The 54,786-nt window shown below is 67.8% G+C and carries 58 protein-coding genes and 1 pseudogene (2 of these 59 running past the window's edge); 38 read left to right on the top strand and 21 right to left on the bottom strand.

Annotated elements, in window-relative coordinates:
• The 4 genes and pseudogenes from ABIE04_RS02390 to ABIE04_RS02375 all read left to right on the top strand — a co-directional run.
• A protein-coding gene (locus ABIE04_RS02390) for a copper resistance system multicopper oxidase (protein WP_354546980.1) crosses the window boundary here: on the top strand, positions 1-824 show its 3' portion. 928 nt of this gene lie to the left of the window's left edge; only the last 824 of its 1,752 coding nucleotides appear in the window; its start codon lies off the left edge, out of view; the stop codon is at positions 822-824.
• Positions 821-1,957 (top strand): copper resistance protein B, encoded by a 1,137-nt coding sequence (locus tag ABIE04_RS02385; protein WP_354546979.1) that lies wholly within the window; start codon positions 821-823, stop codon positions 1,955-1,957. Before ABIE04_RS02390 ends, ABIE04_RS02385 begins: the two co-directional genes overlap by 4 nt.
• 8 nt (positions 1,958-1,965) lie before the next feature.
• Positions 1,966-2,529, top strand: a pseudogene (locus tag ABIE04_RS02380) (c-type cytochrome); the annotation flags it as partial.
• Between the two features lie 51 nt (positions 2,530-2,580).
• Complete coding sequence (locus ABIE04_RS02375; RefSeq protein ID WP_354546978.1) at positions 2,581-2,796, top strand: GDCCVxC domain-containing (seleno)protein; 216 nt, start codon at positions 2,581-2,583, stop codon at positions 2,794-2,796.
• Positions 2,797-2,882: 86 nt separating this feature from the next.
• On the opposite strand, the gene ABIE04_RS02370 is transcribed toward ABIE04_RS02375, so the two are convergent.
• The 6 genes from ABIE04_RS02370 to ABIE04_RS02345 all read right to left on the bottom strand — a co-directional run bounded on the left by ABIE04_RS02370 (position 2,883) and on the right by ABIE04_RS02345 (position 9,159).
• A complete protein-coding gene (locus tag ABIE04_RS02370) occupies positions 2,883-3,491 on the bottom strand; it encodes a cation transporter (protein ID WP_354546977.1) in 609 nt (202 codons plus the stop codon).
• Positions 3,491-4,135, bottom strand: coding sequence for a class I SAM-dependent methyltransferase (locus tag ABIE04_RS02365; RefSeq protein WP_354546976.1), 645 nt, complete (start codon positions 4,133-4,135; stop codon positions 3,491-3,493). Before ABIE04_RS02365 ends, ABIE04_RS02370 begins: the two co-directional genes overlap by 1 nt.
• Positions 4,136-4,168: 33 nt before the next feature.
• Entirely contained in the window at positions 4,169-5,098 is a 930-nt protein-coding gene (locus tag ABIE04_RS02360; RefSeq protein ID WP_354546975.1) for a DMT family transporter, read from the bottom strand.
• A gap of 144 nt (positions 5,099-5,242) precedes the next feature.
• Positions 5,243-7,387, bottom strand: a complete 2,145-nt coding sequence (locus tag ABIE04_RS02355) for an AsmA family protein (RefSeq protein ID WP_354546974.1) — start codon at positions 7,385-7,387, stop codon at positions 5,243-5,245.
• Between the two features lie 175 nt (positions 7,388-7,562).
• Positions 7,563-8,156 (bottom strand): class I SAM-dependent methyltransferase, encoded by a 594-nt coding sequence (locus ABIE04_RS02350; protein WP_354546973.1) that lies wholly within the window; start codon positions 8,154-8,156, stop codon positions 7,563-7,565.
• A 70-nt stretch (positions 8,157-8,226) separates the two neighbouring features.
• On the bottom strand, positions 8,227-9,159 hold the full coding sequence (locus ABIE04_RS02345; RefSeq protein WP_354546972.1) for a peptidylprolyl isomerase: 933 nt from the start codon (positions 9,157-9,159) through the stop codon (positions 8,227-8,229).
• A gap of 114 nt (positions 9,160-9,273) precedes the next feature.
• Between ABIE04_RS02345 and ABIE04_RS02340 the strand changes: the two genes are divergently transcribed.
• The 3 genes from ABIE04_RS02340 (at position 9,274) to ABIE04_RS02330 (ending at position 12,598) form a co-directional block, all read left to right on the top strand.
• A complete protein-coding gene (locus ABIE04_RS02340) occupies positions 9,274-9,687 on the top strand; it encodes a helix-turn-helix transcriptional regulator (protein ID WP_354546971.1) in 414 nt (137 codons plus the stop codon).
• A gap of 81 nt (positions 9,688-9,768) precedes the next feature.
• Entirely contained in the window at positions 9,769-10,179 is a 411-nt protein-coding gene (locus ABIE04_RS02335) for a VOC family protein (protein WP_354546970.1), read from the top strand.
• 28 nt (positions 10,180-10,207) lie between these two features.
• Complete coding sequence (locus ABIE04_RS02330) at positions 10,208-12,598, top strand: excinuclease ABC subunit UvrA (protein ID WP_354546969.1); 2,391 nt, start codon at positions 10,208-10,210, stop codon at positions 12,596-12,598.
• A gap of 121 nt (positions 12,599-12,719) precedes the next feature.
• Here the strand turns inward: ABIE04_RS02330 and ABIE04_RS02325 are convergent, their stop codons facing one another.
• A complete protein-coding gene (locus ABIE04_RS02325) occupies positions 12,720-13,823 on the bottom strand; it encodes a M23 family metallopeptidase (protein ID WP_354546968.1) in 1,104 nt (367 codons plus the stop codon).
• 160 nt (positions 13,824-13,983) lie between these two features.
• Between ABIE04_RS02325 and ABIE04_RS02320 the strand changes: the two genes are divergently transcribed.
• Genes ABIE04_RS02320 through ABIE04_RS02310 form a run of 3 tightly spaced genes read left to right on the top strand, consistent with a single transcriptional unit; the run spans position 13,984 to position 15,921 of the window.
• The gene (locus tag ABIE04_RS02320; protein WP_354549757.1) at positions 13,984-14,346 is read left to right on the top strand and encodes a PadR family transcriptional regulator; all 363 of its coding nucleotides are present in this window, start codon (positions 13,984-13,986) and stop codon (positions 14,344-14,346) included.
• Positions 14,346-15,269: a sensor domain-containing protein gene (locus ABIE04_RS02315; protein ID WP_354546967.1), complete on the top strand. Its 924-nt coding sequence runs from the start codon at positions 14,346-14,348 to the stop codon at positions 15,267-15,269. Before ABIE04_RS02320 ends, ABIE04_RS02315 begins: the two co-directional genes overlap by 1 nt.
• 43 nt (positions 15,270-15,312) lie before the next feature.
• On the top strand, positions 15,313-15,921 hold the full coding sequence (locus ABIE04_RS02310; protein ID WP_354546966.1) for a class I SAM-dependent DNA methyltransferase: 609 nt from the start codon (positions 15,313-15,315) through the stop codon (positions 15,919-15,921).
• 6 nt (positions 15,922-15,927) lie between these two features.
• Here ABIE04_RS02310 and nth read toward each other — a convergent pair whose 3' ends face one another.
• Together nth and ABIE04_RS02300 are read right to left on the bottom strand one after the other, a co-directional pair.
• A complete protein-coding gene (gene nth, locus ABIE04_RS02305) occupies positions 15,928-16,566 on the bottom strand; it encodes an endonuclease III (RefSeq protein ID WP_354546965.1) in 639 nt (212 codons plus the stop codon).
• Positions 16,563-17,183, bottom strand: coding sequence for an RnfABCDGE type electron transport complex subunit B (locus ABIE04_RS02300; protein WP_354546964.1), 621 nt, complete (start codon positions 17,181-17,183; stop codon positions 16,563-16,565). Before ABIE04_RS02300 ends, nth begins: the two co-directional genes overlap by 4 nt.
• A gap of 72 nt (positions 17,184-17,255) precedes the next feature.
• Between ABIE04_RS02300 and ABIE04_RS02295 the strand changes: the two genes are divergently transcribed.
• Positions 17,256-17,561 (top strand): hypothetical protein, encoded by a 306-nt coding sequence (locus tag ABIE04_RS02295; protein ID WP_354546963.1) that lies wholly within the window; start codon positions 17,256-17,258, stop codon positions 17,559-17,561.
• Positions 17,562-17,598: 37 nt separating this feature from the next.
• Here ABIE04_RS02295 and metG read toward each other — a convergent pair whose 3' ends face one another.
• Positions 17,599-19,701 (bottom strand): methionine--tRNA ligase, encoded by a 2,103-nt coding sequence (gene metG / locus ABIE04_RS02290; RefSeq protein ID WP_354546962.1) that lies wholly within the window; start codon positions 19,699-19,701, stop codon positions 17,599-17,601.
• A gap of 255 nt (positions 19,702-19,956) precedes the next feature.
• On the opposite strand from metG, the gene ABIE04_RS02285 reads away from it, so the two are divergent.
• On the top strand, positions 19,957-21,066 hold the full coding sequence (locus tag ABIE04_RS02285) for an MFS transporter (protein WP_354546961.1): 1,110 nt from the start codon (positions 19,957-19,959) through the stop codon (positions 21,064-21,066).
• Between the two features lie 114 nt (positions 21,067-21,180).
• Here ABIE04_RS02285 and ABIE04_RS02280 read toward each other — a convergent pair whose 3' ends face one another.
• Positions 21,181-21,645, bottom strand: coding sequence for a DUF2147 domain-containing protein (locus ABIE04_RS02280; protein ID WP_354546960.1), 465 nt, complete (start codon positions 21,643-21,645; stop codon positions 21,181-21,183).
• 155 nt (positions 21,646-21,800) lie between these two features.
• Between ABIE04_RS02280 and apbC the strand changes: the two genes are divergently transcribed.
• From apbC to ABIE04_RS02260, 4 genes are all read left to right on the top strand, one after another.
• Complete coding sequence (apbC, locus tag ABIE04_RS02275) at positions 21,801-22,895, top strand: iron-sulfur cluster carrier protein ApbC (RefSeq protein WP_354546959.1); 1,095 nt, start codon at positions 21,801-21,803, stop codon at positions 22,893-22,895.
• Entirely contained in the window at positions 22,892-23,437 is a 546-nt protein-coding gene (locus ABIE04_RS02270; RefSeq protein WP_354546958.1) for an NADPH-dependent FMN reductase, read from the top strand. Before apbC ends, ABIE04_RS02270 begins: the two co-directional genes overlap by 4 nt.
• Positions 23,438-23,531: 94 nt before the next feature.
• A complete protein-coding gene (gene dcd / locus ABIE04_RS02265; protein ID WP_354546957.1) occupies positions 23,532-24,098 on the top strand; it encodes a dCTP deaminase in 567 nt (188 codons plus the stop codon).
• A 95-nt stretch (positions 24,099-24,193) separates the two neighbouring features.
• The gene (locus ABIE04_RS02260; RefSeq protein WP_354546956.1) at positions 24,194-24,694 is read left to right on the top strand and encodes a hypothetical protein; all 501 of its coding nucleotides are present in this window, start codon (positions 24,194-24,196) and stop codon (positions 24,692-24,694) included.
• Between the two features lie 49 nt (positions 24,695-24,743).
• Here ABIE04_RS02260 and ABIE04_RS02255 read toward each other — a convergent pair whose 3' ends face one another.
• Together ABIE04_RS02255 and ABIE04_RS02250 are read right to left on the bottom strand one after the other, a co-directional pair.
• Positions 24,744-25,178 carry an HIT family protein gene (locus ABIE04_RS02255; RefSeq protein ID WP_354546955.1) on the bottom strand — a complete coding sequence of 145 codons (435 nt, stop codon included), beginning with the start codon at positions 25,176-25,178 and terminating at the stop codon, positions 24,744-24,746.
• The gene (locus ABIE04_RS02250) at positions 25,175-25,843 is read right to left on the bottom strand and encodes a dienelactone hydrolase family protein (protein ID WP_354546954.1); all 669 of its coding nucleotides are present in this window, start codon (positions 25,841-25,843) and stop codon (positions 25,175-25,177) included. The genes ABIE04_RS02255 and ABIE04_RS02250 overlap by 4 nt, the downstream gene beginning before the upstream one ends.
• 105 nt (positions 25,844-25,948) lie before the next feature.
• On the opposite strand from ABIE04_RS02250, the gene rimO reads away from it, so the two are divergent.
• From rimO to ABIE04_RS02235, 3 genes are all read left to right on the top strand, one after another.
• On the top strand, positions 25,949-27,301 hold the full coding sequence (gene rimO, locus ABIE04_RS02245; RefSeq protein WP_354546953.1) for a 30S ribosomal protein S12 methylthiotransferase RimO: 1,353 nt from the start codon (positions 25,949-25,951) through the stop codon (positions 27,299-27,301).
• 94 nt (positions 27,302-27,395) lie between these two features.
• Positions 27,396-28,199 (top strand): DUF3025 domain-containing protein, encoded by an 804-nt coding sequence (locus tag ABIE04_RS02240; protein WP_354546952.1) that lies wholly within the window; start codon positions 27,396-27,398, stop codon positions 28,197-28,199.
• A gap of 131 nt (positions 28,200-28,330) precedes the next feature.
• The gene (locus tag ABIE04_RS02235; RefSeq protein ID WP_354546951.1) at positions 28,331-29,326 is read left to right on the top strand and encodes a phosphate/phosphite/phosphonate ABC transporter substrate-binding protein; all 996 of its coding nucleotides are present in this window, start codon (positions 28,331-28,333) and stop codon (positions 29,324-29,326) included.
• Between the two features lie 76 nt (positions 29,327-29,402).
• On the opposite strand, the gene greB is transcribed toward ABIE04_RS02235, so the two are convergent.
• Genes greB through ABIE04_RS02220 form a run of 3 tightly spaced genes read right to left on the bottom strand, consistent with a single transcriptional unit; the run spans position 29,403 to position 32,665 of the window.
• A complete protein-coding gene (greB, locus tag ABIE04_RS02230; protein ID WP_354546950.1) occupies positions 29,403-29,909 on the bottom strand; it encodes a transcription elongation factor GreB in 507 nt (168 codons plus the stop codon).
• Positions 29,906-31,156: a hypothetical protein gene (locus ABIE04_RS02225; RefSeq protein ID WP_354546949.1), complete on the bottom strand. Its 1,251-nt coding sequence runs from the start codon at positions 31,154-31,156 to the stop codon at positions 29,906-29,908. The genes greB and ABIE04_RS02225 overlap by 4 nt, the downstream gene beginning before the upstream one ends.
• Positions 31,157-31,168: 12 nt before the next feature.
• Entirely contained in the window at positions 31,169-32,665 is a 1,497-nt protein-coding gene (locus ABIE04_RS02220; protein ID WP_354546948.1) for a helicase HerA-like domain-containing protein, read from the bottom strand.
• Positions 32,666-32,792: 127 nt separating this feature from the next.
• Here ABIE04_RS02220 and ABIE04_RS02215 point away from each other — a divergent pair, with 127 nt between their 5' ends.
• The gene (locus tag ABIE04_RS02215) at positions 32,793-34,271 is read left to right on the top strand and encodes a transglycosylase SLT domain-containing protein (protein WP_354546947.1); all 1,479 of its coding nucleotides are present in this window, start codon (positions 32,793-32,795) and stop codon (positions 34,269-34,271) included.
• A 23-nt stretch (positions 34,272-34,294) separates the two neighbouring features.
• Here the strand turns inward: ABIE04_RS02215 and ABIE04_RS02210 are convergent, their stop codons facing one another.
• Together ABIE04_RS02210 and asd are read right to left on the bottom strand one after the other, a co-directional pair.
• Entirely contained in the window at positions 34,295-34,732 is a 438-nt protein-coding gene (locus tag ABIE04_RS02210) for a hypothetical protein (RefSeq protein ID WP_354546946.1), read from the bottom strand.
• A gap of 143 nt (positions 34,733-34,875) precedes the next feature.
• Complete coding sequence (asd, locus tag ABIE04_RS02205) at positions 34,876-35,715, bottom strand: archaetidylserine decarboxylase (protein ID WP_354546945.1); 840 nt, start codon at positions 35,713-35,715, stop codon at positions 34,876-34,878.
• Between the two features lie 74 nt (positions 35,716-35,789).
• On the opposite strand from asd, the gene prmB reads away from it, so the two are divergent.
• The 13 genes from prmB (at position 35,790) to accD (ending at position 48,796) form a co-directional block, all read left to right on the top strand.
• The gene (gene prmB / locus ABIE04_RS02200; RefSeq protein WP_354546944.1) at positions 35,790-36,716 is read left to right on the top strand and encodes a 50S ribosomal protein L3 N(5)-glutamine methyltransferase; all 927 of its coding nucleotides are present in this window, start codon (positions 35,790-35,792) and stop codon (positions 36,714-36,716) included.
• 3 nt (positions 36,717-36,719) lie between these two features.
• Entirely contained in the window at positions 36,720-37,265 is a 546-nt protein-coding gene (locus tag ABIE04_RS02195) for a GNAT family N-acetyltransferase (RefSeq protein ID WP_354546943.1), read from the top strand.
• 34 nt (positions 37,266-37,299) lie between these two features.
• Positions 37,300-38,388 (top strand): chorismate synthase, encoded by a 1,089-nt coding sequence (aroC, locus tag ABIE04_RS02190; protein WP_354546942.1) that lies wholly within the window; start codon positions 37,300-37,302, stop codon positions 38,386-38,388.
• Positions 38,389-38,419: 31 nt separating this feature from the next.
• A complete protein-coding gene (locus ABIE04_RS02185) occupies positions 38,420-39,412 on the top strand; it encodes a 2-hydroxyacid dehydrogenase (protein WP_354546941.1) in 993 nt (330 codons plus the stop codon).
• 42 nt (positions 39,413-39,454) lie between these two features.
• A complete protein-coding gene (locus ABIE04_RS02180) occupies positions 39,455-40,486 on the top strand; it encodes an aspartate-semialdehyde dehydrogenase (RefSeq protein WP_354546940.1) in 1,032 nt (343 codons plus the stop codon).
• A 37-nt stretch (positions 40,487-40,523) separates the two neighbouring features.
• Positions 40,524-40,766, top strand: a complete 243-nt coding sequence (locus ABIE04_RS02175) for a hypothetical protein (protein ID WP_354546939.1) — start codon at positions 40,524-40,526, stop codon at positions 40,764-40,766.
• A 176-nt stretch (positions 40,767-40,942) separates the two neighbouring features.
• Positions 40,943-43,279, top strand: a complete 2,337-nt coding sequence (locus ABIE04_RS02170) for a FimV/HubP family polar landmark protein (protein WP_354546938.1) — start codon at positions 40,943-40,945, stop codon at positions 43,277-43,279.
• Positions 43,280-43,386: 107 nt separating this feature from the next.
• Positions 43,387-44,169 carry a tRNA pseudouridine(38-40) synthase TruA gene (gene truA, locus ABIE04_RS02165; RefSeq protein WP_354546937.1) on the top strand — a complete coding sequence of 261 codons (783 nt, stop codon included), beginning with the start codon at positions 43,387-43,389 and terminating at the stop codon, positions 44,167-44,169.
• Positions 44,166-44,789: a phosphoribosylanthranilate isomerase gene (locus ABIE04_RS02160; protein ID WP_354546936.1), complete on the top strand. Its 624-nt coding sequence runs from the start codon at positions 44,166-44,168 to the stop codon at positions 44,787-44,789. The genes truA and ABIE04_RS02160 overlap by 4 nt, the downstream gene beginning before the upstream one ends.
• A 5-nt stretch (positions 44,790-44,794) precedes the next feature.
• On the top strand, positions 44,795-45,799 hold the full coding sequence (locus ABIE04_RS02155) for a cupin-like domain-containing protein (RefSeq protein ID WP_354546935.1): 1,005 nt from the start codon (positions 44,795-44,797) through the stop codon (positions 45,797-45,799).
• Positions 45,800-45,866: 67 nt separating this feature from the next.
• Positions 45,867-47,078 carry a tryptophan synthase subunit beta gene (gene trpB, locus ABIE04_RS02150; protein ID WP_354546934.1) on the top strand — a complete coding sequence of 404 codons (1,212 nt, stop codon included), beginning with the start codon at positions 45,867-45,869 and terminating at the stop codon, positions 47,076-47,078.
• Complete coding sequence (gene trpA / locus ABIE04_RS02145; RefSeq protein WP_354546933.1) at positions 47,075-47,875, top strand: tryptophan synthase subunit alpha; 801 nt, start codon at positions 47,075-47,077, stop codon at positions 47,873-47,875. Before trpB ends, trpA begins: the two co-directional genes overlap by 4 nt.
• Before the next feature lie 51 nt (positions 47,876-47,926).
• Entirely contained in the window at positions 47,927-48,796 is an 870-nt protein-coding gene (accD, locus tag ABIE04_RS02140) for an acetyl-CoA carboxylase, carboxyltransferase subunit beta (RefSeq protein WP_354546932.1), read from the top strand.
• A gap of 291 nt (positions 48,797-49,087) precedes the next feature.
• On the opposite strand, the gene ABIE04_RS02135 is transcribed toward accD, so the two are convergent.
• Together ABIE04_RS02135 and ABIE04_RS02130 are read right to left on the bottom strand one after the other, a co-directional pair.
• On the bottom strand, positions 49,088-49,651 hold the full coding sequence (locus tag ABIE04_RS02135; protein ID WP_354546931.1) for a phosphatase PAP2 family protein: 564 nt from the start codon (positions 49,649-49,651) through the stop codon (positions 49,088-49,090).
• Positions 49,620-50,780: a glycosyltransferase family 4 protein gene (locus ABIE04_RS02130; protein WP_354546930.1), complete on the bottom strand. Its 1,161-nt coding sequence runs from the start codon at positions 50,778-50,780 to the stop codon at positions 49,620-49,622. The genes ABIE04_RS02135 and ABIE04_RS02130 overlap by 32 nt, the downstream gene beginning before the upstream one ends.
• A gap of 144 nt (positions 50,781-50,924) precedes the next feature.
• Between ABIE04_RS02130 and ABIE04_RS02125 the strand changes: the two genes are divergently transcribed.
• A complete protein-coding gene (locus ABIE04_RS02125) occupies positions 50,925-51,356 on the top strand; it encodes a DUF4399 domain-containing protein (protein ID WP_354546929.1) in 432 nt (143 codons plus the stop codon).
• A 31-nt stretch (positions 51,357-51,387) separates the two neighbouring features.
• Here the strand turns inward: ABIE04_RS02125 and ABIE04_RS02120 are convergent, their stop codons facing one another.
• On the bottom strand, positions 51,388-52,137 hold the full coding sequence (locus ABIE04_RS02120) for a transporter (RefSeq protein ID WP_354546928.1): 750 nt from the start codon (positions 52,135-52,137) through the stop codon (positions 51,388-51,390).
• A 94-nt stretch (positions 52,138-52,231) separates the two neighbouring features.
• On the opposite strand from ABIE04_RS02120, the gene gltX reads away from it, so the two are divergent.
• From gltX to ABIE04_RS02100, 4 genes are all read left to right on the top strand, one after another.
• Positions 52,232-53,647, top strand: coding sequence for a glutamate--tRNA ligase (gene gltX, locus ABIE04_RS02115; RefSeq protein WP_354546927.1), 1,416 nt, complete (start codon positions 52,232-52,234; stop codon positions 53,645-53,647).
• 35 nt (positions 53,648-53,682) lie between these two features.
• Positions 53,683-53,961, top strand: coding sequence for a hypothetical protein (locus ABIE04_RS02110; protein WP_354546926.1), 279 nt, complete (start codon positions 53,683-53,685; stop codon positions 53,959-53,961).
• A gap of 31 nt (positions 53,962-53,992) precedes the next feature.
• The gene (locus ABIE04_RS02105) at positions 53,993-54,508 is read left to right on the top strand and encodes a transcriptional repressor (RefSeq protein WP_354546925.1); all 516 of its coding nucleotides are present in this window, start codon (positions 53,993-53,995) and stop codon (positions 54,506-54,508) included.
• A gap of 99 nt (positions 54,509-54,607) precedes the next feature.
• On the top strand, positions 54,608-54,786 hold the beginning of the coding sequence (locus tag ABIE04_RS02100) for a MerC domain-containing protein (RefSeq protein ID WP_354546924.1). Its footprint extends 256 nt past the window's final position; only the first 179 of its 435 coding nucleotides appear in the window; its start codon is at positions 54,608-54,610; its stop codon lies off the right edge, out of view.

Here is a 54,786-nt window from a genome sequence, read left to right as displayed (position 1 = left end):
AACCGGTGACGGTCGACGAGTTCCGCATCTCGGCGGCCGAAACCTACGACGTCATCGTCGAGCCGCAGGACAAGCGTGCGTACACCTTGTTCGCCCAGTCAATCGACCGCAGCGGCTACGCGCGCGGCACGCTGGCGCCGCGGCAGGGCATGGAAGCCGAGGTGCCGGCGCCGGACAAGCGCTTGTGGCTGGGCATGCAGGACATGATGGGCGCGATGCCGCACGCGGACCACGGCGGCGCCCCTGCCGCGATGCCCGGCATGGATCACGGCAACATGGCCGGCAGGGTGGCCGCAACGGCACCGGCCGTGCACCACGCGCGTACCGAATACGGCCGCGGCGTGGACATGCACGTCGACATGCCGCGCACCAATCTCGACGATCCGGGCATCGGCCTGCGCGGCAACGGCCGCCGCGTGCTGACCTACGCCGACCTGCACACCATCGGCGGCCCGATCGACGCGCGCGAACCCGGCCGCGAGATCGAGCTGCACCTGACCGGCAACATGGAGCGCTTCATGTGGTCGTTCGACGGCATCAAGTTCTCCGACGCCAAGCCGGTGCATTTCAATACCGGCGAACGCCTGCGCATCGTGCTGGTCAACGACACCATGATGAACCACCCGATCCACCTGCACGGCATGTGGAGCGAGCTGGAGAATCCGGACGGCCAGTTCCAGGTGCGCAAGCACACCGTCAACGTGCAGCCGGCGCAGCGCATCACCTACGCGGTAACGGCCGACGCGCCGGGCCGCTGGGCCTATCACTGCCACCTGCTGTACCACATGGAGGCGGGCATGTTCCGCGAGGTGGTGGTGTCATGAAGATGCATCGTCGCGACACTTCGATCGTTCCACTTTGTTCGGCGTTGCTGGCCGCACTGATGCTGGCGTCGCCGCTGGCGGCAGTGGCGCAGAGCGCTCCGGCCTCGTCGAGCAGCACGGTGCCGATGGACATGGGCGCGATGCCAGGCATGGATCACGCCGGCATGCAAGGCATGATGCCGGCTACCGCGGGCAGCGCCGCGAAACCGGCGATGAACGCCCCGGTCAAGCAGCCGAATGCCCCGGACACGTCGGCGCCTTCGTCCGCAGGAATGCACGACATGAGCGGGATGGATCACGGCCCGATGCCGGAGATGGATCATGGCGCCATGACCGGGATGAACCACGGCCCGGCGCCTGCCACGCCAGCGACGTCCGATCACGCCATGCCGGGCATGGCCATGGGGCCGATGCAGGGCGGCCGCGCACCAGCGGACGCACGCAGCGGCGATTATTCCGACGGCATCGCCGCCAGCCCCGCGCACGAACTGCACATGCACGGCGGCGCACCGGCCGGCATGCTGCTGGTGGATCAGCTGGAAGCGTTCCACGGCCGTGACGGCAACGGCCAGTCGTGGGAAGCCGAAGGCTGGTACGGCAGTGACACGGACAAGCTGTGGCTGCGCAGCGAGGGCGAGCGCAGCGGCGGCAGGCTCGAAGATGGCGAACTCGAGGCGCTGTGGAACCACGCCGTCGCCGCGTTCTGGAGCACGCAGCTGGGCGTGCGCCATGACTTCGGCACCGATCCGCAGCGAAGCTGGGCCGCGTTCGGCGTGCAGGGCTTGGCGCCGTACTGGTTCGAAGTCGAGGCCACCGCCTACGTCGGACCTTCTGGGCGTACCGCGGCACGCCTGCGTGCCCACTACGAGCTGCTGTTCACCCAACGGCTGATCCTGCAGCCGGAGTTGGAGGCCAACCTCCACGGCCGCTCCGATCCGGCGCGCCGCACCGGCAGCGGTCTCGCCGATGCGAAACTGGGGCTGCGCCTGCGCTACGAGATACGACGTGAATTCGCACCGTACATCGGCGTAGTCTGGACGCGCCGTTTCGGCGCCACGGCCGATTTCGCCCGCGCCGATCATCAGGCCGCCCTCGACCGGCAATGGGTCGCCGGCGTCCGCATCTGGTTCTGAGGAGCGCCATGAAACGACTCATCATCACCTTCGCGATTCTCTGCCTCGTCGTCATCGTCGGCGTCGGCGCCTTCGTCTGGTCAGGCGTCTACAACATCGGCGCCGACGACCACCACACGAAACCCGTCTACGCGCTGATGCAGGCGCTGCGCGAGCGTTCGATCGAGCACCACGCGAAGGACATCGTGGTGCCGAACCTCGAGGATCCGCAGCTGATCCTCAAGGGCGCCGGCCAGTACGCGGCGATGTGCACCGGCTGCCACCTGGCGCCGGGCATGGCCGAGAACGAAATGCGCCCGGGCCTGTACCCGAAGCCGCCGCAATTGTCGAAGTTCCGCCCCGACCCGCGCGAGGCGTTCTGGGTGATCAAGCACGGCATCAAGATGAGCGCGATGCCGGCGTGGGGCTCCAGCCACGACGACGCCACGATCTGGAGCATGGTGGCGTTCCTGCAGAAGCTGCCCGACATGACGCCGGCGCAATACAAGGACATCGTGGCGAAGGCGCCGCCGGATGAAGACATGGACATGGACATGTCCGGCCACGACCACGACGCGGCGGAGCATGCACATGAGCAATGACGGCGTCGCAGCCACGCCGGGCGGGGTGATGGCGCCGATCCGGTGACGACCGAACTCATCCTGCGCAGCACGCTGACCTGCCCGCATTGCGGTTGCCAGGTCACCGAGACGATGCCGACCGACGCCTGCCAGTTCTTCTACGACTGTCCCGGCTGCGGCAAATTGTTGCAGCCCAAACCCGGCGACTGTTGCGTGTTCTGTTCCTGGGGCAGCGTGCCGTGCCCGCCGATCCAGCAGCAGAAGACCTGCTGCGGCTAGCGGTTCGACGGGGACGAGCGCGAGGCGGAGAACGCGGGAGCGGCCTTGATGCGAAAGTGTTGTCGCGTCGATCGCGCTGTTGGCTGTCAGCGGGTGCTGCGTGCGGCGTCGCGCAGGACGCCGCACCCGGAGCGCAGCAACAGCACCGCCAGCCCGAGGGCGACGAGTCGGTCGGGCCATGCGGCGTCGAACGCCCATACGCCGGCGGCGGCGAGCACCACCGACAGATTCGCGGCCACGTCGTTGCGCGAGCAGATCCAGACCGACGACATGTTGAGGTCGTCATCGCGGTGCCGGTACAGGAGCAGCAGGCACCAGCCGTTGGCGAGCAGGCCGAGCAGGCTGAACGCGCCCATCCACGCAAACAGCGGTTCGGCCGGGTGCCACGCGCGCCAGCCCAACTGCACCAATACGAGCAGCCCGGCCATCACGATCAGGCCGCCCTTGATGCGCGCGACCTGCGTCTTGGCGTGCATGCTGCGGCCGACGGCCCACAGGCTGACGAGATAGGTCAGCGCATCGCCCAGGTAGTCGAAGCTGTCCGACAGCAGCGCCGAGGAGCGCGCCTGCATGGCGGCCACGACCATGATCGCGAAGGCGGCGGCGTTGATGACGAGCACGGTCTTCAACACGCCACGCTGGCGCAGCGCCAGTTGTGCCGCCGCGGCTCCGCAGCATGTGTCGCAATTTGCCATCAGCGCATGTCTCCCGTGGTGTCGGCGGACGTCCGCCGGAACAAGGCGTAAAGGAACTGCTGGGTGGTGCCGAACGGGGTTGCGTGGAATTCCAGCGTGCTGTCGACCAGCGCGAAGCCGTCGCCGAGTACGCGGGCAAGTTCCCCAACGTCGTAGCGGACCGTATCCAGCCCGCTGCACTTCAGCGGGCCCTGCGGGCCGAACGTGGCCAGTATCGCGTGGCCGCCCGGCTTCAGGGCATGGGTGAGCTGCCGCAGGTAGTGCGCGCGTTGTTCCGCCTCGGTCAGGAAGTGGAACACGGCGCGGTCGTGCCACAGGTCGTAGCGGGCCTGCGGCAGCGGCGCGTCGAGCAGGTCGGCCGCCAGCCAGGTCACCGCGTTCGCCGTCTCGCCCAGGCGTTCACGGGCGATGTTCAGGGCCGTCGCGGAAATGTCGAGCACGCTGAGGTCGCGGTAGCCGCGTGCAAGCAGGTCGTCGACCAGGGTAGATGCGCCGCCGCCCACATCGAGCACGGCGGTGTTGCGCTCGGGCGCGGCGCGCTCGATCAACGCCAGTGAGGTATCCAGATGCGGGCGGTACCAGCTGACCGCATCCGGCGCCTTGGTCCGGTAGACCGTTTCCCAGTGCTGCTGCTTGTCGGTCATGGGCCGCTCCTCGGGAATGCCGGTGACGATGGCTCAGTCGACCATGCTGTGGCTTTCGGCGGTGCCGAGCAACTCGGGCTGCCTGGTGCTGCGTGCCCGCCGGTTCAGCAGCGGATGCATGAACACCGCGGCCAGGATCACCGCCACGCCGGCATAGAACCAGCCGTCCAGCTCATGCTGCTCGCCCAGCAGCACGATCGCCAGCATGATCGCGTAGACCGGCTCCAGGTTGGTCACCATCTGCGTGCCGAACGCGCTCATGTGGCGCAACGCCACCAGCGCCAGCGCGAACGGCAGCAGGGTGCAGCCGAACGACAGCGCCAGCAGCAACAGCGCATCGTGCGTGCCCGGCAGCATGAACGCCGGGCCGGCATGCGGGATGAACGGCGCGAGCAGGGTGAGGAAGACCGTGCCGGTGCCCAGTTCGATGAAGGTCACCGTGAGCGGGTCGCCATGCTCGACCAGGCGCTTGTTGAGCGAGCCGAAGAACGCCACGAACAGCGCCGACAGCACGCCCACCGCAATGCCCAGGCGCATGTCGTGCGGCACGCCGCCCACCACCATCACCACGCCCGGAACCACCGCCACGCCGATCAGCAGCTCGCGCGGATCGAACCTGCGCTTGGCGATCCACGGTTCGATGAAAGCCAGGAACACCGGCCCCAGCGCGATGCAGGTGGCGCCGACCGAGGCGTTCGACAGCTTGATCGCCGCATAGAAGCTCAGCCAGTGCAGCGACACCAGCACGCCGATGCCGGCATATGCCCAGATCAGCCGCGCCGGCATTGCGCGCAAGCCGCGCCAGACCCGTGGCATCAGCAACAGCGCCGCCACCACCAGCAGCATGCGCCACCACACCAGCGGCAGCGCGGGCAGCGTGATCAGCTTGCCGAGAATCGCGGTGAAGCCCCACAGCAACACGCAGAAATGAATCTGCAGACGGGCCTGGTTGACGGGTTGCATGGGGACATCGCAGGGGAGGGTGGCGTGACATTCTAGCGCCCCCGGGCGCCAGCCACCTTGCATGCAGGAGCGCACCCTGTGCGCGATGGCTTCTGGCCGGAGTATTCCGCAGAGCCATCGCGCACAGGGTGCGCTCCTACGGGGTCATCTGGATTTACCCTTGCCTGCCGGCATCATCTTGCCGGAGCTGCGCAGTTGCTGCAGCACGGCGCGGCAGGTGTTGTCGCCGGCGTCGCCGTGGCTGGGCGCGACCAGGGCGAGCAGGGCGGCGGCCGGGGCGGCGACCACGCCCAGCGCGACGGCGCCGGCGCCGCGCGCCAGCAGCGGGCCGGCCTGCACGCCGACGTTCGGGTTCTTCAGCGTGCCGCGGACGTACAGCGGCGAGCGCAGCGAGAACACGCGGAAACCCTTGGTGTGCGGTTTCACGTCCAGGTCGAGTTTCTCGTTGGCGAGGTCCACCGTGCCGGTGACGTCGATCACGGCGTCGTCGGTGTCGAACACGAACAGGCGCATGTCGAACAGGCCGTTGCTGGCGGCCATGTCGGTGGCGGCGCAGTTGATCTGCACGGTCTTGTCGCCGAACAGCTTGCCGATGACGATGTTGCCGACGTTGAGGCCGGCAGTTTCCAGCAGGGTCTTGCTGATCGCGCCGTCGTTCATCAGCAGCTTCAGCTCGCCGTTCGCGCTGCCGAGCAGGGCGGCGATGGAGTTGCCTTGCGCATCGAGCGCGGCGTCGCCGTTGATCTCGCCGAAGCTGGTGCGCATCGGCTCGAAGGTCGGGAACAGCTGCTTGAGCTTGAGATGGCGTGCGTTGAGTGCCAGCACGCCGCGCATCGGCGCGCGGCTGCCGTCGAGGGTGATGTTGCTGCGCACGGTGCCGCCGGCCAGCCCGAAGCTCAGCGGGTCCAGGTACAGGGCGCCGTTGTTGAGGACCAGGTGGGTGGCGAGCGAGTCGATGGGCAGCGCCTCGCCGCGCACGATGCGCGTGCCGGTGAAAGTCACGTCCGCATCCATCGCCTGCCAGCGGTCGGTACGGAACGGCTCGACCGGCAGCAGTTTGTCGGCGGGCTGCGGTGTCGCGTCGCCGCGCTGCTGTTTCTCGGTGTTGGAATCGGCGCCGATCAGCGGGGCCAGGTCGGCGAATTGCAGCAGCTTCGAGTGCACGTCGCCGCTCAACTTGGGGCGCTTGCCGCCGGTGACGAACATCAGGTTGCCGGCCAGGTCGCTGCCGCCGACGCGACCGCGGAAGTCCTGGTAGCTGTAGTGGCTGCCGCTGCGGTGGAGTTCGGCCTTCAGGTGGCCTTCGGTCGCGTACGGCGGGGTGTCGGGCAGGGTGATGCCGGTGATCGGATACAGCCTGGCCATGCTGGAGCCGGACAGCCACAGGCGTACGTCCAGCGCACCCAGGTGCAGCGGATCGGTCAGCGTGCCGACCAGGGCGATGCGGCTGTCGCCGATGCGCACGTCGGCCTGCAGCGGGAACGGCGTGGTCGTGTCCTGCAATGCCAGCACGGCGCCGGTTCGGCCTTTGCCCTTGAGCGGACTGCCCTGGTAACTGCCTTCGGCGGTCCAGCCGAACTGGTAAGTGATGGATGATCTGGTCTTGTCCGGTTTCGACCCGACATCGCCGCTGGCCAGGGTTTTCTTCGCCGCGGCACCCAGCGTCTTGCCGGCCTCCTCGCGCGCGGCGCTGGATTGCTGGGCCACGATCTGGTCGTACGGGATCGCCGCCTGCAGCGGCTCCACCACCAGCTTGAGCTTCACGCGGCTCGCCGCGTCGTCGAGCGTGAGTAGCCCCTGGTCGAAACCGATCGTGCCCAGCTGCAGCTTCCAGGCGGAAGGCGCCGTGTTTTCCGGCAGCGCGAAATCCCAGCTGGCACGTCCCGATTTGTCGCGCTCGAGGTCAGCCGTGGGATGCACCAGCTGCAGCGTGGGCACGTCGATGCGGTGTATCAGCAGCGGCAGCGGCGACAGCCGGAAGCGCAGCGCGTCGAGGTGGGCGAACTGCGGCTGCGTGGCCCAGTCCGGGTTGGCGATGCTGATGTCGCGCGCGGTGAACTCGGGCCACGGCAACCATGAGCCGGGCCAGCGGCCGTTGCGATCGCGCCGCCAGTCCACCGTCAGCTCGCCGTTGATCGCGAACGGCCGCCCGATCGCCTGGCTGACCTTGTCGCCGATGAACGGTTTCATGCGGTTCCAGTCGAACGTGGCGACCACGATCAGCATCACCACGACCGACGCCAGCACGATGCCCGCGATCCAGCTGAGTACTTTCCGGCTGCGTTTCATCCGTCACTCCTGCGGCGGTTGGCCCGCACGTCGTCTGGACGTGCCGGGGCACCGGCCCCCAGTGATAACCGGAGACATGCAAAGGTTATGTGGTGATGGCCGGTGCTTTCAGACCTCGTTCACGCGCAGTCGACAGGCGAACCCGGTTCGACGCGTCCCGGTTACCGGGCGCGGATCAGGCTGCGACCTGGATCTCCGCTCGCCGGCTGATGCAGTAGACCGCCGCCGGCGGCAGGTTGAGCAGGGCACTGCCGACCCGGCGGGCCTGCAGGTTCAGCCGCGCGAGCAGGGCCGGCGGCAGCGGACAGCGCGGGCCGTAGGTGAACTGGTAGAACATGCCGCCGCTGCGCAGCTGGCGTTCGAACGCACCCTGCACGATGGCGGTGACCTGGGCCGGCGGCATCGACAGCAGCGGCAGGCCGCTGACCACGGCGCAGGCGCGTTCGTCGCCGAACAGCGACTCGGTATCGCCGAGCCGGGCGGCGTCCATGCGCAGGATGGTCGCCTCCGGGTAGCGCCGGCTCAGCGCGTCGGCGAAGTGCGGGTCGGCCTCGATCAGGGCCAGCCGGTGCAGCGGCACGCCGCGCGCCAGCAGGGCGCGGGTCAGTACGCCGGTGCCCGGCCCCAATTCGATCACCGGCCCGCCCAACGCGCTGGCGTGGCTGGTCATCAGTCGCGCCAGTGCGGCACCGGACGGCGTCACTGCGCCGATGCCGCGTGGATCGCGCAGCCAGGCGCGCAGGAAAGCCAGGGTGTCGTTCAACGGCATGTCACGGATTCCGGCATCGGCAAGAAAGGCAAGGTAACCGACGCGGGTGAACAAAATGTTCGTGGCGGCGTCAGGGTGCCGGCTTCGCCTCGCGCACCGGCACGTCGATGCTGCACAGGTCGACTTTGCCGGCGGGCTTGGGATAGAACGCGTTGTGGCCGTTGCGTTTCGCCTCGACCAGCGCGGCGAAGCTGGCGCTGTCGGTGCGCAGCACCTGGATCGCCGGGCGGTCTTTCGCCGGCATGTCGGCCGCCAGTCGCACCGATGCGATGGTGACGCGCTGCTGCGGTTTCGCGTAGAAGCCCATCGGCTCGGGCCCGCGCGGCAGCCCCGACAGCAGCGGCATGCCCTCCAGCACGCGGCCGGCCACGGCGAGGTTGTGGTCCAGTCGGCGCGCCTGACCGATCACCGCGTACAGCGAGCTGCCGCTGCCGGTCTCCGGCGCCACGTCGCGCGCCACGCCGACCGTGCCGTAGCAGTGCGCCACCCACTCCTGCCCGCTGGCCGGGTCGCGTCCCACCGGGAAGCCCTCGCTGAAACCCACCTCGGGCGCGTAGACGTCGCCATCCGGCAGCGCCGTCCACGGCAGCTTCGGATCGATCGCGCGGGTGAACTCCGGCGGCAGCGTCTTGCTGGCCTTGCCCAGCGAGCGGATCCTGTTCTTGTCGCCGTTCTCGTCGTCATTGGGGTCGCCCCACTGGGTGACGAAGTTGTCCTGTACGCGGATGATCGCCAGCCCGTCGAAGTAGTGGCTGCGCACCAGGGTGCGGATGTTCGCCGCGTGCCGCGGAGTGAAGTCCGGCGCCAGCTCGATCACCACGCGCCCGGTCGGCAGCTGCATGAGCAGCAGGTTCTGCGGGTCCGGCGTGCGCCACTCGGCTGGTGTGGATTTGGCGAGGATTTCCTTCGCCGTCGGCGTGGGCTTGTCCTGTTCGGCGAGGGCAGGCAGCGCCAGCAGGCTGCTGGCCAGCGCGAGTGCGGCGATGAGGTGGCGGCGAAGCATGGCGTCCCCTTGGCGATGGATGGGCAAGGGTTGCAAATTAGCAGAGTGGGAGTTTGCCCGGTGCATCGCGTCAACGGCTTGAGCACGCCGGTGCGACGTGACACGATCATGCCGATGGCCAGCAGACCCGCCGAAGCACAGCACCTGCGCGACCTCGCACGGCTACGCCGCGTTCGCGACCGGATCGACCGGGAGTACGCGCAGCCGCTGGACGTCGAGGCGCTGGCCCGCGGCGTGGACATGTCGGCCGGTCACCTCAGCCGCCAGTTCCGGCTCGCCTACGGCGAGTCGCCGTACAGCTACCTGATGACGCGGCGCATCGAGCGCGCGATGGCGCTGCTGCGTTGCGGCGACCTCAGCGTCACCGAGGTCTGCTTCGAGGTCGGTTGCGCGTCGCTGGGCACCTTCAGCAGTCGCTTCACCGAGCTGGTCGGTGTGCCGCCCAGCGTGTACCGGCGCGAAGCGGCGCGAGCGACGGAGGGGATGCCGTCGTGCGTGGCCAAGCTGGTGACGAGGCCGATCAGGTGACCCGGCCGATCAGGAATCGAGAAGCGCGGGCCACCGGGCCGCTCTAGCATGACGGCCCGACCCACACCCAGGATGACTGCCATGGATATCACCATTCACTCGAGCTTCCTCCCGCACAACGACGCGGACGCGGCGCTGGCCTTCTATCGCGACACCCTCGGCTTCGAGGTCCGCAAGGACGTCGCCTATCACGGCATGCGCTGGCTCACGGTCGGCCCCGCCGGCCAGCCCGACACGTCCATCGTCCTGCACCCGCCGGCCGCCGCCCCCGGCATCACCGACGACGAACGCCGCACCATCGCCGAGATGATGGCCAAGGGAACCTACGGCATGATCATCCTGGCCACCGCCGACCTCGACGGCACCTTCGAGCGGCTGCAGGCCAGCGGCGCCGAGGTCATCCAGGAGCCGACCATGCAGCCGTACGGGATTCGCGACTGCGCCTTCCGCGATCCCTCCGGCAACCATATCCGCATCAACGAAGTGCGCTGAGCCGTCCGGCGATACCGATGGAGACACGATGAGCAAGGCCACGAGGAAGGACACGCAGTCGCCTGCGCTGCACGTTGCCGACCGCCACGACCTGATCCGCGTGCACGGCGCGCGCGTGAACAACCTCAAGGACGTCAGCGTCGAGCTGCCGAAACGCCGGCTGACGGTGTTCACCGGCGTCTCCGGCTCGGGCAAGAGCTCGCTGGTGTTCGGCACGATCGCCGCGGAGTCGCAGCGGATGATCAATGAGACCTACAGCACCTTCGTGCAGGGCTTCATGCCGACGCTGGCGCGGCCCGAGGTCGACATGCTCGACGGGCTGACCACCGCGATCATCGTCGACCAGCAGCGGATGGGCGCCGACCCGCGCTCCACCGTCGGCACCGCGACCGACGCCAACGCGATGCTGCGCATCCTGTTCAGCCGGCTCGGCAAGCCGCATATCGGTTCGCCCGGTGCGTTCGCTTTCAACGTCCCGTCGGTCAAGGCAGCGGGCGCCATCACCGTCGAGCGCGGGAACCGGACCCGGACGGTGAAGGAGACCTTCAACCGCCTCGGCGGCATGTGCCCGCGCTGCGAGGGACGCGGCTCGGTCAACGACATCGACCTGACCCGGCTGTACGACGACAGCAAGTCGCTCAACGAGGGCGCACTCACGATCCCCGGCTACAGCATGGACGGCTGGTTCGGCCGCATCTTCACCGGCTGCGGCTACTTCGATCCCGACAAGCCGATCAGGAAGTTCACCAAGAAGGAATTGCACGACCTGCTCTACCGGGAGCCGACCAGGATCAAGGTCGACGGCATCAACCTGACCTACGAGGGCCTGATCCCGAAGATCCAGAAGTCGATGTTGTCCAAGGACATCGACTCGCTGCAGCCGCACGTGCGCGCCTTCGTGGAGCGGGCGGTGACCTTCAGTACCTGCCCCGAGTGCGGCGGCACCCGGCTCAGCGAGGCGGCGCGATCGTCGAAGATCAGGAAGATCAATATCGCCGACGCCTGCGCGATGCAGATCAGCGACCTCGCCGCGTGGGTGCGCGGCCTCGACGAACCGTCGGTGGCGCCGCTGCTCGCCACGCTGCTGCAGACGCTCGACTCGTTCGTGGAGATCGGGCTCGGTTATCTCTCGCTCGAACGACCGTCGGGCACGCTGTCGGGCGGCGAGGCGCAGCGCGTCAAGATGATCCGCCACCTCGGCTCCTCGCTCACCGACGTCACCTACGTCTTCGACGAGCCCACCATCGGCCTGCACCCGCACGACATCCAGCGCATGAACGGCCTGTTGCTGCGGCTGCGCGACAAGGGCAACACGGTGCTCGTCGTGGAGCACAAGCCGGAGACGATCGCGATCGCCGACCATGTCGTCGACCTAGGTCCCGGTGCGGGTTCGGCCGGTGGCACGGTCTGCTTCGAGGGCAGCCTCGCAGGACTGCGCGCCAGCGGCACCGTCACCGGTCGCCACCTGGACGACCGCGCTTCGCTGAAGCCGTCGGTGCGCGCGCCGTCGGGCGTGCTGAAGGTGCGCGGCGCCTGTACGCACAACCTGAAGAACGTCGATGTCGACGCGCCGCTCGGCGTGCTGGTCGTGGTGACCGGCGTCGCGGGTTCCGGCAAGAGCTCGCTCGTGCACGGCTCGATCCCGGCCGGCGCGGGTGTGGTGTCGATCGACCAGGGCACGATCGGCGGCTCGCGACGGAGCAACCCGGCGACGTACACCGGACTGCTCGAGCCGATCCGCAAGGCGTTCGCGAAAGCCAACGGGGTGAAGCCGGCGCTGTTCAGCGCCAACTCCGAGGGCGCCTGTCCCGCCTGCAACGGCGCCGGCGTCATCTACACCGACCTGGGCGTGATGGCCGGCGTCGCCATCGTCTGCGAGGAGTGCGGGGGGAAGCGGTTCCAGGCCGACGTCCTCAAGTACACCTTCGGCGGGAAGAACATCAGCGAGGTGCTCGCGATGTCGGTGACCGAGGCCGGGAAGTTCTTCGGCGCCGGCGAGGCGCACACGCCGGCCGCGCACGCCATCCTCGACCGGCTCGCCGACGTGGGCCTGGGTTACCTCAGCCTCGGCCAGCCGCTCACCACGCTGTCCGGCGGCGAGCGGCAGCGGCTCAAGCTGGCCACGCATATTGGAGAGAAGGGCGGCGTCTACGTCCTCGACGAACCGACCGCCGGCCTGCACCTCGCCGACGTCGAACAGTTGCTCGGCCTGCTCGACCGGCTCGTCGATGCCGGCAAGTCGGTCATCGTCATCGAGCACCACCAGGCGGTCATGGCGCACGCCGACTGGATCATCGACCTCGGCCCCGGTGCCGGCCACGACGGCGGCCGGATCGTCTTCGAAGGCACGCCCGCCGACCTCGTCGCCGCCCGTTCCACCCTCACCGGCGAGCACCTCGCAGCCTACATCGGCCACTGACCGAGACCCTCGCGGCAGCGAAGGGTTCGTCACGGCCATGAGTCGACCTCCACGGAAGGCGGTCGATCGGCGTTCGCCGGGTCCGGTTCGAGCTGTGGATTCGACGGCGTATCCGGCGGCGTCATTTGAAATCGACCACGTCACCTCCCTGAGGAAATTCGCGGTCGACAACGTGCGGCCGGAGATCCTGCCATCGCCGCGATCCCAGCTCGTTCCAATCCGTGAAGCGCCCGAGCAGGAGGACGCGACTCAGGGAGTAAGGCATGCCTTCGCCTTCCAGCGGACTGGGTGAATCCGACACGTGGAAGTGCAGGTGGGGTTCCGTCGAATCGCCGGTGAACCCGACCTCCGCGAGCACTTGTCCTGCGCTGACGTGGTCTCCCTTGGCGACTTTCAGGCTCCCCGGGCGGAGATGCTCGTAGGTGGCGAATTGCCCGCCTTCGAGCGCCAATGAAATGTAATTTCCCGCGGCATCCGGGTGCGGATGAGCATGGTTGTCGGAGATCCTTGCCGCCTCCGTGATGCCGTCCCGTGCCGCGACCACACGGGCATCGGCGACAGCCAGTACTTCGGCGCCATAGGAAAGCGAGCTGGAGGCGAGGCCGGAATCATTCCTCAGCGTCCTTCCCTGCGCATCGACCTTCATCCAGTCGATCGCGAAGCGGCCAGGCAGACGGGCATGTCCGCCCGTTCCGTAAAAGACGCGACGATGCCCGCGAGGCCATTCATCGCTGTAGACCGCGACCCAGGGCCCGCCTCTGAGCGGTGCTGCGAGCACGGGTCCCTCGATCGCCACGACCGGCACGCTGGAGCCCATGATGACGGTCTCGGCTCCGCCGTGCTTCACGGTCAGCCGGTGCCGGATGGCCGTCGGCGCCGTGGCGCCGAAATCAACGGTCAGATACACCACCGTTTGCGCATGTGCCGCCAGGACGCTGCCACCGTTCTTCAGGGCGGTGCGGGTGCTTAGCGCCTTCTGTTCCAGATGCAGGAAGGGCTTCCCGCCGGCGTCCAGGATATCGAGTGCGCTGAGCTCCACGGGCACATCGGAAATGTTGGTGACATGGAGCTCGTACACCAGGCGCTGCTGCCCCATGACCTTGGCCAGACGGAGCGGATTTCCGACGTGCATCTCCACGGCGGGCTCGTGCGCCGATGTCCGCCAGCCGACCAGGGCGAGTCCCAGGATCAGGATGACGGCCGTGGCAATATTTCGAATGTTCATGCTGAAAACGCTCGGAAGTCGCGTGACCGGCGAGGAAGATACGCCGGTTGGTGTCATGCCCATATCCCAGGATGGCCGAAGCATGACTTCAGGCCCATGCACTAGTGTCAAGTTCGCACTATGGTTCACTCAACTACAGGCGGTAGTGCAGGTGAGCAAAGTGGACGATAGCGTCAGCCAGTTGAAGAAGTTCCAGAAGGAGCTTTCCAGCGGCACCGTGTCGCTGGTGCTGCTGGCGGTGCTGGGGCAGTCGCGCCAGCCGATGTACGGCTACCAGATCGCCAAGCGTCTGGAAGAAGTGGGCGAGGGCGTGCTGGCCGGCAAGCAGAGCGCGCTGTATCCGGTGCTGCGCAATCTGGAGGGCGCCGGCCTGCTCGCTAGCGAGGTCGAGCCGTCCGTCAGCGGGCCGCCGCGCCGCTATTACCGCATCACCAAACCGGGGCGCGAGGTATTGCGCGAATGGGTCGCCGCATGGAACGCCACCCGCGATTCCGTCGATAACGTCTTGCAAGGAGGGGTGTAATGAACGCGCCACGCACCATCGTCGAATACCTTGAGCAACTGCGTGCCGCGCTGCGCGGTGCCGACCCGGCCCTGATCCAGGACGCGCTGTACGACGCCGAGGAACACCTGCGCGCCGAACTGACCGAACAGCCCGGCCGCGGTGAAGCCCAGATGCTGGAACAGGTGGTCGGCAGCTACGGCGCGCCGGACGAGGTGGCCGAGATCTACCGCGACCAGGAGATCAAGATCCAGCGCGCGCTGCGTCCGCCGCCGCCGCCGAAGCGTCGTTCGCTGGCCGGGCGTTTCTTCGGCGTCGCCGCCGATCCGCGCACTTACGGCGCGCTGTTCTACATGCTGCTGTCGCTGGCCACCGGCATCTTCTACTTCACCTGGGCGGTGACCGGGTTGTCGCTGTCGGTGGGGTTGTCGGTGCTGATCATCGGCCTGCCGTTCATCGTGCTGTTCTTCGGCAGCGTGCGCGTGCTGTCGCTGGTGGAAGGACGCATCGTGGAGGCGATGCTGGGCATGCGCATGCCGCGCCGGCCGGTGTACCCGACCCAGGACATGAGCCTGATGAAGCGCATCGGCAGCATGTTCACCGACGTGCACACCTGGACGACGCTTTGCTACATGTGGCTGATGCTGCCGCTGGGCATCGTGTACTTCACGCTTGCCGTGAGCTTGCTCAGCGTGTCGGTGGCCCTCATCGGCGCGCCGCTGGCGATGCTGTTCCGCAACGATTGGCTGCCCGGGCTGTACGTGAACCACCAGGTCGTCGTGGACTGGGGTTTCGGTGCGCATGCGCCGGGTTGGGGCGACGCGATCGCGATGTGCGCGATCGGCATCGTGCTGCTGTTCGCCACCCTGCACCTAGCGCGCGGCTTGGGCCGCCTGCACGGGCATGTCGCCAAGCACATGCTGGTGCCGCGCGCGGCGGATTGAGGGTCGCCCGGTTACCATGCAGTCTTTGCCGGACCGACTGCCGATGTCCAAGACCTACGACCGCGCCTATTTCGACAAGTGGTACCGCAACCCGCGGCATGCGGTGGGGTCGCCGGCGGAGCTGCGGCGCAAGGTGGCGATGGTGGTGGCGCAGGCCGAGTACTACCTCGGCCGGCCGGTGCGCAACGTGCTCGACGTGGGTTGCGGCGAGGCGACCTGGCGCGCACCGCTGCGCGCGTTGCGGCCGGACATCGCGTATCGCGGGCTGGATGCCAGCGAGTACGTGGTGGCGCGCTACGGGCGCAGCCGCAACATCGGCCTAGCCCGCTTCGGCCAGCTGGAACAGCTGCGCTTCGACACCCGCTTCGACCTGATCGTGTGCACTGACGTGCTGCATTACCTGAAGCCGGCGGAGATCCGCGCCGGGTTGCAGGGCATCGGCGAAATGCTCGAAGGCGTGGTGTTCCTGGAGGTGTTCACCAGCCGTGACGACGTGGCCGGCGACCACCACGGTTTCGTCTCGCGCGCGCCGGCCTGGTACCTGCGCGAGTTCGGCAAGGTGGGCTTGTTGCCGTGCGGCTCGCATTGCTACCTGGGACCGCGGCTGGAACGCCACATCGCGGCGCTGGAACGCGCGCAGCTGCCGGCCTGACCGGGTTCAGTCGGCCACGGTCTTGTGCTTGTAACGGCACAGGTCGCGGATCACGCAGTGCGGACAATCCGGCTTGCGCGCCTTGCACACGTAGCGACCGTGCAGGATCAGCCAGTGGTGGGCGTCGTGCTTGAACTCGGCGGGGATCACCTTCTCCAGTTTGTCCTCGACCGCGCGCACGTCCTTGCCCGGCGCGAGTCCCGTGCGGTTGGCGACGCGGAAGATGTGCGTGTCGACCGCGATGGTCGGCTCGCCGAATGCGGTGTTGAGCATCACGTTGGCGGTCTTGCGGCCCACGCCGGGCAGCGCTTCCAGCGCCTCGCGCGTGCGTGGCACTTCGCCGCCGTGTTTCTCGATCAGCAGCCGGCACAGTGCGATGACGTTCTTCGCCTTCGCGTTGAACAGGCCGATCGTGCTGATGTAGCGCTTCAGGCCGTCCTCGCCGAGGTCGAGGATCGCCTGCGGCGTGTTCGCCACGGGGTAGAGTTTTTTCGTGGCCTTGTTCACACCCACGTCGGTGGCCTGTGCCGACAGCACTACGGCGACCAGCAGCTCGAACGGCGTGCTGTAGACGAGTTCGGTGGTGGGGTGCGGGTCGAGTTCGCGCAGGCGCGAGAACAGTTCGATCACGTCGGCACGCTTCACGGTTTCGGTTCCTGCTGTTTCGCCTTGGCGCGGGCCAGCGCGGCCAGTACGGGATTGATCGGCCCGGCCGCGGCATCCACCGCGGCCTTGCGTTCGGCCAGCTCGGCCTCGCGTTCGTCGCGTTGGCGTTGCAGGCGTGCCTCGCGGCGCTGGAAGTGCGCGCGCGCCGCGTCGGCGTGCGCCGCGTCGATCTGCGCGGGCGGCATCGGTTCGAGCACGATGCAATCGACCGGGCAGGCCGGCACGCACAGCTCGCAGCCGGTGCAGTCGTCGGCGAGCACGGTGTGCATCAGCTTCGACGCGCCCACGATCGCGTCGACCGGGCAGGCCTGGATGCATTTGGTGCAGCCGATGCAGTCGGCCTCGACGATGCGCGCCAGCATGCGCGGCTTTTCCACACCATGGTCGGGATCCAGCGGCAGCACCGGTCGCTGCAGCAGCGCGGCGAGCTTTTCGATACCGGCCGCGCCGCCGGGCGGGCACTGGTTGATTTCGGCATCGCCGCGCGCGATCGCCTCCGCATACGGCCGGCAACCGTGATAGCCGCACTGCTCGCATTGCGTCTGCGGCAGCACGGCGTCGATGCGGTCGGCCAGAACGGTGACGGGATCACTCATGCATGAATGCCGGGCGGGCGATAATCGGCGCTCATTGTCCCGCAATTGATCATCGCCTGTTGGAGTACTGCCATGAAATCGTCGTTTCTCGCCGCGTTGTTTCTGGCTGCCGTGCTCGGTGCCGGCGGCTCGATCCTGGTGGCCCATGCCGGCCCGGCGCAGGCCGGTCCGGTGCAGGCCGGGACGGCCGGTGTTTCCGGCGACACGGTAACCGTGTTCGTCGACGCCACGCTCGGCTTCCGCAAGAAGCACATGGCGAACCAGCTCACCAAGTCGCACGCCGAGTACGCGGCACGCGGCTACCGTTACGTGGACATGGCGCCGTACAACGAGAACGGCGACCTGGTCGGTTTCTTCGTGACGTATACGCGGCAGTAGCTCGTAGGGCGGGCAGTGCCCGCCCTACCTGAGCGCGTCAGCGCACGGTGGCGCCGGGCTGCGCGCCCTGGTCGGCGTCGAGCAGGAACAGGTCGCTGCCGCCGTCGCCGGCCGACAGGATCATGCCTTCGGACAAGCCGAAGCGCATCTTGCGCGGGGCCAGGTTGGCGATGAACACCACGTTGCGGCCCACCAGTTTCTCCGGCTCGGCATAGGCCGCGCGGATGCCGGAGAAGATCTGCCGCGTGCCCAGCGCGCCGGCGTCCAGTTCGAAGCGCAGCAGCTTGTCCGAACCGTCCACGAATTCGCAGGCGGTGACCTTGCCGATGCGCAGGTCGAGCCGGGCGAAGTCGTCGATGGAGATGGTGGCGGCCGTGGCCGGGGCCGGGTCGGCGATCGCGGCGGCGGGCCTGGGGGAGTCGTTCATGGCTTTCTTCTTTTTCGGGGCAGCGGGAGCTTCGGCCGGGCCGCCGAGCGAATCCTTCGAGGCCTCGACCATGGCCTCGATGCGCTTGGGATCGATGCGGCCGAGCAGCGGCTCGAAGGCATGGATGGCGTGGTTGCGCAGCGTGGCGCGGGCATCGTCGAAGTCGGCGATCGGCGCGGCCAGGAACTGTTCGGCGGCAGCCACGGTGATCGGCAGGATCGGCTTGAGCATGCCGGCCAGCAGGCGGAACGCGGTCAGCGCGAACGAGCACACCTGGTGCAGTTCGTCGCGGCGGCTTTCGTCCTTGGCCATGCTCCATGGCGCCTTGGCGGCGATGTGGCCGTTGACCAGGTCGGCTATCAGCACGAAGCGGCGGGTGACTTCGGCGAAGTCGCCGCTCTCGTACAGCGCGGCAATGCCGTCGTAGTGCTCCAGCAGGGTGTTCCACAGCGCGGTTTCCTCGGCGCTGAACTGCGGCGCCAGGCGGCCGCCGAAATACTTGTGCACGAAGCCGGCGGTGCGGCTGGCGATGTTCACCCACTTGCCGACCAGGTGCGAATTGACGCGCTCCTCGAACGCCTTGAGGTCGAGATCCACGTCGACCGGCGCGTCGCTGAGCATGCTGGCGAAGTAGTAGCGCAGGAATCCCGGATGCAGGCCGGCGTCCAGGTAGGTGCGCGCCTGGATGAAGGTTCCACGCGACTTGGACATCTTCGCGCCGTTCACCGTGAGGTAGCCGTTGACGTGCAGCGCGGTCGGCGTGCGGAAGCCGGCGCCGTGCAGCATCGCCGGCCAGAACAAGCCGTGGAAGTTGATGATGTCCTTGCCGATGAAGTGGTGCATTTCGGCGCTGCTGTCGGGAGCGAGGAAATCGTCGAACTTCAGCCGGGTGCGGTCGCACAGCGCCTTGAAGCTGGCCAGGTAGCCGACCGGTGCGTCCAGCCACACGTAGAAGAACTTGCCGGGCGCGTCGGGAATCGGGAAGCCGAAGTAGGGCGCGTCGCGCGAGATGTCCCAGTCCTTCAGGCCGCCGTCCAGCCACTCGCGCAGCTTCGCCGCCACGCCGCTGTTCGCCACCGGCTTGCCATGGGTGAGCTTGCCGGCGAACCAGTCGCGCAACAGTCCCTCGAACTTGCCCAGTTCGAAGAAGTAGTGCTCCGAGTCGCGCAGCACCGGCGTGGCGCCGGACATCACCGAGTACGGGTTGATCAGGTCGGTCGGTGCGTAGGTGGCGCCGCAGTGCTCGCAGTTGTCGCCGTACTGATCCGGCGTGCCGCAGTTCGGGCAGACGCCCTTGATGTAGCGGTCCGGCAGGAACATCTGCTTTTCCGGATCGAACAGCTGCTGGATGCTGCGCCTGGCGATGTAGCCGGCGTCGCGCAGGCGCGTGTAGATCAGCGTCGACAGCTCGCGGTTCTCGTCCGAATGGGTGGTGTGGTACTGGTCGAACGCCACGCCGAACGCGGCGAAATCCGCCTCGTGGCCCTCGCGGATGCCGGCGATGAAGGCCTCGGGCGTCATGCCGGCCTTCTCCGCAGCCAGCATGATCGGCGTGCCGTGCGCGTCGTCGGCGCAGACGTAGACCACCTTGTTGCCGCTCATCCGCTGCGCGCGCACCCAGATGTCGGCCTGGATGTAGCCCAGCAGATGGCCCATGTGCAGCGGGCCATTGGCATAGGGCAGGGCGTTGGTGACGAGCAGGCGACGACTCATGGGGCGTATTCCGGTAAGGACTGCGCATTATGCCATGCCCGTTTGCCGGGCCCGCCGGTGGGCGGGCTTCCGGCTGGGGCCGCGAGACGGATGCGGACGTCGTGCGGCCTGCTTCGTGACGCGCGGCGGCGCTTTCGTCGATCGCATATTCAGGCCGATTGATATACGTTTTCACGCAGCTAATTCTGTGGAATCGACGTGCCGACGAGCAGCTCCGCTCTGCTGGCGGGTGAGCGGAACGGACTTTCATCGGCCGTGCGTGCCACCCGCCTGATCTTCCTGGTTTCAGGCATCGGCATGGCCGCCTGGGCACCGATGGTGCCGTACGCAAAGGCGCGGCTCGGCCTCGACGAAGCTTCGCTCGGCCTGTTGCTGCTGGCCTTCGGCGGTGGCTCGATGGTGTCGATGCCGCTGGTCGGCTTTCTCACCCACCGCTTCGGCAGCCGCCGCGTGATCGGCGTCGGCGGACTGATGCTGTGCCTGGCGCTGCCGCTTTTGGCGATCGCGCCCAGCACGGCGACGCTGGCACTCGGCCTGCTCTACTTCGGCGTGGCGCTGGGTGCGGTGGACGTGGCGATGAACGCGCATGCGGTGGAGGTGGAGCGCCGGGACGGCCGCCCGTTGATGTCCGGCTTCCACGGCCTGTTCAGCGTCGGCGGATTGGGCGGGGCGGCAGGCATGAGCCTGCTGCTGGCGCTGGGCATGTCGCTGACCGTCGCGGCCGTCGCCATTTCCGCGCTGCTGGCCGTCGTGGTGGCGACGCAGTGGCCGCGCCTGATCGACGAGGTCGACGACGCCGGCGAGCGCGCGGCGGCGTTCGGCATGCCACGCGGCATCGTGCTGGTGCTGGGCCTTTTGTGTTTCATCAGCTTCCTGGCCGAGGGCTCGATGCTGGACTGGAGCGCGGTCTTCCTGCGCGACTTCCGCGGCTTTTCGGCGGCCTCCGCAGGTATCGGCTATGCCGCGTTTTCGGTGGCGATGGCGCTGGGCCGACTCACCGGCGACCGCACCATCGCGCGCTTCGGCCCGGTGCTGACCGTGCGCATCGGCGCTTGTATCGCGGCGACGGGTTTCCTGCTGGCGTCGCTGCTGGCGTGGCCACCGGCGGCCTTGGTCGGCTTCGTGCTGGTGGGACTGGGCGCCGCCAACATCGTGCCGGTGATGTTCGGCGCGGCCGGTCGTCTGCCCGGCGCTTCGCCCGGCATGTCGATCGCCACGGTAACCACCCTGGGTTACGCCGGTCTGCTCAGCGGCCCCGCGCTGATCGGTTTCCTGGCCCAGGCCAGCAGCCTGCCGGTGGCGCTGGCGGCGGTGGCCGGCCTGTTGCTGCTGACGGCCGCTTCGGCCGGGCTGGCAAAGGTGTGAGCGCGCCGATGTGTCGCATCGTTTTTCGCGGCAGGCGGGGCGCCGCACCAGGCATGGAAACGCCCCGGACCGGCGGGCGGTGCGGGGCGTTCGGTCAGACGCAGTGAAGGCGGGTCAGTTCTGCCGTTCCCAGATCTGCGAGCGGCCGAGCAGGGCGAAGCCGATGTAGCCGTGCACGTCGAGCTTCTGGCCGCCGTCCTTGAGGGAGAGCTTTACCTTGTAGACCTTGCCGTTCTTCGGATCGAGGATCTTGCCGCCGTCCCACACGTCGTCGTTCTTGCTGACGCCCCACATGATGGTCATGCCCACGATCGGCTGGTTCTTGCGTTCGCCATCGCACTTGGCGCAGACCGGGTGCTCGCCGTCGCGGGCCACGTCTTCCGGCGAGCGGTTCAGCAGCTCCACGATCTTCGCCTGGTACTCGCCGTTGTGCTCGGTGATCTCGACGATCGACTTCGGCTGGTGGGTGGCGTCGTCGATGGTCTTCCAGGTGCCGGCCGGCGTGTCGTTGGCGGCCAGCGCGGTGCCGGCGGCCAGCAGCAGGCCGGCGGCGAAGGCGAGGCGGAAAGCATGCTTCATGGATGGTCCTCCCGTACGAAAGCGTATGGATGCGAGACTGGCGAGGTTCCGCGGGAGCGTCAAGCTGCATTGCGCCATGCCTGTCGCTGACCCAGGTCAGCGGGGCCGCGACGGTGGGCTGGCATAATGGACGCCCCACAAACACCCGAGCCGACATGACACAGGCGAACGAAGCCCTGGTCCGCCAGATCCTTGGCGACCTCATCGACACCCATACCGGTGCGCCGCTGGCCGAAGCCGTGCGCGCGGTCGGCGTGGACGGCGCGAAGGTGTCGGTGGACCTGCAACTGGGCTATCCGGCCGCCGGTGCGATCGACGTGCTGGTTGCACGCGCGCGCGAAGCGTTGCAGGCCGATCCGGCGATCGAGTCGGCCGCCGTGTCGATCACCAGCCGCATCCACGTGCACAAGGTGCAGGGCACATTGGGGCCGCTGCCGAACGTGAAGAACATCATCGTGGTGGCGTCCGGCAAGGGCGGCGTGGGCAAGTCCACGGTGTCGGCGAACCTGGCGCTGGCGCTGCAGGCCGAAGGCGCGAAGGTCGGCGTGATGGACGCCGACATCTACGGTCCCAGCCAGCCGACCATGCTGGGCGTGCACGGCAAGCCGGCCTCGCCGGACGGCAAGAGCATCATCCCGATGCAGGCGCACGGCATGCCGGTGATGTCGATCGGCTTCCTGGTGGAAGAGGACACGCCGATGATCTGGCGCGGCCCGATGGTCACCCAGGCGATGATGCAGTTGCTTACCGACACGCGCTGGGAACAGCTCGACTACCTGATCGTCGACCTGCCGCCGGGCACCGGCGACATCCAGCTCACGCTGTCGCAGAAGGTGCCGGTGGCCGGCGCGGTGATCGTCACCACGCCGCAGGACATCGCCCTGCTGGATGCGCGCAAGGCGCTGAAGATGTTCGAGAAGGTCGAGGTGCCGGTGCTGGGCGTGGTGGAGAACATGGCCACGCATGTCTGCTCGAATTGCGGCCACGAGGAGCACATCTTCGGCGAAGGCGGCGGCGAGCGGATGTCGACGCAATACGGCGTGCCGTACCTGGGGTCGTTGCCGCTGGACATCCGCATCCGCGAGCAGGCCGACAGCGGCAACCCCACGGTGGCAGCGATGCCCGATTCCGACCTCGCCATGCGTTATCGCGAGATCGCCCGCAACGCGGCTGGCCGGCTGTCGCGCCAGCCGCGCAACAAGTCGCTGGGGCTGGGCAAGATCGTGGTGCAAGGCGCGCCCACGGCATGACGGCGCCGGCGCAGCGCGTGCTGTGCCTGTCCGGCAGCCTGCGCCGGACATCGTCGAATACGGCGGCGCTGCAGGCGGCGAGGCAACTTGCGCCGTCGACGATCGACCTCGAACTGTACGAGGGACTCGGCGCCTTGCCGCTGTTCAATCCCGACGATGAGATGGCGGCCGTGCCCGCGTCGGTATCGGCCCTGCGCGAAGCCGTCGGTCGCGCGGATGCCTTGCTGATCGCCTGTCCCGAGTATGCGCATGGCGTGCCCGGCGCGTTCAAGAACCTGCTCGACTGGCTGGTCGGCAGCCTGGAATTTCCGGGCAAGCCGGTGCTGCTGCTGAACACGGCCGCGCGCGGTTCGTACCATGCGCAGGAAGCGCTGGCCGAGATCCTGGTCACCATGTCCGCGCAGTTGCTGGCACCGCAGCCCGTGCTGGTGGCATTGCCCGGCGCCGGTTGCAGCGCGGCGCAGGTGCTGGTCAGTGCAGAACGTTGTGCGGAATTGCAGGCTGCATTGGATGTTCTGGTCGAGGCTTTGCCCGTGGCGTGAAGCCGCCCGGCTGGCGCGGCAGCGTCCCGACCATGTATTTTTGCCGCTTTGCGCCTGGCCCGACCGGGCCGTCCCGCTACCGACCGGAGTCCGTGTGAGCATCAAACCCGACAAGTGGATTCGTCGCATGGCCGAGAGCCACGGCATGATCGAGCCGTTCGAGCCCGGCCAGGTCAAGCTGCGCGAAGGCAACAAGCTGATTTCCTACGGAACCTCCAGCTACGGTTATGACGTGCGTTGCGCGCGCGAGTTCAAGATCTTCACCAACATCAACTCCACCATCGTCGACCCGAAGGCGTTCGACCCGACCAGCTTCGTCGACGTGGAGGCGGACGTATGCATCATCCCGCCGAACTCGTTCGCGCTGGCGCGCACGGTCGAGTACTTCCGCATACCGCGCAAGGTGCTGACGATCTGCCTGGGCAAGAGCACCTACGCGCGCTGCGGCATCATCGTCAACGTGACGCCGCTGGAGCCGGAATGGGAAGGCCACGTGACGCTGGAGTTCTCCAACACCACGCCGCTGCCCGCAAAAATCTACGCCAACGAAGGTGTGGCGCAGATGCTGTTCCTCGAATCCGATGAGGAATGCGAAACCAGCTACAAGGACCGCGGCGGCAAGTACCAGGGCCAGCAGGGCGTGACTTTGCCGCGCACCTGATAGGCCCCCTGAACGGGTGGCATCCAGGGCTGCTCACGATCGCGGCCGGGCGCTACACTCTGCCGAGCGCACCACATGTTTTCCAGGAGACACAGATGATCCGTTTATCGACCCTGCTGACCCGCACAGCCGCGGCCGCCATGCTGGGCAGCCTGCTGGTGCTGGCCGGCTGTCATCGCGGCAGCACCAAGGACGAAGTCAGCGCCGCCCAGGCGCAAGGCCAGTTCGACACCGTCATCAAGGCCTACAAGAGTGGCCAGTTCCTGGTGGATGGTGCCGTGCTGTCCGCTCTGGATACCGGCAGCCATTTCGCCTATCTGAAAGACCAGGGCAAGCTGCCGAAGACCGTGTTGCTGGAGCGCAGCGATGACTCGAAGGTGCGCAAGCAGCATCTGCAGTACATGGCGCGCATGCAGCTCGACTATGGATTCACCGTGTACTACGACGATGACGGCACGCTGAAGAAGATCAACCCGGTAGCCACCAAGGCCCGCAGGCTGGAAGACTATCGCGCACCAGTGCAGATGAACGACGAGCAGAGAGGCAAGTCGGCGGCCGACAGCACTTACGGCGATCCGACCCAGCAGCAGCACTGACGGCTGGGCGGTATGCATCGAAGGGCTCGCGAAGAAATTCGCGGGTCCTTTACGTGTCCGGCGTATCCGGGGTGGCCAGTTGTTGTTGCAGCGTTGCGATCAGCAGCCTCGCCTGCGCATCGCCACGGGCCACGGCTTGGCCATTCCCCCACACCGGCCCCGGCCATGCCGCATCGCCTTCGACCCGCGCGACCACATGCACATGCAGCTGGCGCACGATATTGCCCAGTGCGCCGAGGTTGAGTTTGTCGCAGGGGGCGACGGCGCGCAGGGCGGCGGCGGCGCGATTCACCTCCTGCCACAGCATGGTCTGTTCGTCGTCGCGCAGGTCGGCGATCTCGACCAGGCCGGCGCGACGCGGCACCAGAATCAGCCACGGATAGCGCGCGTCGTTCATCAGCAATACGTCGCACAGCGGCAGCGACGCGACCGGGCGGGTATCCGCCGCGAGTCGGGGATCGAGCGCGAAACCTGCCTCGCTCATGCGCCGGCCAGGTGATGGTCGAAGAAGGCCAGCGTGCGCTGCAGCGCCAGCTTCGCGCTGGCCTCATGGTAGGGGGCGCTGCCGTCGCGGTTGAAGGCGTGGTCGGCCGGATAAGTGAAAACATCCATCTGCGGCAGCGCCTCGCGATGCTTCGCCACCGTCTCGGGCGGAATGCTGTGGTCCTTCTCGCCAAAGTGGAACATCACCGGCGCCTGTGGCGTCTCGTGCAGGAACGGCAGGTTGCGCGCGCCGTAGTAGCTCACCGAGGGCAGGCCCAGGCGCAGCGCGGCGAGCAGGGCCACGGTGCCGCCCCAGCAATAGCCGACGCTGCCGATCTTTCCGGCCGACGCGATCGATTCGGCCGCGCTGGCGACGTCCTCGAGGGCGCGCTCCAGCCCCAGCTCGGCGATCAGCTGCTTGCCCTTGTTGGCGCCGACCTGGTCGTAACCCAGTTCCACGCCGCTTTCCAGGTGATCGAAGAACGCGGGCGCGATCGCGGTATAGCCGTATTCGGCGAAGCGGTCGGCCACGTGGCGGATGTGCGCGGTGACGCCGAAGATTTCCTGGATCACCACGATGCCGCCTTTCGGCTTGCCCTGCGGCTGGGCGAGGTAGCCGCCGATGCACTGGGTGCGGGTGGTGGGAATGTTGATGTGCTGGCCCATGGCTGGCTCCGGCGAGGGGATCTCGTGAAGTCTAGCCGTGCCGGCGCCCGGCCCGCACTGCCGTATAATCGGCGGTTACTTCGCATGTTCCCGGCAGCGCCATCCATGTCCCAGACCGCACACAAGATCGGCTTTGTCAGCCTTGGCTGCCCCAAGGCGCTGGTCGATTCCGAGCGTATCCTCACCCAGCTCAAGGTCGAGGGCTACGAGATCGTGCCCAGCTACGGCGCGGCCGACGCCGTCGTGGTGAACACCTGCGGTTTCATCGATGCCGCGGTGCAGGAGTCGCTGGACTCGATCGGCACCGCCCTGCACGAGAACGGCAAGGTGATCGTCACCGGCTGCCTGGGCAAGCGCGAGGCGCTGATCCGCGAGGCCTATCCCGACGTGCTGTCGATCAGCGGCCCGCAGGACTACGCCAGCGTGATGAGCGCGGTGCACGCCGCGCTGCCGCCCAAGCGCAACAAGTTCATCGACATCGTGCCGGACACCGGCGTCAAGCTGACCCCGAAGCACTACGCCTACCTGAAGATTTCCGAAGGCTGCAACCACCGCTGCAGCTTCTGCATCATCCCGTCGATGCGCGGCAACCTGGCGTCGCGCCCGGTCGACGAAGTGCTGCTGGAAGCCGAGCGGCTGGTCAAGGGCGGCGTGAAGGAGCTGCTGGTGATCTCGCAGGACACCAGCGCCTACGGCGTCGACCTGAAATATGCCGAGCGCGAGTGGCGCGGCAGGTCGTACCGCACGCGCATGACCGAGTTATGCGAAGGCCTGTCCGAACTCGGCGTATGGACGCGGCTGCACTATGTCTACCCGTACCCGCACGTGGACGAGGTGATGCCGCTGATGGCCCAGACCCATAACGGCATGCCAAAGCTTCTGCCGTACCTCGACATACCGTTCCAGCACGCCAGCCCGCGCATCCTCAAGCTGATGAAGCGGCCGGGCAACATCGACAAGACGCTGGAGCGTATCCAGAACTGGCGCGCTCAGGTACCGGACCTGACCATCCGCAGCACCTTCATCGTCGGCTTCCCCGGTGAGACCGAGGCGGAGTTCGAGGAACTGCTCGACTTCCTGCGCGAGGCCGAGCTCGATCGCGTGGGCGCCTTCGCCTATTCGCCGGTGGACGGTGCGAAGGCGAACGAACTGCCTGACCCGGTCCCCGAGGAATTGAAGGAAGACCGCCTGGAGCAGTTCATGGCGGTGCAGGCGGGAATTTCCGCGGCGAAACTGCAGCGCAAGATCGGCCGCACGATCAAGGTGCTGGTCGACGAGGCCGGTGCCGATGGCGCAGTGGCGCGTTCGGCCGCCGATGCGCCGGAGATCGACGGCAGCGTGCTGATCGCCGACGGCCAGTCGCTGAAGCCGGGCCAGTTCGTCGAGGTGGTGGTCGAGTCCGCCAGCGAGCACGACCTTACCGCGCGGCTGGCACATCCCGGGCTGAAGATCATTTGAGAGTGCGGCCATGGATGGCCGCTTCTGGCGTCGATGCGAAGCGTGGAGTGCATGCCATGATGATCTGCGGGTCGCCGCGCTCATGGACGAGCGCATGAAATACGTCGCGCCGGCCCGCGGCACGGTCGACCCGACGGTGTTCGGCCGGCCGCCGCTGGCGGCGTGGCGCGAGTACGCCGACCTGCTTGAAGGTGCGGCGTGGCCGTCGATCGACGAGCTCAACCGTCGCCTGCCCGCAGGCATGACTCAGCGCTTCGTGGCGCAGACGCCGGCCCTGCTGGCCGATGGCCGGCACTACGAGCAACGCATTGCCGAATGCGGCCAGATCGCCACCCGCGCAGGCAACTGGCACGACCTGCTGAATGCGCTGGCGTGGCTGCGCCACCCGGCGTTGAAGCAGGCGCTGAACCGGCGCCAGATGGCCGAGATCGCCCACATGGGGCCGAAGCTGCGTTCGCGCGCGCAGTATGCGCTAACCCACTTCGACGAGGCCGGCGTGATCGTCGGCCTGAGCGACTCCGCGCTGCTGGCGCTGTGGGATGCGCACGACTGGCATGGATTGTTCTGGCGCCGACGGCAGGCGTGGCTGGACGGCTCGATCCGGCTGGAACTGTTTGGCCATGCCCTGCTGGAGCTGGCGCTGAATCCAGGCAAGCTGCTGGTGGGCAAGGCGCTGGTGTTCCAGACGGATGGCGACGCCGACCTGCCGGCACGTTGTGCCGCCGCGATCGACGCGGGCCGCGTGCTGCTCGATCCACTGGAACTGCGGCCGCTGCCGTTGTCGGGCATTCCGGACTGGCATCCCGACAACGCCGACGAGGCCTTCCATCGCACTGCCGTCTGCTACCAGCCGCGCCGCGCCGGACGTGAATACCCGCCGCCATCCCCGGCTTCCTGAGCGGACAGGCCAGAACTTGCCCCGACTGGCGATCACGACTATATACGTGACATCGGCGCGAATCGGGGGAACGGACATTGAGCATCGCAGGGTTCCGGTGGCGCCATGGACGTCGCAATCGTTGCCTGGCGGTGATTGTTGTGGGGTTGTCGGCGGCGCTGCTGTGCGCAGGCAGCGCGGTGGCGGGAAGCAAGGAGGCCGACCAGGCGACGCCGATCCGCTTCGGCATCCTGCCGATCGGCAGTGCGGCCGAATCGCTGGAGCAGTGGCGCCCGCTGCTGGACGACCTGCAAAAACGACTGGGGCGCCCGGTGACCACGGTATCGGTAGGCAGCTACGCCAGCCTTTCCAGTGCGATCGGCGCGCAGCGGGTGGACATCGCCTTCCTCTCCGGCGGGCTGGCGGTCGAGGCGGTGACGCACCAGCACATGCAGGTATTCGCCCAGTTCGTGCGCAGCGATGGCGCCAGGGGCAACGTCGCCATGCTGGTGGTGCGCGGCGATAGTCCCATCCGCAACCTCGACGACCTGCTGGCCACGCCAGGCAGCGGTTGGCGTTACGCCCGCAGCGAACATCTGTCGGTCACCGGATACATCGCGCCGGAGGCCTATGTGTTTGCGCCGCACGGCCTCAACTCCGACACGTTCTTCAACAGCGTGCGAGTGGGCGACCATCAAAGCAACCTGCTGGCGGTGGTCAACCGCGAGGCGGACGTGGCCAGCAGCAACAATCCGGACATGGACCTGTTCCGCCGCAACTTCCCGCGCGAAGCGGAGCAACTCCGGGTGATCTGGCGCTCGCCCTTGATTCCTTCCGGGGTGCTGGTGATCCGCGACGGCATGTCCCGGTCGCTGCGCCGGAAGCTGACCGCGTTCCTGCTCGGCTACGGCAAGGCCCGCGGCGAAGACGGCGCGCGCGAACAGGCGAAAATGGCCCGCGTCCCCGACCTCGGCGGATTCGCGCCGGAGGACAATCGCGTACTGGAGCCCTTCGTGGACATGCAGTACACCCTGCTGCGGCAGCAGGCCGAGCACAGCCAGTGGGTCACGCCGCAGGCGCGACAGGCCCGGCTGGCGCAAATCGAGCAGGACCGCCGGCACGCCCTGCAGCTGCTGTCAGCGCATTAGCAGGTGTCGCCGAGTACGGACATGTGCCGGACTCGGCGCGTTGGAAAAGGGCAGGATTGCCGTTTTCGACAACCTGTTAATCCGCCTCGTAGTCCACCGCGAGCACCGCGAATTCCGCCGGCCCGCCCGGCAGTTCGGCAGTGAACTCGTCATCGACGCGCCGTTTCAGCACCGCCCGCGCCAGCGGCGAGTCGATGCTGATCCAGCCGCGTTTCGCGTCGGTCTCGTCCGGGCCGACGATGCGGTAGCGGTGGATCTCGCCGGTGTCGACGTTCTCCAGTTCGATGCGGGCGCCGAAGAACACCCTGCTGCGGTCGCCTGGCGCGCCCTCGGCCACCTTCAGCGATGGAATCCGCTTGCTGAGGTAACGCGCGCGCCGGTCGATTTCGCCGAGCTGCTTCTTGCGGTAGGTGTACTCGGCGTTCTCCGAGCGATCCCCTTCGGCCGCCGCCGCGGCGAGCGCCTTCACCACCTCCGGACGCAGCACGTGCCAGAGGTGGTCGAGCTCGGCCTTCAGCCGCTCGAAACCCTCGCGGGTGATGATCGCGGTGGAACCGGGCGCCGGCGGACGCCAGCGGCTCATGCGGGGTTGGCCAGCTGTCGCCGTTGCGCGTCGATCTCGGCACGCAGCGGATGGTCGGGCCAGGCAGCCGCGAGCCGATCCAGCAATGCCGTCGCCTCGCCGTGCTGGTCGGCGTGCGCGGCGAGCTGGCGCGCGGCCAGCAGGCCGTAGTGCGGCGCCTGCGGATCGCGCGGCCAGTGCGCGAGATAGCCGCGGCACAGCTGGATCGCGAGCCGGCTCATGCCCAGCCGTGCGGCCAGGTCGGCCAGCTCGCCACAGGTGCGCGGGTCGTCCGGAGCGAACCCGCTGTCGATGCCGCCGCATTCCTGCAGCACGCCGAGGGCCCGGCGCGGTTCGCCCTGGGCGATCAGCGCGGCGATCCAGATCTGGCCGTGCACCAGCAGGTCGCCGCGCAAACCTTGCCGGTGCAGCAGCTCGCGATACAGCTGGTGCACGGACGTCGGTGCGGTGCGATCCTGCAGGCGGGCAGCCAGTTGCCGAAGCGCCGCCACCGGGTCGTCGATGGCAAGCCGGCGCGCCTCGTCGAGCAGGCGGCTGTCGGCATCCTGGTGGGAGGCTGCGACGAGTTTCTCGGCCTCCAGCTCGATGCCGAAGCGTTCGTGGCGCTGGTGGATCATCGCGCCCATCAGATGGAAGGCAAGCACGATCAGGTAGGTATAGGCGAAGGCAAACAGCGGCAACGCCAGCAGCCGGGGCAGCAGCGCGGTGCTGATCGAGGCAAGCACGATCAGCACGCCCAGCAGCAGGTTGATCGCCACCGGAACCAGATAGGCCGCGCCGAAGCTGCCGATCACGCGCTTCCAGTTGAACGGGTTGAGTGCCAGCGCAAGGTTGCCGTGGAACGCCAGTGACATGTCGATCGCCGGCAGCGCCAGGGCGGACACGATCAACACCGGCCACAGCAGCCGTGGGAAGAACACGATGGCGACGACGCAGAGCGCGACCACCAGCAGATGGATCGCGGTCAGCCCCCAGCCACTGGCATCGTTGCCATCGCTGCCGACATCGGGCGGATCGGCGTAGCCATGGGCCGTATGCAGCAGGCAGTCGGCGGCGTAGCGCCAGGTGGCGGCCCACACCAGCGCACTGGCCAGGGCACCGATGTACGAGGGCAACAAGCCGACGTAGTGCAGCAAGGCGATGACCACGCAGGTGGGCAGCGCCGCGCCACGCAACGGATAACCGAAGCCTGTTCTCAGGCGTTCCCCAAACGGCGTGTCGGCAGCGACGGTTTCAACGCGAGGCATGCCGTCGCGCTCTCAGCGCTTGCCGCCGAAGATGCCGCCCAGCACGCCGCGCAGGATCTGCCGGCCGAGCTGGCTGCCCGCCGTGCGTACCATCTGCTTGCCCATCGTCTCGATCATGCCCTGGCGCCGCTTGGTGCCGAACAGCGCGTCGTGCACGGCGCCGCCCCAGCCTGCCTCGGCATCCTTGGCGGGGGCGTCGGCGGCAACGGTGGCCGCATCGGCCGCCTTGTCGCTGGCGCGTTTGGCCAGCATCTCGGCGGCCGATTCGCGGTTGACGGTGGTGTCGTACTTGCCGCCCACCGGCGAGCGCTGGCGGATGGTGGAGCGCTCGGCGTCGGTGATCGCGCCGATGCGGCAGCACGGCGTGGTCACCAGGACCTGTTCCACCGGCGTCGGCACGCCGCCGTTGGCCAGGGTGGAAGCCAGTGCCTCGCCCACGGCAAGCTTGGTGATCGCCTCGGTGACGTCGAGCTTCGGGTTCGCCACGAAGGTTTCCGCCGCCGCCTTGACCGCCTTCTGGTCGCGCGGGGTGAACGCGCGCAGCGCGTGCTGGATGCGGTTGCCGAGCTGGCCCAGGATCACGCCCGGCACGTCGTCCGGGTTCTGCGAACAGAAATACACGCCGACGCCCTTGGAGCGGATCAGCCGCACCACCTGTTCGACCCGCTGCTGCAGCGCGGGCGAAGCGTCGTCGAACAGCAGGTGCGCCTCGTCGAAGAAGAACACCATCTTCGGCTGGTCGAGGTCGCCCACTTCGGGCAACTGCTCGAACAGCTCGGACAGCAGCCACAGCAGGAAGGTGGAGTACAGCCGCGGCTTCATGATCAGCTGGTCGGCGGCGAGCACGTTGATGATGCCGCGCCCGCTCATGTCCTGGCGCATCAGGTCGGCCAGTTCCAGCGCAGGCTCGCCGAAGAACTGGTCGGCGCCGTCGCCTTCGAGTTTCAGGATCGCGCGCTGGATCGCCGCGATGCTTTGCGTGCTGATCAGTCCGTACTGGGCCGAGATGGCCTTGGCGTTGTCGGCGGCGTAGGCGAGCAGCGCGCGCAGATCGGCCAGGTCGAGCAGCAGCCAGCCCTGGTCGTCGGCGGCCTTGAACACCACCTCCAGCACGCCTTCCTGGGTGTCGTTCAATTCCAGCACGCGGCCGAGCAGGGTGGGGCCCATCTCGCTGATGGTGGCGCGCACCGGATGGCCGAGCTTGCCGTAGATGTCCCAGAACACCACCGGGTTGGCCTGTGCTTTCCAGTCGGCGAGCTTGAGCTTGGCCAGGCGCGCCTTGAGCTTGTCGCCCGGCTCGCCCGCGGCCATCGCGAGGCCCGCCAGGTCGCCCTTGGCGTCGGCCAGGAAGCACGGCACGCCCAGCCGCGAGAAACCTTCGGCCAGCACCATCAGCGAAACGGATTTGCCGGTGCCGGTGGCGCCGGCGATCATCCCGTGGCGGTTGCCGTAATGCGGGTCGAGGTTGACGCTGGTGCTGTCGTTGCGGCCGATCAGGATCTCAGTCATGGCGTTCCGTCCGTTGCTGGTTGGGCGATTGTAGCCAAGACGGCGAGGCTGTCGTGGCGTGACCTGGCGCGTTGAGTCGAAGCCCTGCGCCCGCTATGGTGGACGTTTTCCGCGGGTGAAGTTTGTGATGTCGTCGTGCTCGGTGATTCGTTCCATGCGCCTGGTGCCGTTTGCCGTGGCGGCCAGCCTGCTCGGTGCCTGCGCCAGCACCGGCGGCGGCAAAACCCCGACCCCGGTGGATGCGCTGTACAGCCAGCTCGACCTGGCCAGCAAGGGTTACGAGACCGCCCTGCAGCAGTCGCGCGAAGGCGACCAGCAGGCTTCGCGGCTGACCCTGACCCAATCGCTGGACCGCCTGAAGGAAGCCTCGGCGCGTTGCGGCACGACGCCAGGCTGTGACCCGCAGCGGTTCTTCTCGGTGTTCGATCACCTGTTGCGCCTGAAGGACGGCGACTTCGGCGACGGGCAGGACCTGGACAGCGATGTCGACCTGTCGCAGGCGGCGCTTGCCGCCGGCAACGCCGGCGCGGCCAGCCTGCCGCAAGCGCAGCGCAGCGTCACCTTGCTGCATGGGCAGAAGCTGTCGCAGCTGATCGCGATGAACGGCCCGGTGAAGGCGGCGCTGGAGATGTGGCTGACCCAGTGGCGTCCGCAGCTGATGGACGCCTGGGTCAATTACCAGTACCTGCGCTACCAGATGTGGCCGGCGTACGAGAAGGCAGACCTGCCCGAGGCGTTGCTGTTCGGCATCATGGCGAAGGAATCCGGCGGCAAGGTGCACGCCGTTTCGCGCTCGGGCGCGTCCGGGCCGCTGCAGTTCATGTACGCCACCGGGATGCGCTTCGGCCTGGGCAGTGACAACGGTTTCGACCTGCGCTTCGATCCCGCGGCATCGGCGCGGGCGAACGCCGAGTACATCAACGAGCAGTTGCGGATCTTCAACGACAACCTCGAACTCACGCTCGGTGCCTACAACGGCGGTGAAGGGCGCATGCGCCGCACGGTCGGCGACGACACCTCGGTGAGCTTCTACGATCCACGCATCTACGACCAGTTGTCGCAGGAAACCCGTGACTACGTGCCGGCGGTACTTGCCGCGGCGTGGCTGTTCCAGCATCCGGACAGTTACAACCTGCGTTTCCCCAAGATCGACGGTGCGCCCGGCACGGTCACCCTGCAGCGGCCGGCCTCGCTGTCGGAGCTGACCGTGTGCCTGGGTTCGGCCGGCGGCATGAGGGATGGCTGGTTCCGTACCCTGCGCAACCTCAATCCGCGGCTGGACCCGCAGGTGACCCAGCCGGCAGGCGCGCAGCTGCAGTTGCCGAAGCTGCTGGAGCAGGCCTACGCCGCGCGCTGTGTCGATGGCCCGTGGCCGATTCTCGCCGGCGACCTGCATCGCGCGGTGGTGCCGGTGGTGCAGGCGCCGGTGGCGCCTCCGCCTGCGGTGAGGGGAACCAGCCGTTACAAGGTGCGCCGCGGCGATACGCTGATCAGCATCGTGCGCAAGCTGCACTGCTCCAGCGTGCAGGAAATTGCCGAGATGAACGGGTTGAAGCACCACCACATCAGCATCGGGCAGACGTTGAAATTGCCGGTCTGCCGCTGAGCGGCCATGGCGGTCGCCGGGCTTCAGGCGACCGCGCTTTCCTGCACCCAGCTGTTGGCAGTGCCGCCTCCGCCGTGCACTTCCTTCAATTCGCGCAGCAGTTGCATCAGCTGGCGGTGCTGCGGCTGCAGGCTGGCGTGCGGGGAGTTCTTGGTTTCGTGGTAGGCCACGGCCAGCCATAGCGCGATGCCACGCAGCGCCACTTCGGCGTTGTTCGAGCAGGCGCGCTCGTAGCCCGCTTCGGTGCCCTGGCCCCAGGGCAGGTAACGCGCTTCCGGCGCGGTGCCGTACAGGTGCGGGAAATCGCTGCGCGAGGCTTGTCCGATCTCGCGCAGGGTCAGCGTGCTCAGGCGTTCGCGGTTGCGCTTGGGCAAGGCCCGCACGCTGCGTTCGATGTCGCGGAATTGGCGGCCAAGCTGGCGCGCGCGCATCATCACAAGGAGTGGCGTCAGTATTTGCATGAGATCCCCTCGGCGCTGGAATTCGACGGCGCGCAAGACGCGCGGCGAAGCCACGAGCGTAGCGAAGCCACCCGCCGAATAGCGCCTAGGGCGTCACAAAATGACCTGCCGCGTCAGTTTTTGGGGCGTGGGAATACGGGTGCTCAGCCGCGCCCGAGTCGCTGGCCCACCTGCACGGCCTGCTGCGGCTGCAGGGCGTCCAGCTCGGCCGCGTCCTCGGGCAGCAGCAGGATCACGGTGGAGCCCATGTTGAAGCGCGCCATCTCGGCGAAGCGTTCCAGCATGATGTTCTGGCCGGCGAACGACTTGCGCCGGATCGACGACGCGTACGGCGGGATCACCAGGCCGTCCCACACCGTGGCCACCGACGACACCAGGATCGCGCCCACCATCACCACCACGAACGGGCCGTGCTCGCCCTCGAAGTGGCAGGCCAGCCGTTCGTTGCGCGCGAACAGCCGCGGGATCGCCTCGACCGCGAACGGCGCCACGCTGAAGATGCGCCCGGGCACGTGCACGGTTTCCTTCAGCGTGCCTTTCAGCGGCATGTGCACGCGATGGTAGTCGCGCGGCGACAGGTACACGGTGACGAAGCGGCCGTTGCGGTACGGCGCGGCCGCGGCCTCGTCGCCGCCGAGCAGTTCGGCGGCGGTGTATTCCTGCCCCTTCGCCTGGAAGATGCGCCCGTCGACGATCGTACCGGCCTGGCTGATGCGGCCGTCGGCCGGCGAGAGCAGGGCGGCCGGGTCGGCATCGGCCTGGCGCGCGTTGGGCTTCAGCTTGCGCGTGAAGAACGCATTGAAGTGCTGGTAAGCCAGCGGATCGGTCTGCGCCGCCTCGGCCATGTTGACGTCGTAGTTGCGGACGATGGTGGCGATCAGCCAGTTCTTCCACGGCGCGAAGGTCCAGCGCGTGGCCCAGTAAACCACCCGCGACAGCGCGCGGTGCGGCAGGATGTACTGCAGGAATACGTTGAAAGTCATCCGCCCAGTATACGGGGTGGACGCCGCTTCAGGCCTTATAATGGCCGGCCAATCCGCCGCACCCCTGGATCGCCGTGACCGCCGAGCTCGCCACCATCATCGACTTCATCCGTTATGGCGCCAGCCGCTTCTCGGCGGCCGGGCTCACTTTCGGGCACAGCCACGACAACCCGATCGACGAGGCCACCCACCTGGTGCTGGCCAGCCTGCATCTGCCGCCGGACATCCCGCCGGCGTACGGCGCGGGCCGGCTCACCACGACCGAGCGCGAGAGCGTGCTGGCGCTGATCGAGCGCCGCGTCAGCGAGCGCCTGCCGGTGGCCTATCTGGTCGGCGAAACCTGGTTCGCCGGGCTGAAGTTCAAGAGCGACCGCCGCGCGCTGGTGCCGCGCTCGCCGATCGCCGAACTGATCGAGTCGGGCTTCGCGCCGTGGCTGGACGAGCGCCGCATCGAGCGCGCGCTGGACCTGTGCACCGGCTCGGGCTGCATCGGCATCGCGATGGCCGAGTACAACCCCGAGTGGCAGGTCGACATCGTCGACGTCAGTAGCGAGGCGTTGTCGCTGGCGCGCGAGAACATCGCGTTCCAGCACGTCGAGGGCCGCGTCGAGGCGATCCAGTCCGACCTGTTCGCGGGCGTGGCCGGGCGCAAGTACGACCTGATCGTCTCCAACCCGCCGTACGTCACCGAGGACGAATACGCCGCGCTGCCCGGCGAGTACGCGCACGAGCCGAAGCTCGGCCTCACCTCCGGTGTGGACGGCCTGGACCTGTGCCTGCGCATGCTGGACGAGGCGGCCGGCCATCTCACCGACGACGGCCTGCTGATCGTCGAGGTGGGCGAGAGCGAGCACGCGCTGGCCGCGCTGCTGCCGGAAGTGCCGTTCGTGTGGATCGAGTTCAAGGTCGGCCCGATGGGCGTGTTCGCACTGGAGCGGCGCGACCTGGTCGAGCACGCGGCGGCGATCCACGCGGCGGCCGCCGCGCGCCGTCCGGGCTGAGCGATGGAACTGGTCACGGCGCGATTGCGGATCGACGCATTGCGACTTGACGATGCCGCGGCGCTGTTTGCCTGTCGCGCCGATCCTGCGGTGGCCCGCTACCAGGGCTGGCGCCCGGCCAACGTCGCCGCCGCGCGCGAGTTCATCGCTGCGCAGCCGCCGGAACCCGTGCATGGCTGGTTCCAGCGCGCGATCCGCCTGCGCGAGGACGGTCGTCTGGTCGGCGACCTCGGCGTGAACCTGCCAGAGGATGCCGAGGCATCGGTCGAGTTCGGCATCAGCATCGCACCGGCCGGGCAGGGCCGTGGTTATGCCGGCGAGGCGGTGCGCGCCGTGTTCGACCAGGTGTTCGGCCCGTTGGGCCGGCATCGCGTCCACGCCTCGGTCGACCCGCGCAACCTGGCCTGCATGGCGCTGCTGCGCGGGCTCGGCATGCGCCAGGAGGCGCATCACCGCGAGAGTCTGTGGCTGTATGGCGAGTGGGTCGACGACGTGATCTTCGCCCTGCTGGCGCGCGAATGGCAGGCAACCGAACGCCATCGCGGGTAAGCTGCCCCGATCAACTAATGGACGTCCAAACCCCGTGTCCAGCAACTCCTTCGGCAAACTGTTCACCGTCACCACCTTCGGCGAAAGCCATGGCCCGGCGATCGGCTGCGTGATCGACGGCTGCCCGCCGGGGCTGGCCATCGCGCCGGAAGAATTCCGCAGCGACCTCGATCGCCGTGCCACCGGCCGCAGCCGCTATACCTCGCAGCGGCACGAGGCCGACGAGGTGGAGATCCTCTCCGGCGTGTACGAGGGCAAGACCACCGGCACGCCGATCGCGCTGCTGATCCGCAACACCGACCAGCGCAGCAAGGACTACGGCGACATCGCGCAAAGCTTCCGTCCCGGCCACGCCGACTACACCTACTGGCAGAAATACGGCATCCGCGATCCGCGCGGCGGCGGGCGTTCCTCGGCGCGCGAGACCACCGTGCGCGTGGCGGCCGCGGTGGTCGCCAAGAAGTGGCTGGCCGAGCACTACGGCGTGCGCGTGCGCGGCTACCTGGCGCAGATCGGCGACGTCGTGCCGGACGCGTTCGACTGGGACGCAGTGGAGCAGAACCCGTTCTTCTGGCCCGATGCGGCCCAGGTGCCGGCGCTGGAGAGCTACATCAACGCGCTGCGCAAGTCCGGCGATTCGGTCGGCGCGCGCGTCAACGTGGTCGCCGACGGCGTGCCGCCGGGCTGGGGCGAGCCGATCTACGGCAAGCTCGACGGCGACCTGGCCGGTGCGCTGATGTCGATCAATGCGGTCAAGGGCGTGGAGATCGGCGACGGTTTCGCCGCCGTGGCCCAGCGCGGCAGCGGGCATCGCGACGAGATGAGCATGGACGGCTTTGCGTCCAATCACGCCGGCGGCATTCTCGGCGGTATCAGCAGCGGCCAGCCGGTGGTCGCCTCGATCGCGTTGAAGCCGACTTCCAGCATCCTGATCCCCGGCCACAGCGTGAACCTGGCCGGCGAGCCGGTCGAGGTGGTGACCAAGGGCCGCCACGATCCCTGCGTCGGCATCCGCGCCACCCCGATCGCCGAGGCGATGGTCGCGCTGGTACTGATCGATCACGCGCTGCGCCATCGCGCCCAGTGCGGCGACGTGGGTGCGGTGGCGCCGCGCATTCCGTGATGAACCGACTGTCGCAACCGGAACCGTGCCGATGACTGACAAGCCCCGCGTATGGGTCTCGCGCCCCACTTTCCCGGGCATCGTCGCCCGGCTCGAACCGCATTTCGAGGTGACGGTCGAGCCGGAGGAACGCAAGTTCAGTTCGTCCGAACTGGCGGCCAGGCTGGCGACGCAGGACGCCGCGATCGTGGGCCTGAAGGACCGCATCGGCGCGGCGGAAATCGCCCACGCGACACGGCTGCGCATCGTCGCCAATCTCGGCGTCGGCTACGACAATCTCGATCTGGACTCGCTCAGCGCCGCCGGCATCGCCGCCTCCAACACCGCCGACGTGCTCAACGAAAGCGTGGCCGACTACGCCTGGGCGCTGCTGCTCGGCTCCGCGCGGCGCATGAATGCGGCCGAGCGCTGGTTGCGTGCCGGGCACTGGAAGGCCACCGAGTTCAAGGCCTGGCTGGGCACCGACGTGCGCGGCCGCACCCTGGGCATCCTCGGCATGGGCCGGATCGGCCAGGCGATCGCGCATCGGGCGGTCGGCTTCGGCATGCCGGTGCTGTACCACAACCGTTCGCCGCTGCCGGAGGCGACCGAGCGGGCCTGCCACGCGCGCTTCGTCGACAAGGCGCAATTGCTGCGCGAATCCGATTTCCTGGTGCTGGTGCTGCCGCTGACGCCGCAGACCCGGCACGCCATCGGCGCGCCCGAACTGGCGCTGATGAAGCCGACCGCGGTGCTGGTGAACGTGGCCCGCGGCGGCATCGTGGACGACAAGGCGTTGACGGCCGCCCTGCGCGAGCGGCGGCTGGCGGCGGCCGGGCTGGACGTGTTCGAAGGCGAGCCGGCGCTGCATCCGGGCCTGCTCGAACTGGACAACGTCGTGCTCAGCCCGCATATCGCCAGCGCCAGCACCGAAACGCGCCGTGCGATGACCGCCCTGGCCGTGGACAATGTGCTGGCGCTGTTCGGCCATGGTCCGCATGCCGGGCGGCCGCCCACGATCCTCAATCCCAACGTGCTGGCCTGACGGCCGGCACGACCTTCCCACCCTGAGCGAAGAACACCACCCATGAGTCAGAAGAGCAGCTACAAGGTCGCCATGGTCGGCGCTACCGGCGCGGTCGGCGAGACCGTGCTGGCGATCCTCGCCGAGCGCGAGTTCCCGATCAGCGAGCTGGTGCCGCTGGCCAGCGAGCGTTCGGCCGGCGGCAAGGTCAAGTTCGCCGGCAAGGACATCACCGTGCAACTGCTGGACACCTACGACTTCGCCGGCGTCGACATCGCGTTCTTCTCGGCCGGCGGCTCGGTCAGCCGCGAGCACGCGCCGCGCGCGGCGGCGGCCGGCGCGGTGGTGATCGACAACACCTCGGAGTTCCGCTACCAGGACGACATCCCGCTGGTGATCAGCGAGGTCAACCCGCACGCGATCGCGCAATACACCAGCCGCGGCATCATCGCCAACCCGAACTGCTCGACCATGCAGATGCTGGTGGCGCTGGCGCCGATCCACCGCGCGGTGCAGATCGAGCGGATCAACGTGGCCACCTACCAGTCGGTATCCGGTGCCGGCCGCAGCGGCATGGAGGAGCTGGGCCGGGAGACCGCGGCCTTGCTGAACTTCCAAAGCGTGGAGCCGGGCAAGAAATTCCCGGCCCAGATCGCGTTCAATGTGATCCCGCAGATCGACGATTTCCAGCCGAACGGCTACACCAAGGAGGAAATGAAGCTGGTGTGGGAGACCCGCAAGATCCTGGAAGACGAGTCGATCCAGGTGAACCCGACCGCGGTACGCGTGCCGGTGTTCTATGGCCATTCCGAGGCAGTGCATATCGAGACCAGCGACAAGATCACCGCCGAACAGGCCCGCGAACTGCTGCGGCAGGCACCGGGCGTGGTGTTGGTGGACGAGCGCAAGCCGGGCGGCTACCCGACCCCGGTGGGCGAGGCGGCCGGCAACGACGCGGTGTTCGTGGGGCGCATCCGCGAGGACATCTCGCACGAGCGCGGGCTGGACCTGTGGATCGTCTCGGACAATATCCGCAAGGGCGCGGCGCTGAATGCGGTACAGATCGCCGAATTGTTGATCGAGGATTATCTCTAAGATGCGTTTTATGCAACTCGTTGTCACTGTTGGATTTATGATTGTCTCGACGGCCTGGGCCAGTGATCAGGCGAAGTCGCCCTCGACGGCGCCGGCAGCCGCCCAGCGGCAGCTGGTCAGCCGCCAGGCCGAGGTGAAACGGCTGGAACAGGATCTCGACCGGCAGGAATCGGACAGCAAGCGGGCCAGTGAGCGTCTGCAGCAGCAGGACCAGGCCATCGCCGAGCTGCAAAAGCAGCTGCATGAACTGCAGGCCAGGCCGGCCTCGGACTCGCGTTAGAAAGCGTGGCTACGGTGAGAACACACCGTAGCAATGTACTGCAAGTATTCGCCGCAGCTATTGTTGATTGGCCTGCATATAACTAAAGTGGCACCTCGTTTGGGGCCGGGGTCGCCATTGCGGCAACGCCATAAATAAATTAAGAGTTGCGCCAGGATCGTTCGGGGGAACACGCAATGAATCGTTCGTTGAAATTGTCGATGCTGATCGCGCTGGCACTGGGCGGCAGCCAGGCCATGGCCATGGATCTTGGCCAGATCCAGGTCAAGTCGGCGCTGGGACAGCCGCTGCTGGCCGAGATTCCCCTGCATCCCGACAGCCCGGCGGAGTTGCAGGGACTCACCGTCCAACTGGCCTCCAGCGAGGAATTTGCTCGCGCCGGCATCGTCGGTGGGCGCACCACGATCCCGCTGCATTTCAGCGTGGCGAATGCCGGTGCCGGTCATCCGGTCATCCGCATTACCAGCAGTGCGCCGGTGGATGATCCCTTCCTCGACCTCCTGATCGAAGTGAACGGCAAGGCCGGCAAGAGCGTGCGCGAGTACGCCATCCTGCTCGATCCGCCGAATGCGCCGGCGGCAACGGCCGTTGCGGCTGCGCCGGCGCCGAGCCAACCTCAGCCAGTGCAGCGCACGAAGGCTCCGGCCGCGGCGCCGGTGGCTGCCCGGCCCAAGCCGGCGGCACCTGCGCCCGCGCCAGCTCCGAAACCGGCGGCGCCGATGGTCAGCAACGGCCAGTACGGCCCGGTCGAGCGCGGCCAGACGCTGTCGGGCATCGCGCGCAGCGTGGCGCCGGCCGGCGTCGATGTGCAACAGGTGATGCTGGCGCTGAAACAGGCCAATCCGGACGCGTTCTACCGCGACAACATCAACGCGCTGAAGAGCGGCGCGGTGCTGCGCGTGCCGACGCCGGCCGAGGCGCAGGCCATGACGATCGCTGCTGCCGTCGCCGAGGTGCGCCGGCAGAACAGCGACTGGCGTGCCGGCGTGCCGGGCAAGCCCACGGTCGTGGCCGATGCCGCGACCCGTGCCTCCCGTTCCAGTGCGCCGGTCAATGCGCCGGACAACGGGGACCGGCTGGCGCTGGTGCCGGCGAAGGAGGGCAGCAGCACGGGAAGCCGGGGCGGCGGTGCGGGCGACAAGGCCAGCGCCAGCCTGCGCCAGGACCTCCTGCGTACCCAGGAAAGCCTGGCCAGCCTGCAGCAGCAGAGCACCGACCTGAAGACCCGCCTGAAGGATCTGGCGGACATCAACAACAAGAACGAGCGCCTGTTGTCGCTGAAGGACAACGAGATCGCCGAACTGCAGGCCAAGCTTGCGGCCGCGCGCAAGGCTGCCGGCATGCCGCCGGCTGCGGCCAGCACGGCGAAGGCTGTCGCGGCGGTCACGCCAGCGGAAGCCAACCTGGAAACCGCTACCGCCAGCACTGCCGCCACCGCGGTTGCGGCGCCGGTCGCCGCAGGTTCGACCGCGGCGGCAGGCACCACGCCGACCGGCGCGTCCAGCGTGGCCAACACACCGGCCACTGGTGCGTCCGTGGTCACCACGCCGATCGCGACGCCGGCACCGGTCAAGCCGGTGGAGAAGCCCGCCAATCAACCGGCTGCTGCAGAGCAGCCGTGGTACATGCAGACCTGGGCCTGGGGAGCCGGGGCCGGCGCGATCGTGCTGCTGATCCTGCTGGCGATACTGGGCCGTCGGCGCAAGCCGGGTGCCGCCGCTTCGAAGTCCGCGCCATCGCTGGCGGACCGTTTCGGTTCGACGTCCGCCGCCGACCAGGACCTTCTCGGCGACGATGTCGACCAGGACGAGTTGCTCGACCAGCTGGCCGAGCACCCGGACGACATCGGACTGCATCTGGAACTGGTCACCCTGTACTACTCGCGTCGCGACGTCGAGCATTTCGAGGCGGCGGCCGAGGCGATGCACGCCCATATCACCGACCCGCAGCAGGATGAGTGGCAGGACGTGCTGCACATGGGCGAGGACCTGGTGCCCGGGCATCCGCTGTTCGACCATCACGCCGAGCCGGTGGCGCGTGACGATGCGGCAGCGCGCGGCGAGTTCAACATCGACGACTATGCCGACGAGAGCGATGCGCCCACGGTCGTCTCCTCGATGCCGCCGTTGCCCTCGAACGGGCCGAAGAAGGTCAGCGAGTACAACTTCAATTTCGATCTGACCCAGGCCGCAGCCGAAGCGGCGTCCCGTCCGGCGCCGGCATCGGACGACGCCACCGTGGTCGCGCCACTGGCGACGGATCGGCCGGCCCCTGCCGAGCCGGCCGCAAGCTGGCATTTCGACGAAGCGGACAGCACCCACCAGGCAGCCGACGAGGGCAACGACCTGGGCGAATTCAACGACGATCCGGTGGACACCAAGCTCGACCTGGCCCGTGCCTATATCGACATGGGCGACGCCGAAGGCGCCCGCGCCATGCTCGGCGAGGTGGCCAAGGAAGGCAGCCAGATGCAGAGGGACGTCGCCAAGCGTCTGCTCGACAGCCTGCACTGAGGCGTCAGGTACCACCCGCGGGATGAATCGGGCCGGCTTCTGCCGGCCCGATGCCGTTGTGGCCTGCTAATCTTTCTTCTTCTTTCCGCGGATTCCTGCACGACCCCATGCGCATTGCTCTCGGCATCGAATACGACGGCACCGATTTCAACGGCTGGCAGCGCCTGAAGACGGACGTCAGCGTGCAGGGGGTGCTGGAGCAGGCCTTGTCGAAAGTCGCCGACCATCCCGTCGAGGTCAGCTGCGCGGGGCGCACCGACGCCGGCGTGCATGGGCGCTGCCAGGTCGTGCACTTCGATACCGAGGCGCGCCGCGACATGCGCGGCTGGGTGTTGGGTACCTGTTCCAACCTGCCGGCCAGCGTGGCGGTGCTGTGGGCGCAGCCGGTGCTGGACAGTTTCCACGCGCGTTACGCGGCACGCAGCCGGCGTTACCGCTATCACATCCTCAACCGGCCGGTGCGTGCGGCGCTGGACGCGCGCTACGTCACCTGGGAGCGCCTGCCGCTGGACGCGCAGCGCATGCATGCCGCCGCCCAGGCCTTGCTCGGCGAGCACGATTTCAGCGCGTTCCGCGCCTTGTCCTGCCAGGCCGCGCACCCGCGCCGCAGCGTGCTGGCGGTGAGCGTACGGCGCGAGGGCGAACAGTTGTTCGTCGACATCGAGGCGAACGCGTTCCTGCACCACATGGTGCGCAATATCGTCGGCTCGCTGCTGCTGATCGGGCGCGGCGAGCAGCCGGTGGAATGGCTGGCCGACCTGCTGGCCGGCCGCGACCGCCAGGTGGCCGGGCCGACGGCGTTGGCTTCGGGGTTGACCTTCGTCGGTCCGCGTTACGAGGCGCATTGGGGCCTGCCGCCGGAAGTCTGCCTGATGGGAGCCGGCCAGTGACCCGCATCAAGTGCTGCGGCATGACCCGGATCGGGGATGCGCTGCTCGCCGTACGCCTCGGCGCCGACGCGATCGGGCTGGTGTTCAGCGCGCGCAGCAAGCGACAGGTGACGCTGGCGCAGGCGCGCGGGATCGTCGTGGCGTTGCCGCCGTTCGTCGCCACCGTCGCGCTGTTCATGGACGACGAAGCGAGCCTGGTACGGCAGGTGCTCGATGAAGTGCGACCCATGTTGCTGCAGTTCCATGGCGACGAGAGCGACGGCTGGTGCGCACAGTTTGGCCATCCGTTCCTGAAAGCCATCGCGATGGGAGAGGGTGCGGCGGCATTGCCGCGCCTGCGCGACTATCCGCATGCCACCGGCTTGTTGCTGGACGGCCACGCTGCCGGCGAAGCCGGCGGCAGCGGCAAAGCCTTCGACTGGTCGTTGCTGCCGGGCGGGCTCGCGCAGCCGCTGATCCTGGCCGGCGGCCTGCACGCAGGCAACGTGGGCGATGCCGTGCGCACGGCGCGCCCGTGGGCGGTGGACGTGGCCAGCGGCGTGGAGTCGGCGCCGGGGATCAAGGATCCGGCGCGACTGAAAGCCTTCATCCGTGCGGTGCGCACGGTCGACGCGGAGTGAGCGACATGCCCACGGCGATCGAGGAACATCGCGATACCGGCCAACCGAACGCACTCGCCGACCTGGTCGGCCGCGAGCGCCCGCTGGTCATCCGCGACCTGTGTCGCGACTGGCCGATGGTGGCCTGGGCGCGGCAGTCGGACACCGCGTTTGCCCAGCGGTTGGCCGCGCTGGACAACGGCAGCGAGGTCGATGCGCTGCTGATGCCGCTGGATGAGGGCGGGGTGATCGGTTACAACGCGGCGTTCGACGGCTTCAACTATGCGCATCACCGCGTCTCGATCACGCAGGGCCTGCAGCGGCTGGCGCAGTACAGCCGCCAGCCGGATGCGCCGGGCCTGGCGATGCAGAGCGCGCTGATCTCCGCCTGCCTGCCGGGGTTGCTGGACGATCACGCGCTGCCGTTTCTCGACCGCGGCATCCAGCCGCGCATCTGGATCGGCAACCAGGTCACCACGCCGGCGCATTTCGACGAATACCACAACGTCGCCTGCGTGGTGTGCGGCGCTCGGCGCTTCACCCTGTTCGCCCCGGAGCAGGCGCGCAACCTGTACGTCGGGCCGCTGGATTTCGCGCCCACCGGCGCGGCAATCGGCATCGCCCGGCTCGATCGCCCGGACGACCCGCGCTATCCCCGCCTGAAGCTGGCGCTGGCCGAGGCGCAGGCGGCGGATCTGCATCCCGGCGACGCGATCTACATCCCGCCGATGTGGTGGCATCACGTCGAGTCGCTGCAGCGGATCAACGCGCTGGTGAACTACTGGTGGAAACCCGTGCCTGCCAGCGGCTATGCACCAGACACCGCGTTGGGCTGCCTGATGCATTGCATCCTCACCTTCCGCTCGCTGCCGCCCGCGGAGCGGGCCGCGTGGAAGGCGTTGCTGGACCATTACGTGTTCGACGACGAGGATCCCGCCGCGCATATCCCCGCCGACCGGCGTGGGATACTCGGCCCGCTCACGCCCGGGCAACTGGCCGAATTGCGCGAAACCATCCGGCGCTATCTGTGACCCCTTCGGGCGGGCTTGCCGCTAAGATGGCCGCTTGCCGCAGTGCGGCATGCTACCGAGTGAGGACATGAGCAAGATCGTGGATTACAACGCCTACCCCGACGCGCACGGCCGCTTCGGCAACTACGGTGGCAGCTACGTCGCCGAGACCCTGATGGCGCCGCTGGCCGAACTGACCGAAGCCTACCTGCGCCTGCGCGACGATCCGGCGTTCATCGCCGAACTCGACCGCGACCTCAAGCACTACGTCGGCCGGCCCAGTCCGATCTACCACGCCGAGCGCCTGTCGCAGCATGTCGGTGGCGCGCGCATCCTGTTCAAGCGCGAGGATCTGAACCACACCGGCGCGCACAAGATCAACAACACGGTCGGCCAGGCCCTGGTCGCGCGCAGCATGGGCAAGACCCGCATCATCGCCGAGACCGGCGCCGGCCAGCACGGCGTGGCCAGCGCCACGGTGGCGGCGCGGCTGGGCCTGAAGTGCGTGGTCTACATGGGCGCGGTCGACATCGAGCGGCAGAAGATCAATGTCTACCGCATGAAGCTGCTCGGCGCCGAGGTGGTGCCAGTCACGTCCGGCTCGAAGACGCTGAAGGATGCGTTGAACGAGGCGATGCGCGACTGGGTCACCAACGTCGCCGACACCTTCTACATCATCGGCACCGTGGCCGGTCCGCATCCGTATCCGCTGATGGTGCGCGACTTCAATGCGGTCGTGGGGCGCGAGGCGCGCGCGCAGATGCTGGAGCAGTACGGTCGCCTACCGAACGTGCTGACCGCCTGCGTCGGCGGCGGTTCCAACGCGATCGGCCTGTTCCATGCCTTCCTCAATGATGCCGACGTGCGCATCGTCGGCGCCGAGGCGGCGGGCCTGGGTCTGGCCACGGGTCATCACGCCGCGTCGCTGGCGGCCGGCCGGCCCGGCGTGCTGCACGGCAACCGCACCTACGTGCTGTGCGACGACAACGGCCAGATCACCGAGACGCACTCGGTCTCGGCCGGCCTCGACTATCCCGGCGTCGGCCCCGAGCACGCGTTCCTGAAGGACGCCGGCCGCGCCGACTATGTTGGCGTCACCGACGACGAGGCGCTGGAGGCGTTCCATCTGCTCGCGCGCACCGAAGGCATCCTGGCCGCACTGGAATCCAGCCATGCGGTAGCGCAGGCGATCAGGCTGGCGCGCGAATATCCGAAGGACGGCATCGTGCTGTGCAACCTGTCCGGTCGCGGCGACAAGGACGTGCACACGATCGCGGCGCGCGAAGGAGTCAAGGTATGAGCCGCATCGACCGCCGCTTCGCCACACTGAAAGCTGCCGGCCGCACCGGCCTGATTCCGTTCGTCACCGCCGGCGATCCGTCGCCGCAGCACATGGTGGCGCTGATGCACGCGCTGGCCGACGCCGGTGCCGACCTGATCGAACTGGGCGTGCCGTTTTCCGACCCGATGGCGGACGGCCCGGTGATCCAGCACGCCAGCGAGCGGGCGATCGCGAAAGGCGTGGGCCTGGCCGACGTGTTGGGCTGGGTCGCTGCGTTCCGACAGCGCGATGCGGACACGCCGATCGTGCTGATGGGTTATCTGAACCCGGTCGAGATCCACGGTTACGCGCGTTTCGCGCAGGAGGCCGTGCAGGCCGGCGTCGACGGCGTGCTGCTGGTCGATTGCCCGCTGGAGGAGTCCGCCGTATTGCAGCCGTTGCGCGACGCCGGACTGCAGCAGATCCTGCTCGCCGCGCCGACCACCGAACCCTCGCGTATGGCGCAGTTGTGCGGTTCGGCCGAGGGTTTCCTGTACTATGTCTCGTTTGCCGGCATCACCGGTGCGGCACACTTGAGCACCGGCGACATCGCGGCACGCGTGGCCGATATCCGGGCCCATGCGAAGGCGCCGGTGGCGGTGGGTTTCGGCATCCGCGATGCGGCGAGCGCGCAGGCGATCGCCGGTTTCGCCGATGCGGTGGTGATCGGCAGCGCGCTGGTCGAGCGGCTGGCCGGGGCGACGGATGCCGCGGAAATCGTCTCGCGCGCGCAAGCGTTCCTGGCGCCGATCCGCACCGCGCTCGATACGCATTGAGGATGCGCACCGCCTGATCGCGGCGCGCTCACGAACAGTCAGGGTGATGCAATGAATTGGCTGCAGAAAATCATGAACCCGCGCACCCGCCCGCAGGCATCGGGTGCCGGCAAGGGCTCGGTGCCCGAAGGCGTGTGGGAGAAGTGCGGCGGTTGCGGCACCGTGCTGTACAAGCCGGAGCTGGAGCGCAACCTGATGGTCTGCCCCAAGTGCGGCCATCACCACTACATCAGCGCGCGTGCGCGGCTGGGCGCGTTGCTGGATGAAGGTTCCGCGCAGGAACTGTGGGCCAGCCTCGAGCCGACCGATCCGCTGAAGTTCCGCGACTCCAAGAAGTATCGCGACCGTATCACCGCCACCCAGAAGAAGGTCGGCGAGAAGGACGCGATGGTCGCGATGAGCGGCAGGCTCAAGGGCCGCCCGCTGATGGCGACGGCGTTCGAGTTCGCCTACATGGGCGGCTCGATGGGTTCGGTGGTCGGCGAGAAGTTCGCGCGTGCCGCCGAGCGCGCGCTGGCCGACAAGAGCGCGCTGGTGTGTTTCTCCGCCACCGGCGGCGCGCGCATGCAGGAAGCGCTGTTCTCGCTGATGCAGATGGCCAAGACCTCGGCCGCGCTGGCGCGCCTGCGCGACGCCGGCGTGCCGTACATCAGCGTGCTGACCAACCCGACCACCGGCGGCGTTTCGGCCAGCCTGGCAATGCTCGGCGACATCAACATCGGCGAGCCGAAGGCGCTGATCGGTTTCGCCGGCCCGCGCGTGATCGAGCAGACCGTGCGCGAGACCTTGCCGGAAGGCTTCCAGCGTTCGGAGTTCCTGCTCGACCATGGCGCGATCGACCTGATCGTCGACCGCCGCGAGATGCGCGACAAGCTGGCCGACCTGCTCGGCATCCTGATGAAGGCGCCGCGCGCCGCTTGATCGGTCATGCTTGCTGCAGCGATGCGATGCCGCCTTCGGGCGGCATCGTCGTTTGCGCGATCGGGTTTTCCACAGCCGCTGTGGAGGTGCCGCGGTAAAGCCTGTGGACAAGCGATGTTCGCCACTTGTCCATCAAGCACTTGCTACGCGTTGCCGAGATGTTGCGCAGGCGGGGGGAGTTCTCCACAGCGATTGTGGAGTGTGTGCGGTAAAGCCTGTGGACAAGTGCGCTATCTGTCTGAGTGCAAAGGCACTGCCGACGGCGTGCACATATTCTGTGCAGCGCAATGCTCAACCGAGCGACGACAGCAACCACAGCGACGCGCTGCCCAGACCGCCGCCGATGACGATCGCGGCCAGCACGTCGCTGGGATAGTGCAGGCCGAGGATCACCCGCGAGACCGCGACCAGCGCAGTGAAACCCAGCAGCAGCGGCGCCAGCGACGGATACCAGGCCAGCGCCACGACGCTGAAACCCACCGCCTGCAGGGTATGCCCGGACGGAAAACTGAACTCGTCCAGCGGTGGCACGTGCGCGATCACGCCGGGGCAGGCGCGGTAGGGACGCGGGCGGCGCGTCCAGCGCTTCAGCAGGCGATACAGCAGCAAAGCGGCGAGCCCGGTCACCGCCATGTGCGCGGCTGCGGCGATGCCGCGCTGACCGCCGAGTACGGCCAGCGCGACCATCAGTGCATACCAGAACACCCCGTCGCCGAGCCGGCTGACCATGCCGAAGAGCAGGCCGACCAGGCGTCGGGCGCCCCAGTGGTTGGCGATCACGCAGACGCGTCGGTCCAGGGCGAAACGCGGCCCGGGAAGAAGCTCAGACGTGGGCAGCGATGGTGGCGTGCTCATGCAGGTTCTCCTCGGCCATCTCGCGCAGCAGGGTTTCGAAATCGCGGATCACCGCGTCCGGCGAAAGCCCGGCCATGCCGGCATGGCCGGCGCGGCCCATGTGCCGGATCAACGCCGGATTGCCGGCCAGTCTTGCCGCCGCCTCGATGAATGCCTGTGCGTTGCCCGATGCGATGCAGTAGCCGTTGACGCCATCGACGAGATGCTCGCGCGCGGCGCCTTCGGCGTACGCCACCACCGGCAGGCCGGCGGCCAGCGCCTCGATGATCACGTTGCCGAAGGTCTCGCTGAGGCTGGGGAACGGGAACAGGTCCGCGCTGGCGTAGTGCCGTGCCAGCGCCTCGCCGCGTTGCACGCCGGCGAAGATGAAATCCGGATGCGCCGCCTGCAGCGCGTCGCGGGCCGGGCCATCGCCGACCCATACGTAACGCGCCTGTGGCGCCTGCTGGCGGATCGCGCGAAAGGCCTGTACCGCCAGTTCGAGATTCTTCTCCGGCGCGATGCGCCCGACGTACAGCACCACCGGCGTGGCGGCGTCCACGCCCCAGCTGGCGCGCAAGGCTTCATCGCGCCGGTTCGGGTGGAACAACTGCGTGTCCACTGCGCGGCGCAACAGGCAGGCGTTGGTGATACCCATGGCGTGCAGCTCCCGTGCGAGTGCGTTGGTCGGCACCAGCGTGGCGGCGGCACGCTGGTGGAAGCGGCGCAGGTAGCCGCGCACCAGCGGCGTAAGCAAGCCCAGACCGTAGTGGCGGGCATAGCTGTCGAAGCGGGTATGGAAGCCGCTGCTGAGCGGGATGCCCAGCCGCCTGGCGGCACGCATGGCCGACCAGCCGAGCGGTCCTTCGGTGGCGACGTAGACCGCGTCGGGGCGCTGCTTCGACCAATGCTGGCGCAGCGTGCGGCCGGCCGGCAGGCCGAAGCGCAGGCCCGGGTAACGGGGCAGGGCGCCGCCGCGCAGTTCGAGCGCGTCGATGCCGGCTTCATCGCCATATGGCTGCGGCTGGCGCGGGCGGATCAGGTCGATGCTGTGGCCCCGCGCGGCGAGTCCGGCGGCGAGGCTGTGCACGGTCAGCGCGACGCCGTTGATTTCCGGTGGATAGGTTTCGCTGACGATGCCGATGCGCATGACGATACCCGTGCTGGCTGGACACAGTTTCGCCGGCCAGCGTTGCGGCGACATGGCGGGCGCATGACGCCGTGGTGACGTGCGGATGCCTTGAAGGCGCCGCAGCACTTACACTGGGCCATCCTTCCCCGCTGGAGACCGACGATGAAACGCATCCTGCTCGCACTTGCCCTGACCGGACTGACCAGCGCCGCGATGGCCGCCGACGCTGGCCTGCCGGTCACCCCGGCACCCGGCGGCGCCGCGGTCTACATCATCTCGCCCGCCAACGGTGCCACCGTGGGGCAGGACGTCACCGTGCGCTTCGGTCTCAAGGGCATGGGCGTGGCGCCGGCCGGGGTGGCCAAGGAGCACACCGGCCACCATCACCTGCTGGTCGACGTGAAAGAACTGCCCGCTGCCGGTCAGCCGATCCCGAACGACGCCAACCACATCCACTTCGGTGGCGGCCAGACCGAGACCACGCTGAAGCTGAAGCCCGGCACGCATACCTTGCAACTGGAGCTGGGCGACCAGAACCACGTACCGTTTGATCCGGCGGTGGTGTCGAAGAAGATCACCATCCACGTCAAGTGAGTTTCGCGCTGCGCCGGCTGGCTTCCGACGCTCAGCGTCCGAAATAGATCGCGACGCCGAGGTTGGTCTGCCAGTCGGGCACCGCGCCGTCCAGCCGACGATCGAAGCCGGCGTCGAGTTGCACGCGTGGGGTGATCAGCCAGCCCAGTCCGGCACCGGCAACCGTGCCGCTGCCCTGGCCCGGCGTGCGCAACCGTGCGGTTTCGACATACAGCACCAGCGTGCTGCTCGGCATGTAGTTGTCGCTGACTGCCACGGTGGTGCTGTCCGTGCCGTCACTGCGCACATTCTGCAGATACAGGCCCAACGAATTGCGCTCGCTTGCCTGCAGGTTGAACTGGGCACCGAGCAGGTATTGGCGCCGGTCGCCACGGAATGCCTTCGCGCCATCGGTGAATTCCACGCTGCCCAGCAGGCCCCAGCTGACGGCCTGGCTCGAGGAGGGCAGTGCCAGTTTCAGCCCGAGTATCGTGTCGCCATGTCCGTGGCTGTGGTCGTCACTGTCGGCGCCGCTCTGCCGCAGCGAGTTCCACGGCGAGCTGCCCAGCTGCAGTTCCAGCGGGCCGCCGATGCCGATGCGCAGCAGGCTGTCGGCGCTGTACTGCGAACGGGTGATGCCATTCTGCCGACTGCGGCTCCAGTCCGGCAGCCCCTGTTCGATGGTGATGTCGCCAGTGCCGAGTACGACGGGCGTGAAACCATAGCCGGGGCGGTCGTAGCCCGGATTGCCGGCCAGGGCGGGCAGGGCAAGGCTCGACGTGAGCATGGCGAGTACGGCCATGCGCATGCGCCGGTGTGCATGCTGGCTGCGGCAACGGCTTGTGTCCCGGTATCGGCTAAAATCCATCACTTCGCTCCGCATCCATCGAGTTCCCATGACCGTCCGCACCCGATTCGCCCCCAGCCCCACCGGTTTCCTGCACATTGGCGGGGCGCGTACTGCACTGTACTGCTGGCTGGAATCGCGTCGGCGCGGCGGCGAATTCATCCTGCGCATCGAGGATACCGATCGCGAGCGTTCCACCGACGCGGCGGTGCAGGCGATCCTCGACGCGATGCACTGGCTCGACCTCGACGCCGACGAGGGCCCGTTCTACCAGACCCAGCGGCTTGCGCGGTACAAGCAGGTCGCCGACGAACTGGTCGCTGCCGGCAAGGCGTACTACGCCTACGAGAGCAAGGAAGAGATCGAAGCGATGCGCGAGGCCGCGATGGCGAAGGGCGAGAAGCCGCGCTACAACGGCCATTACCGCGACCGCAACGAGCCCGGCTTTCATGAAGCCCGTCGTGAAGATCCCAATCGCGTGATCCGCTTTCGCAACCCGAGCGAAGGCTCGGTGGTGTTCGAGGACAAGGTGAAGGGCCGCATCGAATGGGCCAACAGCGAACTGGACGATCTGGTGATCTTCCGCTCCGACGGCTGGCCCACCTACAACTTCGCCGTGGTGGTCGACGACATCGACATGGGCATCACCGAGGTGATCCGCGGCGACGACCACGTCAACAACACGCCGCGGCAGATCAACATCTATCACGCGCTGGGCGCCAAGGTGCCGGAGTTCGCGCACCTGCCGATGATCCTGGACAAGGAAGGCAAGAAGCTGTCCAAGCGCACCAACTCGGTCAGCGTGATGGAGTACCGCGCCGACGGCTTCCTGCCGCACGCGATCCTCAACTACCTGGTGCGGCTGGGCTGGTCGCACGGCGACCAGGAGATCTTCTCGCGCGAGGAGATGATCGCGCTGTTCGACATCGCCGACGTCAACAAGGCCGCTTCGCGCTTCGACACCGAGAAGCTGGCCTGGCTCAATCAGCACTACCTGAAGACGGATGATCCGCAGTCGCTGGCCGCCGAATTCGAGTGGCACCTTCAGCGCGCCGGCATCGACGCTTCGCACGGCCCGGCGCCGGTCGACGTGATCGTGGCGCTGCGCGACCGCGTGCACACGCTGAAGGAAATGGCCGAGCGCGCGAAGATCTGGTACGCGCCGATCGCCGAATGGGACGACAAGGCGGTCACCAAGCATCTGAAGAACGACAGTGCGGTTGCCGTGCTCGATGCGGCCAAATCGCTGCTGGCCGGGTGCGAATGGATGCCGGAGCCGATCCACCAGGTGATCGAGCAGGTTGCCGCAAAGCTTGAGCTGGGCATGGGCAAGATCGCGCAGCCGCTGCGGGTGGCGATGACCGGCACCCAGGTCTCGCCGTCGATCGAGTACACGATCTACCTGGCAGGCCGCGACGAAGCGCTCAAGCGCATCGACGCCGCGATCGCCCTCGCGCGGGGATGAGTTTCTCGCCATGCCAATGACACGCTGAGCCCGCCATGGACGAACTGCTGGCCAGGGCTACCCGTGGCGTCGATCCCGATGCGCCGGGAGCGTTCTGGCATATCTTCTTCAACCTGTTGAATATGCTGCCGTGGGCAGCCATGTTCTGGTGGAGCCTGCTGTTCGTCGCGGTGGGCGCGCTGCTCGGCTGGTGGCGCGGCCGCCTGCTCGAAGGCATCGTGTGGGCGTGGGTGCTGGGGCCGATCGGCTGGATCGTGATCCTGGCCAGGCCCCGCCCCGCGCCGCGCCCGCAGCCGCCGCCACTGCGGCGCTGAGCCTTGCCTGGAGTGATGCGGTTGCGAGTGTATGATCCGTCTTGAGGTGAAACGCGTGAGCCACGAAGTCGTCCACAACCCGCACGCGCACCATCCGCATCATCATCATGAGGATGCGAAGGGGTTCGTGCGCGCGGTGGAGCATGCCAGCGAGGAGCGCGGCTTGCGCCTGACCCCGCTGCGCAAGGAAGTGCTCGAGCTGGTCGCGACTGCGCACAAGCCGGTCAAGGCCTACGATCTGCTCGACCAGCTGCGCGAGAAGCACGGCAACGCCGCGCCGCCCACGGTCTATCGCGCGCTCGACTTTCTGCTCGAGAACGGCTTCATCCACAAGCTGGAATCGATCAACGCGTTCGTCTCCTGCCACCACCCGGCCGAGGCGCACCAGGTGCCGTTCCTGATCTGCGACATCTGCTCCAGTGCCCAGGAAGTCTGCGATGAACGGGTCGCCGAGCTGATCGAGGCACAGGCGAAGGCGTTCGGCTTCCGTCCACAGGCACAGACGCTGGAAGTCCACGGCACCTGCCGGCATTGCCGCAAAGCCTGAATCCACCGGTCGTCGGGTATGGCGCTTTGTAATGTTATAATGTAACATATGACTCACCGGGTACTGAGCCGCCACGTCTGGCGGTGCCGGGGCAGGTCGATGGATTCCGAACAGTCGAACAAATCCCGCTGGTGGCATGTGGCCGATCGCGTTGGCGCGATGGCTTCCTTCCTGTGCGCGATCCACTGCGCGCTGCTGCCCTTCGTGCTTGCGCTGCTGCCGTTGCTGGGTCTGGAATTCCTGGCAGACCATCGCTTCGAGCGCGTTTTCGTGCTGTG

The organism is Rhodanobacter soli, from assembly GCF_040548735.1.
Lineage (GTDB): Bacteria > Pseudomonadota > Gammaproteobacteria > Xanthomonadales > Rhodanobacteraceae > Rhodanobacter > Rhodanobacter soli_A.
This window is presented reverse-complemented; position numbering and strand designations above follow the sequence as displayed.

Excerpts from the sequence above, each read along its gene's own strand:
- gltX (WP_354546927.1), top strand. The coding sequence starts at position 52,232 with ATGACCGTCCGCACCCGATTCGCCCCCAGCCCCACCGGTTTCCTGCAC.
- ABIE04_RS02280 (WP_354546960.1), bottom strand. The coding sequence starts at position 21,645 with ATGAAGCATGCTTTCCGCCTCGCCTTCGCCGCCGGCCTGCTGCTGGCC.
- ABIE04_RS02315 (WP_354546967.1), top strand. The coding sequence starts at position 14,346 with ATGAACGCGCCACGCACCATCGTCGAATACCTTGAGCAACTGCGTGCC.
- truA (WP_354546937.1), top strand. The coding sequence starts at position 43,387 with ATGCGCATTGCTCTCGGCATCGAATACGACGGCACCGATTTCAACGGC.
- ABIE04_RS02310 (WP_354546966.1), top strand. The coding sequence starts at position 15,313 with ATGTCCAAGACCTACGACCGCGCCTATTTCGACAAGTGGTACCGCAAC.
- ABIE04_RS02370 (WP_354546977.1), bottom strand. The coding sequence starts at position 3,491 with ATGGCAAATTGCGACACATGCTGCGGAGCCGCGGCGGCACAACTGGCG.
- accD (WP_354546932.1), top strand. The coding sequence starts at position 47,927 with ATGAATTGGCTGCAGAAAATCATGAACCCGCGCACCCGCCCGCAGGCA.
- ABIE04_RS02260 (WP_354546956.1), top strand. The coding sequence starts at position 24,194 with ATGATCCGTTTATCGACCCTGCTGACCCGCACAGCCGCGGCCGCCATG.
- ABIE04_RS02130 (WP_354546930.1), bottom strand. The coding sequence starts at position 50,780 with ATGCGCATCGGCATCGTCAGCGAAACCTATCCACCGGAAATCAACGGC.
- ABIE04_RS02355 (WP_354546974.1), bottom strand. The coding sequence starts at position 7,387 with ATGAAACGCAGCCGGAAAGTACTCAGCTGGATCGCGGGCATCGTGCTG.
- ABIE04_RS02225 (WP_354546949.1), bottom strand. The coding sequence starts at position 31,156 with ATGCCTCGCGTTGAAACCGTCGCTGCCGACACGCCGTTTGGGGAACGC.
- ABIE04_RS02240 (WP_354546952.1), top strand. The coding sequence starts at position 27,396 with ATGAAATACGTCGCGCCGGCCCGCGGCACGGTCGACCCGACGGTGTTC.
- ABIE04_RS02120 (WP_354546928.1), bottom strand. The coding sequence starts at position 52,137 with ATGGCCGTACTCGCCATGCTCACGTCGAGCCTTGCCCTGCCCGCCCTG.
- ABIE04_RS02250 (WP_354546954.1), bottom strand. The coding sequence starts at position 25,843 with ATGGGCCAGCACATCAACATTCCCACCACCCGCACCCAGTGCATCGGC.
- ABIE04_RS02365 (WP_354546976.1), bottom strand. The coding sequence starts at position 4,135 with ATGACCGACAAGCAGCAGCACTGGGAAACGGTCTACCGGACCAAGGCG.
- trpB (WP_354546934.1), top strand. The coding sequence starts at position 45,867 with ATGAGCAAGATCGTGGATTACAACGCCTACCCCGACGCGCACGGCCGC.
- apbC (WP_354546959.1), top strand. The coding sequence starts at position 21,801 with ATGACACAGGCGAACGAAGCCCTGGTCCGCCAGATCCTTGGCGACCTC.
- rimO (WP_354546953.1), top strand. The coding sequence starts at position 25,949 with ATGTCCCAGACCGCACACAAGATCGGCTTTGTCAGCCTTGGCTGCCCC.
- ABIE04_RS02185 (WP_354546941.1), top strand. The coding sequence starts at position 38,420 with ATGACTGACAAGCCCCGCGTATGGGTCTCGCGCCCCACTTTCCCGGGC.
- ABIE04_RS02360 (WP_354546975.1), bottom strand. The coding sequence starts at position 5,098 with ATGCAACCCGTCAACCAGGCCCGTCTGCAGATTCATTTCTGCGTGTTG.
- ABIE04_RS02170 (WP_354546938.1), top strand. The coding sequence starts at position 40,943 with ATGAATCGTTCGTTGAAATTGTCGATGCTGATCGCGCTGGCACTGGGC.
- ABIE04_RS02345 (WP_354546972.1), bottom strand. The coding sequence starts at position 9,159 with ATGCTTCGCCGCCACCTCATCGCCGCACTCGCGCTGGCCAGCAGCCTG.
- ABIE04_RS02135 (WP_354546931.1), bottom strand. The coding sequence starts at position 49,651 with ATGAGCACGCCACCATCGCTGCCCACGTCTGAGCTTCTTCCCGGGCCG.
- ABIE04_RS02350 (WP_354546973.1), bottom strand. The coding sequence starts at position 8,156 with ATGCCGTTGAACGACACCCTGGCTTTCCTGCGCGCCTGGCTGCGCGAT.
- ABIE04_RS02215 (WP_354546947.1), top strand. The coding sequence starts at position 32,793 with ATGTCGTCGTGCTCGGTGATTCGTTCCATGCGCCTGGTGCCGTTTGCC.
- ABIE04_RS02270 (WP_354546958.1), top strand. The coding sequence starts at position 22,892 with ATGACGGCGCCGGCGCAGCGCGTGCTGTGCCTGTCCGGCAGCCTGCGC.
- ABIE04_RS02340 (WP_354546971.1), top strand. The coding sequence starts at position 9,274 with ATGGCCAGCAGACCCGCCGAAGCACAGCACCTGCGCGACCTCGCACGG.
- ABIE04_RS02300 (WP_354546964.1), bottom strand. The coding sequence starts at position 17,183 with ATGAGTGATCCCGTCACCGTTCTGGCCGACCGCATCGACGCCGTGCTG.
- metG (WP_354546962.1), bottom strand. The coding sequence starts at position 19,701 with ATGAGTCGTCGCCTGCTCGTCACCAACGCCCTGCCCTATGCCAATGGC.
- ABIE04_RS02255 (WP_354546955.1), bottom strand. The coding sequence starts at position 25,178 with ATGAGCGAGGCAGGTTTCGCGCTCGATCCCCGACTCGCGGCGGATACC.
- ABIE04_RS02330 (WP_354546969.1), top strand. The coding sequence starts at position 10,208 with ATGAGCAAGGCCACGAGGAAGGACACGCAGTCGCCTGCGCTGCACGTT.
- asd (WP_354546945.1), bottom strand. The coding sequence starts at position 35,715 with ATGACTTTCAACGTATTCCTGCAGTACATCCTGCCGCACCGCGCGCTG.
- ABIE04_RS02155 (WP_354546935.1), top strand. The coding sequence starts at position 44,795 with ATGCCCACGGCGATCGAGGAACATCGCGATACCGGCCAACCGAACGCA.
- ABIE04_RS02325 (WP_354546968.1), bottom strand. The coding sequence starts at position 13,823 with ATGAACATTCGAAATATTGCCACGGCCGTCATCCTGATCCTGGGACTC.
- ABIE04_RS02220 (WP_354546948.1), bottom strand. The coding sequence starts at position 32,665 with ATGACTGAGATCCTGATCGGCCGCAACGACAGCACCAGCGTCAACCTC.
- ABIE04_RS02385 (WP_354546979.1), top strand. The coding sequence starts at position 821 with ATGAAGATGCATCGTCGCGACACTTCGATCGTTCCACTTTGTTCGGCG.
- trpA (WP_354546933.1), top strand. The coding sequence starts at position 47,075 with ATGAGCCGCATCGACCGCCGCTTCGCCACACTGAAAGCTGCCGGCCGC.
- greB (WP_354546950.1), bottom strand. The coding sequence starts at position 29,909 with ATGAGCCGCTGGCGTCCGCCGGCGCCCGGTTCCACCGCGATCATCACC.
- ABIE04_RS02295 (WP_354546963.1), top strand. The coding sequence starts at position 17,256 with ATGAAATCGTCGTTTCTCGCCGCGTTGTTTCTGGCTGCCGTGCTCGGT.
- ABIE04_RS02110 (WP_354546926.1), top strand. The coding sequence starts at position 53,683 with ATGGACGAACTGCTGGCCAGGGCTACCCGTGGCGTCGATCCCGATGCG.
- ABIE04_RS02125 (WP_354546929.1), top strand. The coding sequence starts at position 50,925 with ATGAAACGCATCCTGCTCGCACTTGCCCTGACCGGACTGACCAGCGCC.
- ABIE04_RS02195 (WP_354546943.1), top strand. The coding sequence starts at position 36,720 with ATGGAACTGGTCACGGCGCGATTGCGGATCGACGCATTGCGACTTGAC.
- ABIE04_RS02180 (WP_354546940.1), top strand. The coding sequence starts at position 39,455 with ATGAGTCAGAAGAGCAGCTACAAGGTCGCCATGGTCGGCGCTACCGGC.
- ABIE04_RS02210 (WP_354546946.1), bottom strand. The coding sequence starts at position 34,732 with ATGCAAATACTGACGCCACTCCTTGTGATGATGCGCGCGCGCCAGCTT.
- ABIE04_RS02335 (WP_354546970.1), top strand. The coding sequence starts at position 9,769 with ATGGATATCACCATTCACTCGAGCTTCCTCCCGCACAACGACGCGGAC.
- ABIE04_RS02175 (WP_354546939.1), top strand. The coding sequence starts at position 40,524 with ATGATTGTCTCGACGGCCTGGGCCAGTGATCAGGCGAAGTCGCCCTCG.
- ABIE04_RS02105 (WP_354546925.1), top strand. The coding sequence starts at position 53,993 with ATGATCCGTCTTGAGGTGAAACGCGTGAGCCACGAAGTCGTCCACAAC.